Here is a 57002-nt window from a genome sequence, read left to right on the forward strand (position 1 = left end):
AGCCGGAGCGGATCTCGGCGGTCAGGTCCGCTCCGGTCATCGAGGCACCCATCAGCGCGGTCATGACGACGATGCCCGGCACGAACCACTGCAGCGCGCTGCCGTTCTCGACGTCGGGCAGGAGCGGCGCGAAGAGGCCCAGGAAGACCAACGGCTGCACCATCGCGAAGAGCATCGATGCGGGCTGGCGAAGCTTCGGGGTGAGCTCGCGGGACAGCACGGTCCAGGTGTCGGTGAGGAAGCCGGTCGGCCTGCTGAGGGTGCGACTGGTGCGCCGGGCCTGGGCGGTCGGGACGGTGAGGGTGGTCATGCTGCTGCTCCTTCGGTCTGGGTGGTGGGCTGTGTGGTGGACTGGGCCGACTCGCGCAGACTGCGTCCGGTCAGGTCGAGGAAGACGTCGTCGAGGGTCGGGGGGCGGACCTCCATCCGGATCGCCGGCGTGCCGTGGGCTGCCAGGTCGATGGCCAGGGCCGGTGCGCTGTCGGCGCCGCGCGGGGTGCGGATCGAGACCTGTGTCCCGGCACGATCGATGACCGTCGGGCCGGACAGCGCCGACTCGGCGCGGGCCGCGGCGGCCGTGGCATCCGCCTCGGTGCTGAAGCCGAGGAGCACCAGGTCGCCGAGCCGCTCCTTGAGTCGTGGGGCGGTGTCGTCGGCGATCATCACACCGTGGTCGATGACGATCACCCGCCCTGCGAGTGCGTCCGCCTCCTCGAGATAGTGGGTGGTGAGCACGATCGTGGTGCCGTCCTCGTGGAGCCGGCGGATCTGCTCCTGCAGGTTGGCGCGGTTCTGCGGGTCGAGGCCGGTCGATGGCTCGTCGAGGAACAGCACCTCGGGGCGGTTGAGCAGACCGATGGCGATGTCGAGCCGCCGGCGCTGGCCACCGCTGAGCGTCTGGACCGTGCGGTCTGCGTACTCCTGCAGGTCGAAGGCCGAGAGCAGCTCGTCGATGCGCGCCTTCGCGGCAGGGCGCGGGATGCCGTGGGCACGAGCCTGGGACATCAGCTCGTCGCGTCCGCGCTGGATGTACGCGGCAGCGTTGCCCTGGCCGACGTAGCCGATCGAGCGCCGGACGGCCCCTTGGGCGCGGACGACGTCGTGGCCGGCGACCTCGGCGGTGCCGGCGGTGGGCGGGATGAGGGTGGTCAGCATCCGCAGGGTGGTCGACTTGCCGGCTCCGTTGGGACCGAGGAACGCGACGAGCTCGCCTTGGTGGATCTCGAGGTCGAGCCCGCGTACCGCCTCGACGGTCTTCTTGCCTCTGGTGAAGTGCTTCGTCAGCCCCTGCGCCCGGATCACCGGTGGCTGGTGGGTGTGGTTCGTCATGTCTCCAGCATCGGAAAGCATCCGGTCAGTTTCTGACCGCTTTGGAAAAATGATTCGTAATCCGGTTTAGACGGCCGACGAGTGGGTAAGAGACAGACAGCGCGGCGGCGGGCGGCTCGAGGAGGGGGCGAGCCGGCCGTCGTGCGGGCTCCTTGCCGGATTCCTGGCTAATCAGGTCATGACTTGACCGCAATGACGCCTAGGGTCTGTCTCATGAGTACGAGCGCCCGGATGCTGCAGCTGCTCTCACTGTTGCAGACCCACCGTTTCTGGCCCGGCACGGAGCTGTCCGTACGCCTCGAGGTCAGCGAACGTACGCTGCGCCGCGACATCGAGCGGCTGCGCGATCTGGGCTACGACGTGGATGCCACCCGCGGCATGGCGGGCGGCTACCAGCTCCGTGCCGGCAACGCGCTGCCGCCGCTGCTGCTCGACGACGAGGAGGCGGTCGCGATCGCTGTCGGGCTGCGCACGGCCGCCGCCGGACTCGTGGCCGGGATGGGGGATACCTCGGCCCAGGCGCTGGGGAAGGTCGTGGCGCTGATGCCGCCGCGGCTGCGGCGACGGATGGACGCCGTCACCTCGCAGACAGACTCGCTGCCGTGGGGCGGCCGGGTGTCGCTGGACGCCGGGGTCCTGGGTGTCCTGGCGCAGGCCTGTCGCGACGACGAGGCGCTGACCTTCACCTACCAGGCACCCGAGGCCGAGCCGACCCTGCGTCGGGTCGAGCCGCACCGGCTGGTGGCGCTCGGCAACCGCTGGTATCTCCTCGCCTACGACCGGGTGCGCCAGGACTGGCGCTCCTTCCGGGTCGATCGGATCACCGACCCAGCGACCACCGGCCAGATCTTCCGGCCGCGGGAGATCCCCGGCGGGGACGCGGCGACCTACGTACAGGCCGGCATCCGTTCCCGGCCGGCCGCGCACGACGTCTGCATCCACTTCCAGGCCGAGGCCGACGCGGTCGCGCGACACGTCGGGCGCTGGGGCCAGGTCGAGGCCGCCGAGGAGGGCTGCCGGATGCGGATGCAGGTCGACGACCTGGGCTGGCCGATGATGATCCTCGCCGGCATCGACGCCGACTTCACGGTCGAGCAGCCCGCCGAGCTGGCCGAGATGGTCGCGCGGGCCGGGGAGCGGTTCGTCCGCTCAGGCGCGGTCGCGCCCTAGCCACTCCTCCCGCAGGAGCCCGTAGACCACCAGGTCCCGGCGCTCGCCGGGGTAGGCCTGCGCGCCACGCATGGTGCCCTCGTGGGTGAACCCGAGACGCTCGGCGACCGCACGGCTGCGCTTGTTCATGACCGAGGTGTCGATGATCGCCCGGGCGATGTCGTACTCGTTGAAGAGCGTGTCCAGCAGCGCCGAGACGGCCCGGGTGATCAGCCCACGACCCTCGTACGCCTCACCCAGCCAGTAGCCGATCGTGGCCGACTTCTCGTAGAGGTTGATCCGCGCGGTCGTGGCGCCCGCGACCTGGCCGTCCTGGCGGATGACGCACGGGATCGCCTCGCCCTGGACCCACTGGTTGAGCAGGTAGGTGCCGAACCCGGCGACGCTGAGCATCGTCTGCGAGCTGTGCGCCCAGGGCTCCCACTCGCGGAGGTGGTCGAGGTTGGCGTTGATGAGCTTGTGGACGGCGAAGTCGGTCGATCGGTCGCGCAGGACCATCTCCGCGCCGTTCCCGAGGTCGATGCTGAACAACTGGTCTCCTACCGTGCCGGACCGGAACTGGATCGTACGCTCTCAGCCGTCTCGCAACGTCTCGAGGAGCAGCGTGCCGTACGCCCGCATCTGGGCGAGCACCGGGACGACCTCACCCTGGAAGCGGCAGATGACCGCGTACGCCGCCCGCCGCCCGCCGACGTCCAGCAGCCCGACCTCGGCGCGGACGCCCTCGTCGGTGCCGGTCTTGCTCCACACCTGCAGGTCCCTGTCCTGTTCGTTGTGAGCCAGCGGGTCCAGGCCGAAGGCGGAGGCGACCATCGACAGGTCGGTGGACGGCGCCAGCCAGGACAGGACGGTCGGGTGCGGCGTACGGAAGTAGGTGACCCAGTCGGCGGCACAGCCGACGGAGAGCATCGGCGGATCCTCGGGCCTGCGTACGTCCCGGACCGAGTCGTTCAGCATCGACCCGCCGGGGGCCAACCGCTCTGCGACGGCCTGGACCGGAGCGAGACCGACGTGGTCGAGGAGCACGTTGGTGGCCAGGTTGTCCGAGACCGCGCCGACCAGACGGGCACAGTCGGCCACGGTCAGCGCGGGGACGTCGAGGTGTTGCCACAGTCCGCTGTCGGCGACCGGGTCGACCGTGCCCTTGCGCAGCAGCTGCCGCGCCAGCGACGGGTCGCCGTCGAGCAGCTCGGCGAGGTGGTGCAGCAGGAAGAGCTTTCCGACGCTGGCGGTCGGCAGCAGCAGTTCGGGGGCGGACTCGACGAGGGTCTCACCGGAGCCGGTGTCGACCGCGAGGATCGACCATTCCGTCGAACTCACTGATCCTCGCGAAGCTCGCCGACGACCTGGATCTTCTGCCAGATCTTGCTGGAGAGGTCGACGGTGAGACCCTCGACCGTGCTGACCGTGTTGAGGACGACGTTGTCCTGGGAGTCCTCGGCGCACAGCGCCGCGGTCTTGCCGACGAGGCTGAGCAGCTCGGAGCAGTAGTCCAGGTAGTGCGCCAGCTCGTCGGCATCGAGGGTGAACCGAACGCTGGCCGGCGTCGGCGTGAATCCGGTGCGCAACCTCTCGGGGTCCTTGGTGAGCTGGTGCATGTCGATGATGTGCGCCAGCGAACGCAGCCGGTGCAGCAGCCTCAGCGCCCGCGACCGGAGCAGCCGCTCCGGGATCGTGTAGAGGAAGAAGATCGCGACCGCGGCGAAGATGAGGTCGTTGACGGTGCTCTCCACCAGCGGCAGCCACTGGACACCGGTGAGCGTGTCGTCGCCGAGTGCCGTCGTGATCCCCCAGATGATGGCGCCCAGCGCGAGCGCCAGGACGACCAGGATCAGCATGCGAGAGACGGCGCGGGTCCAGAGCAGCCGGCGTCGGAGCAGATCCCCGACGCCGGCGGACTCCCTGATCAGGCCGGCCAGCTCCTCGGCGACCTTCACCAGGCCCCGGTCGGGGAAGCGGGCCGCGATCCGTCCGTGCAGCGTCTCGACGGTCCTCAGCACCATCTCCGACTCGAGTCTCTCCAGGCCCACGTCAACGGAGCGTAGTGGTCGCGCGCTGCCGTGGTGGGCAACTGCCGTAGAAAGAGGTTCCGCGGGAACCTCTAAGGTGAGGGACGTGCCAGCTCGACTCAAGCCCGCGGCCGCCGCCGATGTGGCCGATGCCCTGGATCGCCTACGCGCCGGGGAGCCCGCCAAGGCCGACCTACGGCTCCTCGCCAAGCACTTCCTCGCCGTCCTCGAGCAGCGCGCGCCCGGCAGGAGCGTCGAGGTCCGCGTCCCGCCGTACGCCGCGGTGCAGTGCATCGAAGGCGTCAGGCACACCCGGGGCACCCCGCCGGCGGTGATCGAGACCGACGCGCTGACCTGGATCGCCCTGGCGACCGGCGCGATGACCTGGCCCGAAGCCGTCGAGCAGGCCCGTGTCCGGGCCTCGGGAGAACGCACCGACCTCTCGGCGTACCTGCCCCTCGTGGCGGGGTAGTCCGGGAGCAAACTGCCCATTTACCCGTCAGTAATAGGCAGTTTGCTCCCGGACTACCCGGACGTCTAGGAGGAGTTATCCACAGGGGTGTGGATAACTGGGTGCTGCGAATGGTTGTGTTGCGCATGCTGGGGGCATGGTGAAGCGTGCGCGGCACTTCGAGCCCGTGGGGTGGTCAGATGAGCGGCCGCATGCGGTGATGCCGGTGGCCATTGATCCCACCGGGAGGGCAGGGCCGACGACTCGACAGAGCCGTGGCCGGGGTTGGAGGCGGGTGTGGCACGGGCTGTACGTCCCGGCGAGTGCTGACCCAAGAGATGCGCAGCAGAGAGTGCTGGAAGCTGTCGTCCTGTTGCCGAACCTCGGTGCGATCACCGGATGGGCGGCATACGCGTGGGTCGGCGCGAAGTGGTTCGCCGGGATGGGGGAGGGGCGACCGGTGACGTTGGCGACGTACGGTCACAAGCTTGTCGCTCGACCAGGTCTGGCCATCTCGGCCGAACGGATGCCGCCTCAAGAACGCTGCTGGGTCGACGGGCTTCCGATCACGAACCCCGCCAGGTCGATCGCCTTCGAGATGCGATACGCCGCGGACGTACGCGAGGCGGTGCGGTGGCTCGACCTGGCGATGGCAAGCGATCAGGTGAGCACGGCCGAAGCGGCGGCGTACGTGGCGACCCTGAACGGGTGGACCGGTGTCGGGATGGCTCGCGAGGCGATCGGACTGGCGGACGAGAACGTCTGGTCGCCGACCGAGGTCGACCTGCGACTCCTCTGGCGGATCGATCTCGGGCGCACCGCTCTGGTGTGCAATCGGCCGGTCTTCGATCTCGAAGGTCGCCATATCGGAACTCCGGACGTACTCGATCTCGAGGCCGGCCTCGTCGGGGAGTACGACGGCAAGCTTCATCTGGAAGGCAAGCGGCGCGCCGTCGACATCCAACGCGAAGGTCTGTTCCGCGCAGCGGGCCTCGAGTACGTCACCATGGTCTCCCGCGATCTCCAGGACCCGAGCGGCTTCCTCCGCCGAACCCTCGAAGCACGCTCCCGGGCGCACCGCACCCCGGTGGCCGATCGCCGCTGGACGATCGATCCGCCCAGGTGGTGGACCCCCACCCATACCGTCGAACAGCGGCGAGCTCTGACCGCCGTGGAACGAAACCGGTTCCTGGGGAATCGAGCGATGGGAGGGTGAGCGTCGGGGTAGTCCGGGAGCAAACTGCCCATATACCCGTCAGTAATGGGCAGTTTGCTACCGAACTACCCCGCCGGCGCCCTCCCAGATAACCTCGCCTCATGAGCCACTCCACCGAAGACATCAAGGCCCGGGTAGACGACCTTTTCCCCGGGATCCGCAAGGACCTCGAGGACCTGGTGCGGATCGAGTCCGTGAGCGCGGACCCCGAGCGCCTGAGCGAGGTCGAGAAGAGCGCGGAGAAGACCCGCGACCTCTTCGCGGCCGAGGGCTTCGACGTGGAGATCGTGCGCGCCTTCGACGGTGCCCCGCCTGCCGTCGTCGGCGAGAAGAAGGGCCCCGAGGGAGCCCCGACGGTGCTGCTCTACGCCCACCACGACGTCCAGCCGGAGAACGACCACGCCGACTGGAACACCCCGCCGTACGAGCCCACCGAGGTCGGTGACCGCCTCTACGGTCGCGGTGCAGCCGACGACAAGGCCGGCATCGCCGCCCACATCGGGGCGGTTCGGGCGCTGGCCAGCCTGGACGAGAACGGTGATCTGCCGGTCACCGTGCGCCTCTTCATCGAGGGCGAGGAGGAGGTCGCCTCCGCGACCCTGCCCGAGCTGCTCGGGAAGTACCAGGACAAGCTGCGGGCCGACGTCATCGTCATCGCCGACTCCGGCAACTGGGACATCGGCGTTCCGGCCCTGACCACGTCGCTGCGCGGTCTCATCCGGGTCGACGTCGAGCTCCGCACCCTCGGGCACGCCGTGCACTCCGGCATGTGGGGCGGTCTGGCCCCCGACGCGATCATGGCGCTCGTACGCCTCCTCAACACCCTCTGGGACGAGAACGGCGCTCCTGCGGTCGAGGGCCTCGTCTCCGGCCCGGCGGCGGACGTCGACTACCCCGAGGAGCGGCTCCGTGCCGAGTCCGGGGCGATCGCCGGCCTCGAGTGGGTCGGCAAGGGCAGCGCCGTCGAGCGGATGTGGACGCAGCCGGCGATCACGATCACCGGCCTGGACGCGCCCAAGGTCGACGGCGCCTCCAACACGCTGGCCCCCAGCGCGCGCGCCAAGGTCACCATCCGGATTGCCCCTGGCGACTCCGGTGAGAACGCCGTCGCCGCCCTCCAGAAGCACCTCGAGAAGCACGTCCCGTGGGGCGCCGAGCTGACCACCAAGGTCGTCGACACCGGTGAGCCGATCGCCCTGGACGCGACCGGCCCGGCCTACGACGCGGCCCGGGCCGCCTTCACCGAGGCCTGGGACGGCACCGCCCCGATCGACATGGGCGTCGGCGGCTCGATCCCGTTCATCGCGGAGTTCCTCGATGCGTTCCCGCAGGCCAGCGTGCTGGTCACGGGTGTCGAGGACCCCGACACCCGCGCGCACGGTGCCAACGAGGGCCTTCACCTCGCCGAGTTCCGACGCGTCGTCGTCGCCGAGGCGCTGCTGCTCCAGAAGCTGGGAAGCCGCTGATCGTTCACCGAGTTACCTCGGTGGAGTGACACTGCCTTCGTGGAGTTCCGCGAAGTCGGTGTGTGCTCACCGAGGTAACTCGGTGAACATCCGCACGCGCTGCTAGACACCAGGCAGCGTCAACGCCACCCGGGTGCCCTCACCAGGCCGGGAGTCGAGCTCGACCAGCCCGAGATGGCGCCTGGTGATCAGCTCGACCAACGTCAGCCCGAGCCCAGCTCCGCGCGAGCCACCCAGCGCGGAGTTGGTGCCTCGGTAGAACGGCTCGAAGACCTTCGACTGCTCCTCGTCGGAGATGCCGACGCCTGCGTCGGCGATGATGATCGTGACCTCGTTGCCGGCGCTGTAGAGCATCACCTGCACCCGTGATCCCCGATGGCTGTAGGTCAGCGCGTTCTTCACCAGATGCAGGAAGGCCGCGCGCAGCTCGCGAGGATCACCGACGACGTACGCAGGCCCGGTCGGTGTCGTCAGCACGCACTCGATGTCCTTCTGGGCGGCGTCGGGATCGAGCTCGTCGAGCACGTCGTCGAGCATCTCGGAGACCTCGATGGTGGTCTCGCCGGGCACGTTGGCTGGGTCGCGGATCCGGGAGAGGAGCAGCAGGTCGCTGACGATGCCCTCGATCTGGGCGCTGCGTACGGTCAGCGTCTCCACCTGGACGATCCACGGCAGCGTGTTGACCGGCTCTCCGGACAACGCGTTCAACGATGTGCCGAGGGCGTTGACCGGGATCCGGAGCTCGCGGGCGACGGCCTGGATCAGCCGGTTGCGTTCGCGATCGGCCTCGGCCAGATGCTGGGCGAGGTCGCGCTCCTGTGTGTAGGCGTTCGCGGTGAGCACGATCCGTCCGAAGTCGCGGCCCAGCTCCATCGCCAGCCGGCCTTCCGCGTCGGTCCAGGTGGGCCGTCCGGGCGAGCGGAGCAGGACGATGTGGCCCAGCCACTCGTGGTCGGCGCCGACCGGCACGACCAGAGCGCTCGCCGCCCCCAGCGTCTCGAAGAACTCGCGGGCGACGGCGGCCTGTTCACTCCAGTCCGAGGAGTCGATGACCCGCTCGCGGCACAGGATCGAGTAGGTGCCCTCGGCCCAGTATCGAGATGTGTTCCGCGAGGTGAGCGAGGCCAGGCCCGGATCGGGCTCCCAGCTGAGGCCGGGGGTCGCGTGCACGACCATCTCGTTGTGGGGCCCCTTGGTCGCCATCCAGATCCCGTCGGCACCCAGGCCGCGGATCAGCGCATCGTGGCTGGCGTCGAGCACGTCGGCGAGGCTCAGCTTGGAGCTGGCGTCGCGCAGGAACTCCTTGGCGGTCTCGAGGTTCGCGGCGCGTTCGTAGAGCCGCTCGCGCTCGAGGTAGCCGAGGACGACCCGCTGGGCACGTTTGGCGAACCGGTTGAGCACCCGGCGCTGGGTGAAGTCCGGCCTCCGGCCGCTGACCGGCATGTCCACCGAGATGCAGCCCTGGACAGAGCCGTCGCCACCGAAGATCGGTGCGATCAGCATGTCGTGCGGGTGCCAGGCGTCGGGGGCGTCGATCATGTTGGTGGTGGCGACCCAGCTGCCCTCGTGAAGGACTCCCTGCTCGTGGGGGATGAACCGCCAGGCGCCCCAGTTCTCACCGCGCGAGAGGTCGTCGTGCAGGTTGGAGAGTGGCCACAGGGTCCCGAGGATCTCCTCGGCGGTCTCCCGCTCGCCATGGGCGTTCAACCCGCTGACGACGCCGTTGATGGCAACCACCTCGAGCTCGTTGCCCCGGACGACGTTGACCACCGCGATGCCGAAGCCGAGCAGCTCGCAGATGCCCTCGGCGATCATCTGCAGAGCAGGATCGACCGCCGAGAGCGCCACAGACGACGACTGCCTGCTCGACGTACGCTGCGGCACGTCGAGGGCTTCGGCTGACTGTGGTGGGGGCATCCTTGCTCTCGGGTAGGTCGGTCAGGGCAGGTGTTGCAACTGCGTGGCAGTCCTGAGGACCTTGGCACCACGGAGTGTTGCACGAATCACCGATCCTGTGCAGGCGTAGGTGCCCGTCTCGACCATATTGTGACGTTCGGTTAATCAATCGAGGCGCCGTCGTTGGCCAGTGGAAGGACCAGCGAGACGCGGGTTCCGGTGCCGGGCTCCGAGCGCAGCGTGACGCGGCCGTCGTGGCGGCGAGCGACCCGCTCGACGATGCTGAGTCCGAGACCGACGCCCTTCCGGCCACCGATCGCCTGGCTGGTGCCGCGGTAGAACTCGGTGAAGACCTGGAGCTGCTCGGCGGCCGGGATGCCGACCCCGTTGTCGGTCACCGAGATCGCTGCCTCGCTCGCGCTCTCCACGATGTAGAGCCGGACATGGCCGCCGCGATGGGTGTAGACGAGCGCGTTGTCGACCAGCCGGAGGACCGCCGCCTTGATCTCGCTGCGATCGCCCAGCACCTGGATGCTGTGGGCGGGGACGTCGATGCTCACCTCGATGCCACGCTTCTCCGACTCGTACGTCCTCTGCTCGAAGATCTCGCGCAGGAGCGGCACCAGATCGACGTAGGCGACGTTCGGCCGGGACGCAGGGTCGGAGAAGCGCGAGAACAGGAGCAGGTCGTCGACCATGGCGACCAGCTGGTCGGACCGGCTGATCAGGTTGCCGACCTGCTGGAACCACGTCGACGATCCGCGGTCGTCGTGGCGCAGCGCATCGATGCCAGTGGTGAGAGCGATGAGCGGGTTGTGCAGCTCCTGCGCGACGGACTCGATGAGTCGGCTGTGGACTCTGTCGGCGGTCGCGAGCCGCTGGGCGAGGTCACGCTCCTGGGTGTAGGCGTTGGAGGTGAGCACGATGCGGCCGAAGTCGCGGCCGAACTCCATCGCGAGCCGTCCCTCGGTGTCGGTCCAGCGCGGGCGGCCGACGCCACGCACCAGCACGAGGTGGCCCAGCGCTGTCGTCTCGACACCGATCGGCACGACCAGGAGGGAGTCGGCGTCGACGGCGTCGAGGAACTCGATGCCGATCTTCGCGAGCTTCTTCCTCAAGCCCGTCTCGCCGTGCTGCAGCATCTGGTGGAGCTGGTCGCGGTTGACGATCGCGTGCTGGCCCTCGTTCCACCGTCGACTGCTCTGGTAGGCCTGCCCGATCGCGATGTTGGACTCGGTGACCTTCCAGCCGAGACCAGGGGAGACGTACGCCACCGACCCGCCCTCACCGTCCTGGGCCTGCACGTAGAGGCCGTCGGCGTCGAGACCTCGGCTCATCGCCTCCTGGGTGGCCTCGAGCACCCCGGTGAGACCGAGCTGTGAGTTGGCCTCGCGCAGGAAGCTCTGTGCCTCGATCAGGTTGTTGGCCCGCTCCTCGAGGTATTCGCGCTGAAGGGTCAGCAGCACCGCTCGCCTCGCCTGGCGAGCGAACCGGTTGAGGATCCGCTGCTGCCGGCGACCGGGCCGGCGACCGTTGGTGGGGCGGTCGATCGAGAGTACGCCGACGAGCTCGCCGTTCTCGTCGTAGAAAGGTGCCAGGAGCTCGTCGAGCCGGTGCCAGTCCTGCGGATCCTTCAGGATGTCCTCGTCGGTGTCGGGGACCCAATAGCCCTCCGCCTGTCCGATGGTGTTCTTCTCGTGCGGGACGAACTTGATGTCGCCCCAGTCCACGGACATGTCCAGCAGGTCGGTGACGACCGAGACGGGGAACCGGGTGCCCAGCATCTCGGCCACGGTCATCTCGCCGTCCACGGTGTGGCCGGTCTCGTTCCCGTACGCCGCGACGATCTCGAACTCGTCACCCCGACGGATGTTGATGACGGCAGCACCGAAGCCGACGAGCTCGGTGACACCTTCGGCGATCAGCTGCAGACCAGGATCCGGGGTCGGGTACGCCTCGGAGGCGCCGTCTGGCACGTCCGAGCCCGCTGAGGGCGTACTGGTCATGAGTTCTCCGCCGAGATGAAGATCCGCACCCCGTTACCGATGCGTAAGGTTAAACAATGGGCAGCGTCACACGGAATGTGCTTCCCGCGCCAGGGGTGGAGTCGACCGATATCAGTCCGCCACGGCGGCTGACGATCCGCGACACGATGGTCAGGCCGAGTCCGGTGCCCGGCTGTTTGAGGGCTGTGGGGTTGGTCGATCGGAAGAACTCGGTGAAGAGCCGGTCCTGGTCCTCCGGCGAGATCCCGAGGCCGTGGTCGGTCACCCGGAGCTCGAACCAGCCGGGGCTGGTCCGCGTGCTCACGATGACCTGACCGCCCTCGGGGCTGTACTTGATCGCGTTCGTGACCAGGTTGATCACGACCCGGTCCAGGTCGCCCGGGGCCAGGGTCACGTGGACGTCGTCGGACGGTATGTCGAAGACGAGCTCGTGGAGGTCGCTGGTGGGCATCTCGGCGCTGAGCTGGTCGTAGACCTCCTCGAGCACGCGGGCGACCTGGATCGGCACCGTGGGTGGCAGGTGGTCGGGGTCGGAGACCTTCGACAGCATCGCCAGGTCGGCCACGATCTTCTCGGTGCGGTCACGGTTGCGCGTGAGCGCGGTCAGCACCTCGGCGTACTCCTCCTCGGACTCCGCGTAGGGCAGCGACTCGATGTTCCACCGGAACGCGGAGAGCGGGTTCTTCAGCTCGTGGGCGACCGTCGCGATCAGCCGGCTCTTGTGGGCCTCGAGCTCACGCAGGGAGTCGACCGCGGCGCGCTGGCGCAGGTAGGCCCTGGAGTTGTGGACCACGCGGCCGAAGTCGCGGCCGAGGTCGGCGGCGGTGATCAGCTCGAGCTCGCTCCAGTGGGGCTTGTCGGGACCGCGGCCGAGGAGCATCGCGCCGTACCACGTCTGGCCGGAGCCGATCGGGACCCCGACGATCGAGCCCACCTTGTAGTGGCGGATCCACTCGGTGATCCGCTGCTGCAACGCCGGGTCTGGATGGGGCAGCCGCTCGGCGCCGTCAGGTGTCTGCACGGTGATGCTGCGCTGATCCCAGAGGTATTGCCCGTAGTCGACCATGAACGGGCTGGTCAGGTCGTCGATCGGGAGCTTGAAGTCCTCCCGGTAGACCTTGGTGCGGATGCCGCGGCCGCCCGGCTTCGACATGTGCAACCAGAAGTCGGTCAGGTCGAGCACGTCGACCAGCCCTGTGCTCAGCGAGTTGAGGATCTCGTCGGGGTCCAGCTCGCGCCCGGCGCGGCGGATCACGTCGCGGGCGGCCTCCGCGAGGCGTACCTGCTCGGAGAGCTCCTCGCGCTCCAGGGCGAGCAGGATCGCGCGCTGGGCCTGCACCGCGTGGCGGTTGAGCACGGCGCGCTTCTCCGGACTGGGGCGGAGGCCGTCGGTCGGGATGTCGACGATCAGCGTCCCGCGGAGCTTGCCGTCGTCGTCGCGCAGCGGAGCGACCAGCAGGTCCAGCGGGTTCCAGGCGCCGGCGGCGTCGACCGTCGTCATCGTCGGGATCCAGCCGTACACATCGGCGGCGGGGTCGAGCCGTTCCGCCGGCACGAACTTGAAGATGCCCCAGTCGTCGGCGCGGGCGAGCTCGGCCTCGAGCCGCTCGATCGGGGTGACGATGCCGAGCAGGTCGGCGCGGGCGGACTCCTGGCCCGAGACCACGACCATGTGGAGGTGGCCGTCGGAGCGCGCGACGCTGATCGTGGCCATCTCGAAACCGGCCAGCGCGGTCAGGCTGTCGGCGATCAGCTGAAGGTCGGAGAGATCCTCGCCCGGGGTGAGCAGACCACCGATCTCGGCCAGATCGGTGGTGATCGTCGTCATCGTCGTGGTGAGGTCGCTTCTGGCGCGATTCCCGCCCAACGGTGGTGGGGCGAATCCCGGTGGGACCGTCAGACGGTGACCGCCGGGGGGCTTGGGCGCTGAAGAAGTCATCGGATCGATTATCCGGGAAGTCGGTCCCGGGCGGTAGGGCGGACGTGGACGGTTCTTTGCATTCATGATTCCGAGACGTTCATGTGACCACCCTTACAGGACTGTCAAGGGTTCGCTGATCGCCTGCGTACGCCCTTACACTCGATGCCGTGGTCAACCTCACCAGCTCAGGTAGGCACGTGTCCCGACGCAAGGGTGGCGACGGCCGGCTCACCGCCGCCCTCGACCCCCACGACCAGGGTCCTCAGGACCACTGCGGTGTCTTCGGCGTGTGGGCGCCGGGCGAGGACGTCGCGAAGCTGACGTACTTCGGCCTGTACGCCCTGCAGCACCGTGGCCAGGAGTCGGCGGGCATCGCGGTCAGCAACGGTCGGCAGATCCTGGTCTACAAGGACATGGGTCTGGTCAGCCAGGTCTTCGACGAGCCGACCCTCGAGTCGCTCAAGGGCCACGTCGCCATCGGCCACGCCCGCTACTCCACCACCGGTGCCTCGGTGTGGGAGAACGCGCAGCCGATCTTCAAGCCGACCCCGGACGGCTCCGTCGCGCTGGGCCACAACGGCAACCTGATCAACGTCGCCGAGATGCGCTCGGCCGTCGAGGCGCTGCCCGAGCACTCCGAGGGACGCCACGCCCCGGTGTCGACCAACGACACCTCGCTGCTCACCGAGCTGCTGGCCTACCACCCCGACTCCTCGCTGGAGGCGCGCGCGCTGGAGGTGCTGCCGACGATCAGCGGCGCCTTCTCGCTGGTGTGGATGAACGAGGACACCCTGTTCGCCGCGCGTGACCCGCAGGGCATCCGCCCGCTGGTGCTCGGCCGCCTCGACCGCGGCTGGGTGATCGCCTCCGAGGACGCCGCGCTGGCCACCGTCGGCGCGAGCGTGGTCCGCGAGGTCGAGCCCGGCGAGATGATCATCATCGACGAGTCCGGACTGCGCTCGGTGCGGTTCGCCGAGGCCGACCGCAAGGGCTGCGTCTTCGAATACGTCTACCTGGCCCGCCCCGACGCCAACATCGCCGGCCGCAACGTCCACGAGTCCCGCGTCGAGATGGGTCGCGAGCTGGCTCGCGAGTTCCCGGTCGACGCCGACCTGGTCATCCCGGTGCCCGAGTCCGGCATCCCCGCCGCCACCGGCTACGCGCTGGAGAGCGGCCTGCCCTTCGGCCAGGCGTTCGTGAAGAACGGCTACGTCGGGCGCACCTTCATCCAGCCGTCGCAGACTCTGCGTCAGCTCGGCATCCGGCTCAAGCTGAACGTGCTCGAGCACATGGTGCGCGGCAAGAAGGTCGTCGTCGTCGACGACTCGATCGTGCGCGGCAACACCCAGCGCGCCCAGGTGCGGATGCTGCGCGAGGCAGGCGCCCTGGAGGTCCACGTACGGATCTCGTCGCCGCCCGTGAAGTGGCCGTGCTTCTACGGCATCGACTTCGCCACCCGCGCCGAGCTGATCGCCAACGGTCTCTCCGTCGACGAGATCGCCGCCTCGGTCGGTGCGGACTCGCTCGGATACATCTCCCTCGACGGGATGATCTCCGCGACCCGCCAGGAGCGCACCGCGCTCTGCACCGCCTGCTTCACCGGCGAATACCCCGTGGAGCTGCCCGACGAGAGCATGCTCGGCAAGCACCTCCTCGAGGTCTCGCTGCAGTCCCCGACCGCGGGCAAGGCCCTGCCGGTCCTGAACAACCCGTGATCGGAGATCCACCAGTGAGCCAGACTGACCAGAATGCCTCGAGCTCCGCTTCGGCGGTGAACGCCTACGCCGCAGCAGGTGTCGACATCCACGCCGGCGACCGCGCCGTGGATCTGATGAAGGTCTGGATCGAGAAGTCCCGGCGCCCCGAGGTGCTCGGCGGGGTCGGTGGCTTCGCCGGTCTCTTCGACGCGAGCGCCCTGAAGGCGTACGAGCGCCCGCTGCTGGCCACCTCCACCGACGGTGTCGGCACCAAGGTCGCGATCGCGCAAGCCTTGGACAAGCACGACACGATCGGGTTCGACCTGGTCGGCATGGTCGTCGACGACCTGGTCGTCTGCGGCGCCGAGCCACTGTTCATGACCGACTACATCGCCACCGGCAAGGTCGTCCCGGAGCGGGTCGCCGCGATCGTCAAGGGCATCGCCGAGGCGTGTGTCGAGGCCGGCTGTGCGCTGGTAGGCGGCGAGACCGCCGAGCACCCGGGGCTGCTGGCCGCCGACGAGTACGACGTGGCCGGTGCGGCCACCGGCGTCGTCGAGGCCGACAAGCTGCTCGGTGCGAACCTGGTGAAGGCGGGCGACGTCGTCCTCGCCATGGAGGCCTCCGGCCTGCACTCCAACGGCTACTCCCTGGTCCGCCACGTGCTGCTCAACTCGGGTGCCTACACGCTCGACCAGCAGGTCGACGAGCTCGGCAGCACGCTCGGCGAGGCGCTGCTGACCCCGACCCGTGTCTACGCCAAGGCCTGTCTCGACCTGGCCCGGGGCACCCGCACGCACGCGATGTCCCACGTCACCGGCGGCGGCCTCGCCGCCAACCTGGAGCGGGTCATGCCGGCGGAGCTCTCCGCGCGCATCGACCGCACCACCTGGACGCCCGCACCTGTCTTCGACCTCGTCCGCCGCACCGGCTCCGTGGCCTTGCCGGACCTGGAGATGACGCTCAACTGCGGCGTCGGCATGGTCGCGCTGATCGACCCCGAGGACGTCGACGAGGCCGTACGCATCCTCGCCGGCTACGACATCCGCGCCTGGGCCGCCGGTGAGGTCACCGCCACGCCTGGCGGCAAGGTCGAGCTCACCGGGGCGTACGCGGGCTGGACTGCCTGAGCTACCCGAACAGCCGAAAGGGCGCCGGAGCGATCGCTCCGGCGCCCTTTCGATGTTCTCAGACCTTCAGCACCTGCACGACCGACGGCCGCGGGCCGGCGAACTCGCCCGTACCGGCGGTGCCCTCGACGTAGTCGGGGAAGCGGGAGTTCGGCGCCTCCCAGGTCCCCTCCTCGCCGGGGTGCTGGACGGCGACGAAGACCGAGCCGTCGCGGTCGTGGACGACCGGACCGCAGGTCTCGGCATCACGGGGGACGGCGAGGAACTGCTGGACGTGGCCGCGCTCGCGACCCTCGAGCGGAACCTTGAACAGCCCGTCGGACTTCTGGATCGAGCTGGGCTGGCCGTCGGTGGAGATCCACAGGTTGCCCTCGGAGTCGAAGGCCAGGTTGTCCGGGCACGAGATCGGCGAGACCTTGTCCTGCGGGTAGCCCGCGAAGTAGGTCGACCCGTTCACCGACGGGTCGCCCGCGACGATCATCAGGTTCCACCGGAAGACGCGCGAGGTGTGATCGCCGTCGTCCTCGGTGATCTCGATGACGTGGCCGTCACGGTTGGCGTTGCGCGGGTTGGCCTCGTCCACGCCGGCCTTGCCCGTGGTGCCGCGCTGGGAGTTGTTGGTGCAGGCGACGTACACCTTGCCGGTCTTCGGTGAAGGCTCGACATCCTCGCAACGGTCCATCTTGGTGGCGCCGGCCTTGTCCGCGGCCAGACGCGTGAAGACGAGCACCTCCTCGACGCTCATCCCGGCGACCTTGCTGCGGCCGTCGACGACGAGCGGGACCCACTGGCCGTAACCGTCGAACTTGCCGTCGCTGGGCAGCTTGCCGGTGCCGTCGATCTCGGTGGCCGGGGAGTCGCCGTGGAAGCGCGCGACGTAGAGGCTGCCCTCGGTGAGCAGCTCGAGGTTCTTGGCCCGGTTGTGCGGGTTGTACTTCTTCTTGGAGACGAACTTGTAGAGGTAGTCGAACCGCTCGTCGTCACCGGTGTAGGCGACCACGTGGCCGCTGCCGGCGATGACGACGTTCGCGCCCTCGTGCTTGAGGCGACCCAGCATGGTGTGCTTGCGCGGGGTCGACGTCGGGTCGGTCGGGTCGATCTCGACGATGTAGCCGAACCGGTTCGGCTCGTTGGCGTAGTCGGCCGCACGCGCGTCGAAGCGCGGCTCGATGGCCTCCCAGCCGTAGGTCGAGGCCGCGCTGGTCAGGCCGTAGCGCTTCTCCTCGGCCGAGGTCCCGTTGGCGCGGAAGTAGCCGTTGAAGTTCTCCTCGCCCGACAGGATCGTGCCCCACGGGGTGGTGCCGCCGGCGCAGTTGCCGATCGTGCCGAGTGCCACGGTGCCGGTCGGGTCGGCGGCGGTCTTGAGCAGGTCGCTGCCGGCCGCGGGGCCGGTGATCTTGAACGGGGTCGAGGCCGTGATGCGACGGTTCTTCGGAGCAGACGGGACGTAGCTCCACTTCTCACCCGGCGCCGAGCGCTCGAGCTCGACGATCCCGAAGCCGTGAGCGGCCATGGCGATCTTCAGCTGCTCGGTGGCGTCGAGATCGGGTGGGAACATGATGTCGGGGTTGACGTACTCGTTGTTGCAGCACAGCAGGGCCTTGGTGCCGGCCTTGTTGGTCACGATGACGTCGGTGTAGTCGTTGTTGTAGCCCCAGGCGAGCGCCTGCTTCTCGGCACTCTGGTTGTTGACGTCGAAGGGGACGCCGCCGGGCAGGATCGGGTCGCCCCAACGGATGATCGGGTCCCAGGTGTAGCCCTGCGGCACCACGAAGGTGTCCTCGGTCGCCGCGACCGGGCTGATCGGCTTGAACGGCAGGTTCGTACGCCCGCCGTGGCCGCGGCCCGCAGCCAGACCGGCCTCGAGGGGGCCGGCGGCGGCCGCCAGACCGCTGCTGCCGACAGCGAGGGCGACGGCGCCGGCACCGGCGAGACCGAGGGCGTGACGGCGGCTGAGCGCCTTGCCTGCGATGTCGCGGAAGTAGCCGTTGTCGGAGGTGTTGGGGGCAGGCTTGGCGCACGCGCTGTCGCACTTGAGCGCGCAGGTCACGGCGCTGCGCTTGCCGCGCGTGTGGCCGGCCATGGGCAGCAAGGACAGCATGGTGCGTCGGCCGTCGGCGGCGGCAGGGGCACCCGGGTCGCTGCACGAGGGACAGGCGGTGTCGGTCTGGATGTCGCTCAGTTCGGTCACTGCATTTCCGTTCAAGACGCGTTTTGTCAGGTATCCCAAGAATCGGAAGGGAGGCTATGCGCGGCGAGACAACCGGTCGGCCCCTCAGTCTGTCGACGAGGTGAACGGCGAATGACGAGTCGTCGGGCCGCTCATCAGGCGGGGAATCATGTGACCTCAGTAACATTCGCTCCTAGCGAACGCATTTTCGACACCCCGGCGTGCGGATTCTTGGCATTAACCGGTAGCGTTGTCCTTACGAGAAACCTGTGAACAGCCCGGGACTATCCCGGCCAAGTGCGACGAGGGGGCTGGACCCTATGGGGCGCGGCCGAGCGAAAGCCAAGCAGACGAAGGTCGCACGCGACCTGAAGTACCGGACCTATGAGACGGACTTCGGGGCCCTTGCGCGCGAACTTCATGGTGATGAAGACACCAGTCAGAAGTCCGATCCGATGCCGGACGACTACGACGACTGGTCGGACTACGACGCGGGGCCCTCGCGCCCTTAGGTCGTGTCTTTCAGAGACGCGTCCTAAGGGGCGGTCGGTCAGAGCGGCAACGCTGTGGTCGACATCCCCTCAGGCCGATCGGCTCACGAGAACCTCCCCGTGGGTGCCATAGCCGGGTAGCCGGCCGCCGTAAGGCGTGCCGTCGAAGGCGACATGCAGCCACTCGTCCCCGACCGGGATCAGTGTGGGCCACGGAAGGTTCGAGACGTACGCCGAACGGAGCTCTGCGACCTCGTTGAGGTCCAGGTCGAAGATCGGGTAGCGAGCACGGACGCGACGTGGGTTGTCGCGTCCGTCGCTGGCGCCGACCACGACCGTGCCGCCCAGCGGGACGAGCGTGGTGCCCTCGGTGGCCGTCCGGTCGGTTCGCGCTGCCCGCAGGCTGAGTGCGTCCAGCCTCGGGCCGGCGGCGAGCACGGGATGGAACTCGAAGTACCTCGTGGCGCTGACGTAGCCGACCAGCCATTCGTCGTCGTGGCGCACGAGGTGCGGGTCCCAGACCCCGACCGACGTCAGGCCGTCCGTCGGCAGGGCGAGAGGGGTCGCGTCGAGGACGTGCTCGCCTCGAGTGAGATCCTCCCGAGAGCGAGCGATGGTGACACCGACCGGGCTCCACGGCTTTCCGGGGTCTGCTTCGTCGGGGGCCTTGAACCCGGCCCACGTGCTCGTCGTGACGACCCAGCCGTCCCCGTCGCGCATGAGATGGGTGGCGTGGTCGCCGTAGACCAACCCGTCCCGGCGGAAGTAGAGCGCCCCGCGATGGGCGAGCTCGTACGTCGTCGGGTCCAGCGCCCACACCGAGGTGTGCGCGGTGGGGAAGAAGCCCGGTCCGGCGCTGGTCGCGGTGAGCAGCACGGTGCCGTCGTCGTCACGGAACGGCGAGCCGTCGGCGTACGTCACCACACGGATGTCGCGTAGGCCGAGCTGCCCGAACGCGCCGGTGCGCACGTCTTCGGCAGCGCCCTCGTGGCTCGCAGCCAGGTCGGCGAGCCAGGACTCCGCACGCGGCTCGATCCCGAGCTCGGCGAGATCGACGCGCGCCCTGGCCACCCAGGCGGCGTTCTCCGTGCCTCGTGCGGTTGCGCCCTCGCGGGTCAGCGCGGTCAGCACGGTCCCGGTCAGCGCCAGCGCGAATCGGTCGGCGCCGCGGCCGACCCGGGCATGACGCCGGCTCACATGATTCGTACGCCGTGACCCGGTGGTCACCGCCAGCGACACCCGGCGGCCGTCGTACCTCCCGGTGAGGACGTCCCCACCCGAGGTGAAGGTCAGTGAGACCGGGCCGTCGCAGCCGACCTCGATCGCGGCATTGGCCGCGGGCCGGGACGAGCTGGTCGACTCGACCGCGATCGTGACGGGGCGCTGGCGACGTACGACCTTGAATTCCGGGAGCATCGGCTCCAGTCTTCCGGGCGCTCCGCGCCGGCGCTAACGCAGCCCCCGGACGTACGCGGTGGCCCGGCGCAGGTCGTGGAGGCGGGCCTCCCAGGTGATGCCGAGGAAGAGCAGCAGGAGCCCGGCCGCGCCGAGCGCCCACCACTGCTGCAGCATCGCGGCCGATGGCATCTGCGCCAGGGCCAGGATCGAGGCGACCAGCGCGCCACCGACCAGTGGCGCGGCCCAGCGCAGCCAGGCGCCGCCGATGATGAAGGCCAGGCAGGCGATGCCGAGGACGACGCTCCGCATCGAGATCGGGTCCTGGAGAGCCGCGGGGACGGACGGTACGAGGGCAAGGAAGACACCCGGTCCGAGCACCGGCAGCGAGGCGACCTCCGGGTCCAGGCGGAGCTTGACCACGCCGTAGACGACCAGCGCGATCGCCGGCGGCAGGGTGTAGTACTCCCAGGTTGCGACCGACGTGTCTCCCAGACGGATCCACAGGGCGATGGTGATCAGCGTGGCGCCGGCCCAGCCCAGGCGTCGACGTTCGTGGTGGGCGATCGCGTGGGCGGAGACGCCCGCGCCGGCCAGGGTCAGCAGGATGCTCAGCCAGGGAAGATCGACTCCGCTCGAGCCGACCGCGGCCGGTCCGTCCGGGGTCAGGACGATCGATGGCCCCAGGCTGACCGAGCCGAAGAAGATGGTGACCGCGGCGGCGACCGCGGTGGTGATCTCGGCCGAGGGGAGCAGCCGGAAGACGTTGACGACAGCCAGGATGACGATGATCCCGGCCGCGGCGTGGGGCGCGGCGATGTCGCTGAGGTTGGCGAACATCCAGCAGAACGCCGTCAGCGTGATGATCCAGTAGGGAGCGGTGACGGCCTTGGTCTGCTGCTCCCGGGTGAGCCGGTCGACGGTGATCGCGGCAGCGGTGAGCACCCCGGCCACCACCAGTGCCAGCAGGTCGTTGCCGAACGCGGCGCCGAGCGAACCCAGGCCGAGCACTCCCGCGATCGTGAGGCGCGGCCCGGACTGCTGCGGCTCGTGACGCAGGATCGTCGCGATGCACATGACCCCGGCGATCAGCAGCAGGATCGCCAACCAGTCGGTGTCCAGCGCACCCGACTCGTCGAAGGCACCCAGGGCGATCGACACGGCGGCGCCAGTGGAGGCCGCGGCCTCGGTGGCGGGGCTGCGGCGTACCAGGACGATGACGCCCATCGCGACGACGATCGCCACCGCGGTGTAGGGACGATCGATGTCGGTCATCCGGGCCGCCTGCCAGACCGCGGCGGTCAGAGCGAGGATCCAGTAGGCGGTCGCGACCTCCTTGGTCGGTCTGGACTGGACACGGTCGACGACGACGGCGAGGGCGGTGAGGATGATGGTCACGGCCAGGGCGAGCATGTCGCTCGAGAGGACCGCAGCCGTCGCCGCGCCGATCCCGACGATGCCCGCCACCGCCAGCGCGGGCGGCTGACGGTGGTGCAGACCGATGGCCGCGGCGAGGATCGTGGCGATGGTCAGCAGGACCGCCGCCCAGGTGACGTCGACCGAGCCGATCCCGATCGAGATCGCGGCGCAGGCGGCCGCTGCCCACCAGCCCGACGCCCGGAAGCGGAAGAGCGTGATCAGCCCGAGGACCGTCACGATCGCGCACGCGGCCCACTGCCGCTCCACGTCGACCAGCGGCGCGAGCGACCACAGGCCGAGGCCGAGCGTCACGACCGAGTAGCTGGCGGTGACCTCGCGATCGGCACCGGCCAGACCCCGAACCGCGTACGCAGCCACGCCCGCCAGCGCGAGCGCGACGACCACGGTGAGCAGGTCGCTGGGCAGCGCGGCGGCGAGAGCGACCAGGCCGAAGATGCCGGCGGCGACGAGCCGCGGCCGTCGCTCAGCCCACCAGGCCAGGGCGACGGCGACGCCGAGCAGCAACAGCGCCGGGACCAGCAGCGGCGCGCTGTAGCAGGCGGCCGTGATGGCGAAGCCGGAGAGACCGCCGGAGAAGATGATCCAGCGGACCGTGGCTCGGTAGGTGCGGAACGCGGGCGGGTTGGACTGGTAGAACCAGGCGGTGCCGAGGGCGAGGATCGCGAGCAGCGCCGGCAGCGTCAGCCAGCCCGGCAGCAACGCCTCCGGGCCGGTGACCGGGGAGAACGCGGAATCGGTCCAGGGCACGGCCGCGAGCCGGACCGCGGCCGAGGCCGTCAGGATGAGGACGGTGACGCCCAGGGCGGCGGCGTACGGCGTCAACGCGGTAGCGGCCCAGCGCCAGGGCCGGGGGAGTGCCATCAGCGCGCCGGCGGCGACCAGGGTGACGACCACGGCGACGACGGTCAGGGTGACCGGGCCGTCGTCGAGGGCGGGCTGGGTGAAGGTATAGGCCGCGATCAGCAGCGAGCCGCCGACCATCGCGACCTTGGCGTCCTTCGGCAGCGGGAACAGCAGCGCCACGACCGCGAGCACCGCGGACGCGCCGAGCAGCAGGGGCAGGGTGCCGCCGGTCAGCAGCTCGGAGCCGGTCAGCGCGGGATCGGTCAGGCCGCGGACGAGGAGCATCAGCCAGAAGCCCGCCATCACGACCATCGCGCCGAGGGTCAGGGCCCGCAGGTCGGTCTTGCTCGCCGCGATCACGACGAGGAGAGCGATGACCGCGGCGACCAGCGGGAACCAGATGAGGTCGGAGATGAGCTCGAGACCGATCAGGGCCGTGAGTACGCCGGCGGCGGCCGCCACCTGTGGTCCGATCACCGAGGTGAGCTTCTCGCTGCGCTCGCCGACCAGGGACATCGCGGTGCCGGCTATGAAGACGGCGACGCCGACGATGACCAGGAAGCCACGGTCCCATTCGGCTCCGCCGAGCCAACCGGCGTACTTCATCCCGGCTATGTCCAGGGCGAGCAGTCCCAGCGCGAGGGTCCAGACGCCTTCGGTGCCGGCCCGAAGCTCGAGATGCATCAGGACCGCGCCACCGATCGTGAAGAGCGCGGTGAAGACGAGCAGCATCGTCGTACGGCCACCGACTCCCATCGCGGCCCAGGCGACCGCGAGGAAGATGACGCCCGCGACCAGCAGGAAGAGGACGCCGACGCCGACCAGGATCAGCGGCACCGTGATCGGTGCGCGCCGGGCCACCACCGGGGCACCGGGGAACGGCGCCGGCCCGGCGACGGCGGTGGCGGCCGGGGCGGCGGGTGGTGCGGCGAGGGGCTCGACGACGGGTTCGGGCTGGATCAGCGGGGGCGCCGCAGGCGGCGCGGCAACCGGCGGCGGGGTCGGCCGCGCGGCCCGGCTGGCCTCGTCCCGGATCGAACGCAACCGGGTCATGAGTACGTCGGCTCGCAGCAGCGTCCCGTAGAGCTCTTGGGCCACGGCGTTCTCCAGCGGCAGCCCGCAGTTCGGGCAGGGGCTCGTGCCGGGCTCGAAGGCCTCCCGGCAGTCGGGGCAGCGACCAGGATCGGCGTACTTCACAGCCCACCATCCTTGCGTAGTTCCGCCGATGCGTGTGCGGGAAACGCAGAGGGTCCGGACCGAGTCCCGAAATGACAACCAGCTCCGACCCAGAGTCGCGGGTCGAAGCCGGTTGTTGCTTGTGGGCAGGGGCGGGGTCGAACCGCCGACCTATCACTTTTCAGGCGATCGCTCGTACCAACTGAGCTACCTGCCCAAGCGAGGTGAAACATTACCGGAAACGTCCGCGGCCTTCCGAATCGGGGTCGACGCACCAACGTGCGGCCTCGCTTTGGCTGCCCAGGACGCAGACCTCTAGGATGTCCCGGCAGGCCCCCTTCGTCTAGCGGCCCAGGACCCCGCCCTTTCACGGCGGTAGCGCCGGTTCGAATCCGGTAGGGGGTACACAGTCTTTCCATGTCTCGAGTCTCGCTGCGCGACAGCGCGGGCGGCATCCGCACGGATACTCATATCCGGGACGCTCTAGGTCGAGCGGATGCGACACTTCCGTCTGTGACTGCGTGGATGTCGTCGGCGGCGATCGAGGTGGAGAGCCGCCTCTTCCGTGCGCTCGCGGTGCTGCGGGTGGTGGTGCTGGTCAACGCCGTCGGGCTGACCGTCTATCGGTTCGACAACTTCGTCTCGCCCGCGGCGGCGCTGGTCTGCATCCTCGTCATGGTGGGCTGGACGGCCTTCGCCGTCTGGGCGTACGCAGCCCCCGGCCGCCGTACGGCGGTGCTCGTCGGCGCCGACCTGGCGATCGCGCTCGGGCTCCTGCTGGTGACCCCGCTGGTGAAGGGGCCGGGTTTCCAGGCGAGCGTCCCGGGCTTCTGGGTCAGCGGCGCGTTGCTCGCGTGCGCGATCCACTATCGCTGGATCGGCGGTCTGTTGGCCGGCCTGGCGCTGGCGGCCGTCGACCTCGGGCTTCGCCAGGAGATCGACCAGTCGATCTACGGCAACGCGTTCCTGCTGGTCATCGGCGGCGGAGTGGTCGGCTACATGTGCGAGTCGGTGCAGCGGATGGCGCTCGAGCGGGACGAGGCCGAGCGCGCGGCTGCCAGAGCGGAGGAGCGGGCGCGGCTCGCCCGGGCAGTCCACGACGGCGTGCTCCAGGTGCTTGCCCTCGTCCAGCGGCGCGGCGGCGAGCTGGGTGGCGACGCGGCCGAGCTGGGCAGGCTCGCGGGGGAGCAGGAGCGGGGGCTGCGAGCGTTGATCCGTGGCGAGCAGTCCGGCCGTGGTCCGGCAGCCGGGTTGGTCGACCTGGCGGCGGCACTGGCCGAGCTCGAGACCGGCACCGTGACCGTCTCCGGACCCGCGACCGCCGTCGAGATGCCGGCCCGCCCGGCCGAGGAGATCGTCGCGGCGACCCGCGCGGCTCTGGACAACGTACGTCGCCACGTCGGTGAGGACGCCCGCGCCTGGGTGCTCCTGCAGGCATTCCCTGACCATGTCGAGGTCTCGGTGCGTGACGACGGTCCCGGAATCTCGGAAGGCCGCATCATCGAGGCCGGGGCACAGGGCAGGCTCGGCATCAGCGAGTCGATCCGTGGCCGGATCGAGGACCTCGGCGGCAAGGCAGAGCTGATCACCGGAGCAACCGGGACCGAGTGGGAGCTCACGGTCCCCCGAACAGGAGTGAATGGATGAGCAGAGTGATGGTGGTCGACGACCACCCGATGTGGCGTGACGCGGTCGAGCGCGACCTGGTCGCCGCGGGCTTCGATGTCGTCGCCGCCGCCAGCACCGGACGGGAGGCGATCACCAGGTTCGCCGCGACCCGTCCGGAGGTCGTGGTGCTCGACCTGCACATCCCTGAGCCCGACGGTGTCCAGGTCACCACCGAGATCATCGCCCTGCGCCCGGCGACCAAGGTCCTCATCCTCTCCGCCTCGGGCGAGCAGAACGACGTCCTCGCAGCCGTCAAAGCCGGCGCCACCGGCTATCTGGTCAAGTCGGCCTCCCGCGACGAGCTCCTGGATGCCGTACGCCGCGTCGCCGCCGGCGACCCGGTCTTCACCCCCGGCCTCGCCGGCCTGGTCCTGGGCGAGTTCCAGCACAGCGCCGCCACCGAGGTTCGCGGCGACAAGCCCACGCTCACCGACCGTGAGACCGAGATCCTCAAGCTTGTAGCCAAGGGCCTGAGCTACCGCCAGATCGCCGAGCGCCTGGTCCTTTCCCACCGCACGGTCCAGAACCACGTACAGAACATCCTGCGCAAGCTCCAGATGCACAACCGTGTCGAGCTCACGCGCTATGCCATCGAGCAGGGTCTGGACGGCGACTAGTTTCGGCGTCGTGGCTGGTCTTCTTCTTTGGTTGGGGCCGCCGACCCTTTCTGGATGGTGTTCACGCCGAATCCCGGCGTCAAGGACGGCCTTCGGCCGCCGGCTTCGCCGGCCGCTTCGCGGTCCTTGACTCCGTGATCCGTCGAGAATATTTGGCTGGTTATCGGGTCGGCGGCGGGGTATGGCGCGGATTCCTTGGGTTGGGTACGGGCCTGGGACCTGTGGCTGGAGAGTCCTGCTGGGCGGGGGGCGTTCGGGGGGGTACTGCACAAGACGATGACACCTTGTGAATCGTTCACAAGGAGGCGCGCTTCCCCAGTGCCGGAGAGGTCGCTTGGTCGTTGACTATGACAGAGGGTCCGACCTTGTGAAAGTTTCACAAGGTCGGGAAGGCCAGGCAGGCCCACGAGAGTCAGGGCGCGGTCAGACGCGGCGGGTGAACCGGATCCGTCCATCCGGTAGCCGCTCATGCGCGTAGCCGGGGTCGTGGATCCGACGATGATCACTGGGACACAACAAGACCATGTTCGCCATGTCGGTTCTGCCGCCTGCCGACCACGGTTTCAGATGGTGCGCCTCGGTCCACGCTGCTGGGGCATCGCAGTCTTCGGCCTGACAGCACTTGTCCCGCAACCGCAGTGCCCGGTGCTGGACGGGGTGGGCCAGGCGGATGGTGCGGCCGAAGTCGAGGATCTCCGAATCGCTGCCGAGCACGACGGGGATGAGGTCGGCGTTGCAGGCCATCCGACGGGCCTCGGCGGCGGTGATCTGGTCCCCGTCGAACCCCAACGCGGCGGTACCGAGGTCGTTACGGAGATCCTCCACGCTCAGCGTGACGAACACGGTCGTGGCGTGGCCACCATGGCGGGGAAGCTGGTCGACGTCGTAGGTCTCGATCACTCGGGCGAACGCCTGCCCCAGGAGCCGGTCATAGGGGGTCTTGCGGCCACGGTTCTCCGCAGACAGCTTCCGGGGCTGGGCCAACGAGTCCAGCATCGTGCGGAGCCTCATCGCGACAGCGTTCGAGACGCGGGCGTGGATGTCCACGGTCCCGTCCCCGTTGGCACGAGAGGTGAAGAAGGTGCGGCGGAGGGCGGCTTCTTCTTCGCGTTGGAGTGCTTTGGCCTCGGCGGCTTCGAAGCGTTCGGGGTCGATGGTGGTGAGGATGTGTTTCGCGGCGGTTGTTAGTTTCTTCGCGGTCAGCTCGGTGGCGGACTCGACCATCAGCTTCTCCGCGAGGACCAGGTCCTCGGTAGTGGCCACGGGGTCGGTGGCGACCTGGTCGAGCGCCTTGGAGATCACCCTCGCCTTCTCTTGAGAGATGACACCTTCAGCCATGCCGGCGGCCACGAGCTCGTACCTGGCGATCCCCGCGGCCAGTTTCACTTCGGCGCGGCCGGTCTTCTTGTCGACCAGCAGTTCGGTCAGCATCCACCCGGAGACGTCCTTGGCGCCGGTCTCCTCGGCGATATCCCCCGCAGCGGCCAGGATCCGCAGCTTCAACGCGGCCTGTTTGGCCTGCAGTCGCTCGATCCGTTCCAGCGCTGTCTTCTTCTGGCTGGTACGCCAGTAGGCAGGGTCACGGGTCAGGAGGGTGTCGAGGGAGGACTCGATGGCAGCCAGTTCGGCATCGATCGCATCGCCGGGGTTGATACCCCAGTGGTCGATGCTGCCGTCCAGGCTCATCGCCGCCCCTCCTCTCCGAGTGTTCAGAGGCGTGTCGTGATGGGTCTGATTCTACTCCTGATCCACTTTTCTGAACACCTATTCCCCCAGGTCAAATGCCTTTTTCGCGGTAAGCGAACGGCTCAAACCTGTGGATGGTAAGTGGCCCGAAGGGTCACCCTCCCGCCCCGCGACAGCACCCGTTCGAAGCAAGATTCCGCTGCGCCACACCCGGGCCGCCGCCCCGATAGCCAGCCAAATATTTCTCGGCGGGCCAGGCCAGCCTTCGGGTGGGACGTTCCGGCAGGGAGCCGTGTTGGTCTCGACACGCCTCCGCCTAGCGGCTCCGGCGGCTCGACCAGCGGTGCGAGGTCGGACTAGCGGTGCGAGGTCGGACTAGCGGTGCGAGGTCGGACTAGCGGTGCGAGGTCGGACTAGCGGTGCGAGGTCGGACTAGCGGTGCGAGGTCGGACTAGCGGTGCGAGGTGACTAGCGGTGCGAGGTCGGACTAGCGGTGCGAGGTCGGACTAGCGGTGCGAGGTCCGACCAGCGGTGCGAGGTCCGACCAGCGGTGCGAGGTCCGACCAGCGGTGCGAGGTCCGACCAGCGGTGCGAGGCCCGACCAGCGGTGCGAGGTCCGACCAGCGGTGCGAGGCCCGACGACCTCGCTCCCAGAAACCGCCGCCCCCGCGTAACCCCGTGTTTCTCGGGACATAAGAGAGAATCGGGAGGTGGTCTCGCTCCTCTATCTTCACGGCGTCGGCAACGGCGACCCGCGCGACGCCTGGCGGCGTGCGTTGGACAAGTCGCTTCAGGATGTCGGCTACCCAGGGCTCGACGGGGTCGAGGTGATCGCGCCGAAGTATCCCGACCTGCTCCGCACCGACATCAGCGACAAAGCCCTGAAGATACCGCCGGTCACGACGCCGAGACTGAGCGCCGAGGAGCAGCGGGGCGTACGCCGCCGGGTCGAGCGCGCGACCGCAGAGCTCGAGAAGATCCTCGGTGAGCCTGTCCCGGCCTCGCCTGTCGGAGTGACCGACTCGTTGGCCCCGATCGTGCTGCGCGTGCTCCGGCAGGCGCACAACTATGTGACCAAGCCCGGGATCCGCGCGCGTACGCTGCGCACCGTCCTCGATGAGCTCCCCGAGGAGGGCGAGATCGTCATCGTCGGACACAGTCTCGGCTCGATCATCGCGATCGACCTTCTCCGCCGGCTTCCGCCCACGCTGACCGTCGTCGGGTTGGTCACCATCGGCAGTCCGGCCGCCCACCCGAACCTCCACGAGGACTCCGACCGTCTGGAGATGAAGGCGCCGGTCGACCACGTCGGCTGGTGGGTCAACGTATGGAGCAACGGCGACGCGGTGACCGGCCTGCGTGGCATCTGGCGACATTTCCCCTGGGCGCTCGATCTCCAGGTCGGGCTCGGCCTCGACCACCGCACCACGACCTATCTCCGTTCCAAGCCGGTCGCCACCGCGATCGGGCGCGGCCTGTTCGGCTCCCTCACCAAGGAGGTCGCGCTCGTCGAGGGCACCCCCGACGTCGCCCTCAACTCGCTCGAGGTGCGGCTGGCGCTGTGGCTCGCCTACGCCCAGTTCTTGCGCGATCACCTCAAGGGCGCCACCCAGGAGCGCTTCGGCGCCGCTCTGCGCGTCGTCCAGCACGAGGTCCTGGAGCGGCTGATCGAGAACTACCAGCACGACGGCGTACGCATCCCCCAACAGCTCCTCGACCTGCGCGTCTCTCCTGATGCGTCCGGCGACCTGGACCTACCCAGACCCAAACCGCTGACCCAGCTCTCCAAGGAGGAGGCCGTCCTCGCCCTGGTGGCGCTGGCGACCGCCAACCCGGTGCGGCCCTACGAGATCGACGTCCCCGACGACGTACGCCGCCAGGCCTTCCACGACCTGACGGTCTGGATGGGGCTCGGGGGCGGGCTCGGCGAGAACCTGCACATCGCGATGCAGTCTGCCTCGAAGGCCGTCTACCCGGTCGACCAGTGGAAGCTGTGGGTCGGCATCGGGATCGGTGCCGCCGTCCTCGTCGCCGGGCCGATCGGGCTCGCCTTGGCCGCGCCCGCTGGGCTCGCCGGGGGAGCGGCGATCATCGGCGCGCTCTCCGCCTTCGGCCCCGGCGGGATGGTCGGCGGCCTCGTCACCGCCGGCGCGATCACCACCACCGGCGCCGGCACGATCGCCGCGACCCTCGTCTCCAGCTCGTCCACCGCCGAGGACGTCGAGGTCACCGTCATCCAGCTCCTCACCGCGGCGATCCTGCGCTCCCGCGAAGGTCTCGAGCAGGACCTCGGCGTATGGCTTGCGATGTCCGAGATCCAGCGCCAGACCGGGCGCGAGGTCGCCCGCCTCGCGGCCTACAGCGACGAGAAGGCCCCCGGTGTCGAGGCCCTGCGACGCAAGGCCCGGGCGGCCGACCGGGCGATGGCGTACATGGTCAAGAACCGTCTCGTGGAGGGCCTCACCGAGGAGGAGCCGAAGGGCGACGAACCCTTCGAGGAGTAGGACGCATCCCCGATTGTGAATCCTCAGCACCCATGGGCTATGTTTTTCCCGTTGCCGCAAACAGCGGAAACAAACAAGGCCCTGTAGCGCAGTTGGTTAGCGCGCCGCCCTGTCACGGCGGAGGTCGCGAGTTCAAGTCTCGTCAGGGTCGCAAGAAATGAAGGCGACGTGTGACCGCAAGGCGGTCCACGTCGTTTCTTGATTTACATTGCGGCCTCCGGCCGCGGCGGGGGATATCCCCCGCACCCCCTTAGCCCCTTCAGGGGAGGGTTCGCTCTGGTGTGGTCGTGTGCGTTGTCGCGGCGGAGCTTGTCGAGATCGCCTTTCGCGCCCTGGTTGGTGTGGCTGGAGAGGCTTGTTTCTGCCGGTGTGACTTGTGAGCCGGGTGATGTTCCCGGAGGGCGGGACACGCCGGGGCGGTGGCGAGCGCGGGGAGGGCCGTGCGTGGGAGGGTGGTCGTCCTGCTTCGGCAGGAGTCTCGGGCCAGACCCCCCGGTTCGGGCCGTTCGTCCCCGTGGGATATAAGCCGATTTGGCGGTAAGGTGCGGGCTGCTGTCCTCTCATGAGAGGATTCTGCCGCTTGTGTCGACGTCGCAGATCGGCAGGGCACGGGGGAACGACTAAGACGTTCGGTATTCAGGAGGCAACACCACCATGTCGTCGTACTACCCGCATCGGCCGCCCCATGCGGCGAGTGCGGACGAGCTTGCGTCGCGGATGCAGACGAACGGTGCCTACCGCACCCCGTCCGCTCCTGCGCAGCAGCAGCCCCCCGCCCTTGGTTGGGACCAGCGTCCGCAGCAGTCCCAGGCCCAGCCGCAGTACCAGGAGCCGGCGATCCAGCAGCCGGCGGTGATGGCGCAGACGACCGGTACGCAGTGGCCGCAGTTCGTCAACAACAACCGCCTCATCGGTGCCCTCGTCGCCGGTTTCGGTGCGACCCAGCTCGCCACGATGTTCGGCTACTGGGTCTTCGGCCTCGGCCTCATGGACGGCTCGCTGGACTTCGCCTTCTTCAACGGCGTCATCCTGACCCCGAACGCCACCGCCAACGAGGCAGGGTTCGCCTCGATGCAGTGGTGGTCCGGCATGGGCTTCCACTACTTGAACGGCATGGTCTTCTCGCTCGCCTATGCGCTGATCATCTTCCCCTGGCTGGGCAAGACCCACACCACTGCGAGCAACCTGGCGCGTTCGATGGGCATGGGTATGTTCCTCGCCACCGCATCCTGCGGCTGGTGGATTCCCGCGCTGCATCAGGACATGGACCCTGGCTTCTTCTCCATCAACTTCGGATGGGGCGCCGTTGTGAGCGTCTACCTGTGGCACGTGGTCTGGGCGCTTGCCCTCGGTCTGTTCTTCAACCCGCAGGACTGACCCACAGCACACACACGAGAGCCCCAGCCGATCGGCTGGGGCTCTCGTCGTATGTAGCAGCAGGCTAGTGCTCAGGCCAGGCGTCGAAGACCTGGCCGCCGTTGGTGGTCAGGTGGTTGTGGAGCTGCTCGCCGGCAGCGGCGTCCCGCAACGTCCGAAGTACGAGGCGACGCTGGTCGGTCGGGCTGGCCGACGGCGGCCCCGGGGTCAGCGCCATGGTCTCGGTGACCCGCTCGACCAGCAGGCGCAGGTGGCTGCGCTCGCCGCCGGCGTAGATGACGTGGGTCTGCTCGAGCGGGGCGGCCCACAAGATGTTGCCCTCGACGACGATCAGGCGTGACTCGGTGGCCATCACCTTCATCTCGACGTCGGTCATGTTCTGGAGCATGTCGGCCCCAGCGTGGATCGACTCGCCCTCGTGCAGGAAGGCCGGCAGCGCGTGGGCGAGGTTGGCCTCGACCATCGCGGCCTCCTCGCGGGCGCGCTGCTGCGCTCCCGGCTGACCGGCGTAAGGTCCGCCGACGGCGCGTTGGGTGCCTGTGCTCGGACCGTAGTAGGACCCGGTGTTCGTTCCGTACGCACCCTGGTTGGGGTAGTAGGAGCCGGTGTTCGGGTAGGACCCCTGGGCCGGATAGGACCCAGGAGCCGGAGCGACGCCATAGCTGCTGGGCGCAGGCTGACCCTGCGCGAGCCCGGAGCCGTACTCGCCACCCCAGCTGGCGTCGACGTTCACCTGGGCGCCGGCGGCTCGGGCGGCATAGTCGAGGGTCGGGAAGAAGTCGTGGAAGGCGTCCTTGTCCCGGATCTTCATCGTCGTGGAGTAGGACGACCCGGGCACCAGTGCCTCGATGATGAAGTCACCCAGGCTGGGCGGCGGAGGGACACCGATGAAGGTGACCACGGCGAGGTTGACCGAGAAGACGCGCTCGTGGAACTCGAACATCACCCGCCGGTCCGTCAGGAAGGCGTGGCCGGAGGCATTTCCCTCGTGGGGAAACTTCACCGCGACCCGGGCCCACTGGACCTCTCCCGGCTGGAGCAGGGACTTCACCAGAAGCCAGTCCCGGCTCTCCGAGGCGATGGCTCGGCTGTGGGGATCATGCGCCATCCGTCGGTGGAAATCCTCCACGGGTCGGTGGCCCACGGTGATGGACGCCGAGGCCTTTCTCATTGAGCGCATGGTCGCAAACCCTAGCCCTTCCTCCCTCTAGTGTGGACAGTTTGTACCAGCAGGGTCGCGATGTTGTGGAATCCCCTGATGTAGATGACAGCTCAACTCTGCGCCACCGCTCCAAGCACCTGCCTATTGACAGAAAACTGACAGGCCATCCGGCCACCCTCTTTGGTGGGTATCCCTGACGACGGGGATCAGCGAGGGGATGGGACTGAGATGACTGGTTCGTCTGTGGCGGTGGCAGGGGAGGCCACCGGCGTGCACTGGAGCGAGCTGCCGTGCGCGATCGAGGACGGAGACCTGTGGTTCGCCGCGACCAGCGCCGACGCGGACCGGGCGAAAGAGCTGTGTCGTACGTGTCCGCTGCAGCGTTCCTGCCTGCAGGGTGCGATCGCCCGGCAGGAGCCGCACGGGGTGTGGGGTGGCGAGGTCTTCTACGAGGGAATCGTCGTCGCCCGCAAGCGAACCCGTGGCCGTCCGCGCAACGGGGAGCTCCACCAGCGGGACCTGGAGCGCCAGGCTCGCGCAAACCTGCGGAGAAATACTCCGGAAGCGGTTGCGTAGACGTATCTGTCACCCGGCAGAATAGGTGTTGTGGGGATTGAGATAAGCCCAGAGCGCTTCGACGCACTCGTGGACCAGGCGCTCGACGCCATCCCGGACGAGCTGGCCGCCCAGGTGCACAACCTCGTCGTGCTCGTCGAGGAGTGGCCGCCCGAAGGCGAGCCCCAGCAGACGCTCGGGCTCTACGACGGGGTGGCGCTGACCGACCGCAACGACCTCTACGGCGGCACTCTCCCGGACCGGATCTTCATCTTCCGCCAGCCCCTGCAGCAGATGTGCGTCGACGAGGCCGACCTGGCGGCCGAGATCCGCATCACCGTCATCCATGAGATCGCCCACCACTTCGGCATCGACGACGACAAGCTTCACGAGCTCGGCTGGGCCTAGGCGGGCCTACGCCGGCCTAGAGCCCCGACCCGGCCGCCCAGCCGAGACTGACCGCGATCGTCCCGATCGCGAGCGACCCGACGACGTTCAGGACGGCCGACCGCCACCGGCCGTTCTCGGCCAGACGGACGGTCTCGTAGGAGAAGGTCGAGAACGTGGTCAGCGCTCCGCAGAAACCGGTGCCGGCCAACGTGAGCACCCACCCAGGAAGTACGCCGCCCGCGGCTGCCCCGGCCAGCAGCCCGAGCACGAGCGAGCCGACAGCGTTGACCACCATGGTCCCCCAGGGATAGTCGCTTCCGGTCCACTCCCGGACGTAGAGATCGGTCAGGTAGCGCGCGGGTGCGCCGACCGCGCCGCCGAGCAGGACCAGGAGCGCGGTCATGGATCCGTACCGCGGAGCACGACGACCCGACCGGTCGCCAGCCCGAGCCAGGCGGCGCCGACCCCGGCGAGCACCGAGACGATCAGATAGAGCATGGCGAGCGCGGGTGCGTGCCCGCTGAGGGCGTATGTCTCCAGCGCGTAGGTCGAGAAGGTGGTGTAGCCGCCGAGCACGCCCACCCCGAGGAACGGGCGCAGGTAGCGGCCCCAGAACGGGATCCCCGACCACGGGCCCAGGATGAACGCCATCAGCAGGCCGAGCAGCAGGCATCCAGAGGCATTGACGAGGAACGTCGCCCACGGCCAGGTGTGGCTGTCGTGGGGGAGCGCCACGGCAAGCCCCCAGCGAGCCAGGGAGCCGAGCGCCCCTCCGGCGGCGATGGGGGCGATCAGGTCGCGATGCTCACGCAGCACGCCGACAGCGTACGGTCATCAGCACAGGCGGCCGGTCATATGGGTCCCGCTCCACCGGGTGGGGCGGCCGCCGGCGGCCTGGGTGAGGTATTCGCCGAGGAACCAGCGCTGAAAGGCGACCTGCTCGGGGGAGCGGGCCAGGACGAGCAGCCGTTCCTGACGGCAGAACTCATCGATGAGGTCGAGCATGTCGAGGAAGCGGCGCATCGTCTCGGCGGCGGATCGCGGCATGCGTACGTGCAGGTCAGCCGTCTCGCGATGGCGTCCGGAGCCGATCACCCCCGAGAGCTGACCGTGGCCGAGGCCGTCGAGGAGCTGGCGTTCCAGCGAACCGAAGAGGGCCGAGAGGCTGGCGGCGAGCGGGTAGTCGTTGGCGTGGGCCAGGGAGAGGAGGCGTACCTCTCGCCTCAGCTCACGGAAGTGATGCTGGAAACCCTTGTAGAGGGCAAGGGGTACGCCGAGGATGCTGACCTCGACGGTCTCGGAGCCCAGACGTTCTGGCTTCGGAGGCGCGCCGGCCGGGCCGGTGATCACGCCCTCGACCCCGTCGCCCTCATCGATCTCCGCGGCGGGCGTGAACCAGACGGTCTTGCCGGACGCGTCGATGTCGGCGCCCCAGGCATCGGAGACGCTGGCCACGATCGAGAGGCCGCGGCCGACGGTCAGCAGGACCTCGTCCTCGTCGTCGAGGGCGAGCGGGACGGGCAGCAGCGGGGGCTCGGTCGAGGCATCGCGGATCTCGACGCGGGGATGGTCGACGGTGCCGCGCATCCGGATCGTGACCGGGGCGGCGCCATGGAACAGGGCGTTCGAGACCAGCTCGGAGACCCCGAACTCGGCACACTCGGCGAGATCGGCGCGGTCGATCTCCTCACAGGCAGCGCGAACCCACGAGCGTGCGTCCTGGACGGCGCGGGAACCGGTGCGGAGCAGGAGAGCTGGCCGGCTCAACGGCATGGTCTCCTCCTCCGATCTCGTGGTCGGCGTCCACACGTTCGTGTTGTGTGTTGTTCGTGGCAAGGATTTTCCGCACTTGAAGGTGTCTGATGCGGGCCATCGACCACTAGGGCACAAGGTCCCGGTCACCCTCACAGATTAAAGTCGGCGGGTTTCGACTCGATAACAGACACGCGGCAGAAACGCATGCTCAGCGTCGGTCTGGCAACTGTGACGAAGTAGTCGTACCCGGGAATGAACAGATCCGCCGGAATGGTTCAGAATATGAGGTGGAACGTTCAAACGGTCTCTTGTGTTGAGGTAGCGGAGGGTATTAGCAATGTCAGCGGACCAGGCAAAGCACCGGGTCGTCATCATCGGTTCCGGCTTCGGCGGACTCTTCTCCGCGAAGGAGTTCAAGGGTCGTGACGATGTCGAGGTGACCTTGATCGCGAAGACGACCCATCACCTGTTCCAGCCGCTGCTCTACCAGGTGGCGACCGGCATCCTCTCGCAGGGCGAGATCGCCCCGCCGACCCGCGACATCCTGCACCGGCAGAAGAACGCCCGCGTGCTGCTCGGCGAGGTCAACGAGATCGACGCCGAGACCAAGACGGTCAAGGCGAGCATGCTCAACCAGCAGATCGACGTTCCCTACGACTCCCTGATCGTGGCTGCCGGTGCCGGCCAGTCCTACTTCGGCAACGACCACTTCGCCGAGTTCGCGCCCGGCATGAAGTCGATCGACGACGCGCTCGAGCTGCGCGGACGGATCTTCGGAGCCTTCGAGATCGCCGAGCTGACCGCCTCGCGCGGCGAGCCGATCGGTGATCTGCTCACCTTCGTCGTGGTGGGCGCCGGCCCGACCGGCGTGGAGATGGCCGGCCAGATCGCCGAGCTGTCCCGCCGCGTGCTGAAGAAGGACTTCACCCACATCCAGTCCGAGAAGGCTCGGGTGGTCCTGGTCGACGCCGCGCCGCAGGTGCTGCCGCCGTTCGGTGAGAAGCTCGGTGCCAAGGCGCAGAAGGCGCTGGAGCAGGCCGGTGTGGAGGTCGTCCTCGGGGCGATGGTCACCCACGTCGACGAGTTCGGCATCGAGATGAAGTTCAAGGACGGCCAGACGCAGCGGATCGGCTCGATCGCGAAGATCTGGGCTGCGGGTGTGCAGGCTTCCGAGCTGGGCAAGACGCTCTCCGAGCAGACCGGTGCTGAGCTCGACCGTGCCGGCCGGATCGCGGTCAACGCCGACCTCACCCTGCCGGGTCACCCGGAGATCTTCGTGGTCGGCGACATGATCAGCCTCGACCACCTGCCGGGCGTCGCCCAGGTCGCGATCCAGGGTGGAAAGCACGCGGCCAAGACCATCAAGGCCCGCCTGAAGGACAAGCCGGAGCCCGGCAACTTCAAATACTTCGACAAGGGCTCGATGGCCACCATCAGCCGCTTCAACGCTGTCCTCAGCATGGGCAGCTTCAAGCTGTCCGGTGTCCTCGCCTGGTTCGGCTGGCTGGTGGTCCACCTGGCCTACATGACCGGGTTCCGCAACCGGCTCACCGCGACGCTGCACTGGATGATGTCGTTCATCGGCAAGGACCGCTCCGAGCGCACCACCACCATGCAGCAGATCTTCGCCCGCGAGGCGCTCGAACGCGTCCCGGGTGGCATGGCCGCCCTCATCGACGACCCGGCCGAGGTCGCCGCCCAGGTGGAGGCCCGGCGCAAGGAGCTCGAGGAGCACGCCGCGGAGGAGTCGCGCCTGGCCGACTCCCGCAGCGCCTCGTAGCGGTTTCCGCTTTCCGGCCGACCCGCCGCAGACCTGGTCTGCGGCGGGTCGGTGGTTTTTGCGCGCCCGGCCGAGGCTGCCACGAAGAAGTGCTTGCTATTGTTTGCGGGGAAGGTGTCTCATTAACCTGTTGGGTTGGACGCCCGCGAAGGAGGACGCATGACCGAGGTGACCACGCGGCTGGTCGAGACCACCGACGGGTTGAGGCTCGCGGTCCACGAGCGAGGGTCGGCCGACGCCGAGACCGTGGTGCTCGTCCACGGCTACCCCGACAACCACTCCGTCTGGGACGGGGTTGCGGAGGTGCTTGCCGAGCGTTTCCACGTCGTCGCCTATGACGTACGCGGCACGGGGGAGTCGGGCGTCCCCGACTCGACCGCCGGCTATCGCCTGGCGCAGCTCTCCGCCGACTTCCGGACTGTTGTCGACGCCGTCTCGCCGGACGCGCCGGTTCACGTCGCGGCGCACGACTGGGGTTCGATCCAGACCTGGGAGTCGGTGACCGACCCGGCGCTGCGCAGCCGGATCGCGACGTACGTCTCGATCTCGGGACCCGATCTGGGGATGGCGACCGCATGGCTGCGTGAGCGGGGGCATCTGCGGAGCACGCTGCGACAGCTGGCCCACTCCTGGTACGTCTTCGCCTTCCAGGCGCCGCTGCTGCCTGAGGCGATGGTCCGCTCAGGGCTGCTCGCCCGGTTCGTCGGTGGCGGACCGCGGCCGGCGAAGGACCAGGTCAACGGGGTCGAGCTCTACCGGGCCAACTTCCTCGGCAAGCTGCTCCGTCCGGAGCCGCGGGCGACCGACGTGCCGGTGCTGGTGATCGCCCCGCGCGGGGACGACTACGTGACGGTGCCGCTGCAGACCGAGGCTCCCCGGGCGTACGCGACGAGGCTGACCACCCAGGTCATCGACGGCGGCCACTGGGTCGTGACCGCGGAGCCGGAGCTGATCGCGGGCGCGATCACGGCCTTCATCGACAAGGAGGGTGTGCGATGAGCAAGATCGGCAAGGAGAGCAAGGAGAGCAGGCGCGGGCACGAGCCGGCCAAGGTGGCCCTGCATCCGCGGAACGTGAAGTTCGACTGGAGCCGGCTGCCGCTGGTGTGGATCCCGGGCGAGGTCTTCGCCTCCCACTACATCAACGTGCTGCACCTGCTGCTGCCCGAGGGCGAGCGGTGGTTCGTCAAGGTGTTCTCCGAGATCCTGCCGCTGATCGAGGACGACCAGCTCCGCGAGGACGTGATCGGCTTCATCGGCCAGGAGGGCGTGCACGCCGCCGCCCATCAGGAGGTGCAGGACTACTTCACCGACAACGGCCTCGATGTACGTCCGTTCGCGGCGGAGATCGAGGCGCTGTTCCGCAAGATCCTGGGTGAGCGCGACCTGACCGGCCGGGCCAAGGAGGAGTGGCTGATCGAGCGCGCGGCGATCATCGCCGGTCTCGAGCACCTCACCGCCGTGCTCGGCAACTGGGTGCTCAACTCGCCCGCGCTCGACGAGGCCGGGGCCGACGAGACGATGCTCGACCTGCTGCGCTGGCACGGCGCCGAAGAGGTCGAGCACCGCAACGTGGCGTACGACGTCTTCCAGCATGTCGACGGGCGCTACCTACGCCGGGTCCGCTCCTATCTGCTCGGCGGCACCGCGCTGCTCGTGCTGTGGTGGCGAGGTGCGCAGTACCTGATGGACCACGACCCGACCCCGCTCGAATCAGCGCAGCCAGGTCAGGCCAAGCGGTCCAAGGCCAGTCTGCTCAAGCTGATCGACGCCGAGCGCCGCGGACTGGTGCCCGGAGTCGTACGCATCGGGTGGGCGACCTGGAAGTTCTTCCTGCCCGGCTACGACCCGTCCAAGGAGGGCTCGACCGCGCAGGCAGTGAGCTACCTGGCCAAATCACCCGCGGCGCTGCGGGCAGACGCCATCGCGGAGAGCCGGTGAAGCCGGCGCACTACGCCGTCCCGGAGATCCCCGACTCGCTGCTCTACCGCGGCTTCGAGGCGATCGTCGGGGGCTATTGGACCAAGGCCGCCTACCGGTCCTGGCGCCGCCGCAAGCCGCTCGGTCGGATCGACCGGGACCTGCACGTGCGCGTCAGCCGAGTCGACCAGGAGGGCGACGACGTCAAGGCGATCTGGTTCGAGCGGGAGGACCCTTCGACAGGCTCAGGACGACGCGGCTCTGCAGACCTGCCGGTCTGGGACCCGGGTGCCCACGTCGACGTGGTGCTGCCCAGCGGAAGGCTGCGGCAGTACTCGCTCAACTCCGACCCGGACGACCTCTCCGCCTACCGGATCAGCGTGCGGCTGATCGAGCCGACCGCCGGAGGAGGTGGCGGGTCGGTGGAGGCGCACTATCTCGGCGTCGGTGACCGGCTGGTGCTCAAGGGGCCGCGTAACGCGTTCCCGTTCGTGGACTCGCCCGCCGGCTACCTCTTCGTCGCGGGCGGCATCGGGATCACCCCGATCCTGCCGATGCTGCGCGACGTGGTGCGCCGCGGCGTGCCGTACGAGTTCGTCTACACCGGCCGCTCGCGTGACACCATGCCGTTCCTCGAGGAGATCAGGACGATCGTCGGCGACCACGAGGTCCAGCTGTGGCCCGACGACGAGTTCGGCACCCCGGATGCGGCCAAGATCATCTCGATGGCGCCCGAGGGGGCGGCGCTCTACTGCTGCGGGCCGATGCCGATGATCGACGCGATCCGGGCGCAGATCCCCGACCCGCAGATCGACCGGCTGCACTATGAGCGGTTCTCGCCGCCGCCGGTGCTCGGCGGTCGCCCGTTCCGGGTACGCCTCGAGGGCTCCGGATCCGAGGTCGAGGTGGGCGCCGAGGAGTCGGCGTTGACGGCGGTCCGCCGGATTCGGCCCGCCCAGGCGTACTCCTGCCAGCAGGGCTTCTGCGGCACCTGCCGGGTGCGGGTCCTGGAGGGTGAGGTCGAGCATCGCGACCACGCCCTGGCCGAGTACGAGCGCGAGGGGCACATGATCCTGTGCGTCTCACGAGCGCGGGGGACCGTGGTGATCGACGGCTGAGGCCGTCATGGCCGGCCTGGTCCGACGTTAACGGTTTGTCCGAGGGGCGGTTGGCTGGTCTGCTTGCGGTATGACTGCACTCGTTCTTCCATCGCTCGACCTCTACGACTCCTGGGCGGCCACCGTCGGCGAGTTCGAGGGAGGGCACGTCGATGGTGCCTCCATCCCGGACGAGGAGGCCGCCGACACGAGTCGGGAGGCGTGCGAGCGGCTGATCGAGAACACTGCGCGGGACCGGGACGTCTCGGTCCCGCCGCCTGCAGGGCGGGTGCACGCCTCGGCCTTCTGGATCACCGACGACGGGGACGTGGTCGGGTTCATCCAGCTGCGCCACGAGCTCAACGAGTTCCTGGAGAACGTGGGCGGGCACATCGGCTACTCCGTCCGGCCCTCGTCCCGTCGCCAAGGGCATGCCCGGCGAGCGCTCGGGATGCTGCTCGCCGAAGCCCGAGCGCTGGGCCTGGAGCGTGTCCTGATCACCTGCGACGAGGACAACGCGGCCTCGGCTCGCACCATCGAGTCCCAGGGCGGGCAGCTCCAGGACGTCTTCGACGGGGCTGCATACGGCACCGGACCCAAGCGGCGCTATTGGATCAAGCTGTGAGCGACGATGACGTCGCGACGGAGGACGAGGTCCAGTGGGCGCTGGCGGGGGACTCCGCCGCCCCCGCTGACGCGGTGGACGAGGTCCTGACGAGCCTGCGCGCGACCGGGCGTACGCGCGAGGTGGGGGTCGATGTGCTGCGGGCCGCCGCCTTCCGGCTCGTCTCCGAGGACAGGCTCGACGACGTCGGGCGGAGCTGGCTGGAGCTTCTCGACGCCGTCCGGGCCCACCCCGATGCCAGGTTGGCCGACCTGCCGCCGGCCCGCACCGACTGACCTCCTCAGCTGGAGAGTGAGCGGCGGCGGCTCGCCAGGCTGGACAGACCCTGGGCGGCCGCCCGGACCTGCGTCACGTAGGCCTCGGGGCGGAAGCGCCCGACGGGGCCGGTGATGCTGATCGCAGCCAGAGCTCTGTCGCCGTCGGTGAGGATGGGGGCGGCGATGCACTGGAGCCCGGGCGCCGACTCCTCGCGCTCGAAGGCGACGCCGTGCTCGACCGCGGCGCCGAGCTGGCGCTCGAGCAGCCCGGGAGCGACGATCGTGTGCGGCGTACGCCGCTGGAGGGGGCCGTTGAGGACCTCCTGCTGCACCTCCGGGTCGGAGAACGCGAGCAGGACCTTGCCGATCGCGGTGCAGTGGACGGGCATCCGTCCGCCCGGCCGGGAGGGGGACTTGGCCTGTCGGTGACCGCCGATCTTGGCGACGTAGACGACGTCGTGCCCTTCGCGAACACCCAGGTGGACGGTCTCGTGGGTGCGTTCGTAGAGGTCCTGGAGGAACGGCATCGCCAGTTCCAGCAGGGAGCGCTCGACCGAGGCGCGCATGCCCAGCTCGAAGAGGCCGCCCGAGAGCCGATAGCCGAGCGGCGTGCGGTCCAGGAGGCGGTTGGCGACCAGGTCGCCGGCGACGCGGTGGACGGTCGCCTTGGGGAGGCCGGTGCGGCGGACGAGCTCGGCCAGGGGGAGCACCTGGTCGTCGACCGTGAAGGCCCGCAGGATGGTCACCGCCTTGCCGAGCACGGTGTCGAGATCGGCAGCTTGGTGAGGCATGGGATCACCGTACCGGTCAGCGGGACGTGAGCCCTGCTGCTTGGGCCTGCTGCTGAGACGGTGGGCACATGAGCGAAGTGACTTCCCCGCCTGACGTCGCCGGCGCCGCCGTCGCGGCCGCCGCCGACCGGCTGCTGACCGCCGCCAGCACCGGCGCCCCCGTGCCGCCGATGCGGGACCTGCTGGGCGCGACCGATCTGGAGACGGCGTACGCGATCCAGGAGCGGCTCACCGCGGCCCGGGTCGCCGGTGGCGCGAAGATCGTCGGCCGCAAGATCGGGCTCACCTCCAAGGCCGTCCAGGAGCAGATCGGCGTCGACACCCCCGACTTCGGCGTGCTCTTCGACGACATGGCGTACGCGGACGGGGACGTGCTCCCGGCCGACGCGATCCTGCAGCCGCGGGCCGAGGCCGAGATCGCCTTCGTCCTCGCGGCCGACCTGGCGGACGGCGACCTCTCCTACGATCAGGTGCGCGAAGCCATCGACTACGCCGTCGCGGCCATCGAGATCTGTGGCAGCCGGATCGCCGACTGGAAGATCGCCTTCGGTGACACCGTCGCGGACAACGCCTCCGCGGGGGCCTATGTCCTCGGGGCCGAGCGCCGGCGCTTGGACGAGTTCGAGCCCCACGAGGTCACCATGTCGATGTCGATCGACGGCGAGGAGGTCTCGACCGGCACCGGAGCAGCCTGTCTCGGTGACCCGGTCAACGCGGTCCAGTGGCTGGCTCGCTACGCCCGCGACTTCGGGGAGCCGCTGCGCGCAGGCCAGCTCATCCTCTCCGGGGCGCTCGGTCCGATGCGGCCGATCGCGCCCGGCAACACCGTTCGTTCCACCGTGTCGGGCCTCGGCTCGGTGGCCTTCACCGTAGGAGACTGACTGATGGCGCTGAGCCCAACACGCAAGGCAAAGGTGGCGATCATCGGGTCGGGCAACATCGGCACCGACCTGATGATCAAGGTGATGCGTACGTCGCAACACCTGGAGATGGGTGCGATGGTCGGGATCGACCCCGACTCCGACGGTTTGGCGCGGGCGCGGAAGTTCGGGTTCGCGGCCACGTCCGACGGGGTAGAGGGCCTGATCGCGCTGCCCGAGTTCGACGACATCGAGATCGTCTTCGACGCGACCTCGGCCAAGGCGCACGTCGTCAACGCGGCCGCGCTGGAGCCCTACGGGAAGAGGCTCATCGACCTCACCCCGGCGGCGATCGGGCCGTACGTCATCCCGGCCGTCAACATCGACGAGCACATCGACGCGCCCAACGTGAACATGGTGACCTGCGGCGGGCAGGCGACGATCCCGATCGTGGCCGCGGTCGCGCGGGTGGTGCCGGTCGCCTACGGCGAGATCGTCGCCTCGATCTCGTCCCGCTCCGCCGGTCCCGGCACCCGGGCCAACATCGACGAGTTCACCGAGACCACCTCGGGCGCGATCGTGCAGGTCGGCGGCGCCAAGCGTGGCAAGGCCATCATCATCCTCAACCCGGCCGAGCCGCCGCTGATCATGCGCGACACCGTGTATGCGCTGGTCGATGGCGGGTCCCGCTCCCTGGAGGAGCTGACCGCGGAGATCACCGAGTCGGTGGAGAAGATGGTCGGTGACGTCGCTGCGTACGTTCCTGGCTACCGGCTCAAGCAGAAGGTGCAGGTGCAGGAGATCCCCTCGGACCAGCCGGTGGAGACGCTGCTGGCCGAGGGTGAGACGACCCGGCCCACGCATCAGGTGTCGGTGTTCCTCGAGGTCGAGGGCGCCGCGCACTACCTCCCTGCGTACGCCGGGAACCTCGACATCATGACCTCGGCCGCGCTGCAGATGGCCGATCGGATCGCTTCGTCCCCCAAGGAGGCTGCGCGATGAGCACGCCCATCTATGTCCAAGAGGTCTCGCTGCGCGACGGCATGCACGCCGTACGCCACCGGATCACGCCCGAGGACGTCAAGCGGATCGTCATCGCCGCCGACGAGGCCGGCGTCGATGCCATCGAGGTCGCCCACGGCGACGGTCTGACCGGCGGCTCGGTCAACTACGGTCCCGGCTCCAACTCCGACTGGGAGTGGATCGAGGCCGCTGCCTCGGTCATCAAGAACGCCCGGCTGACCACGCTGCTGCTCCCCGGCGTCGGCACGATCGAGGACCTGCGCAGGGCCTACGACCTCGGCGTGCGCTCGGTCCGCGTCGCGACCCACTGCACCGAGGCCGACGTCTCGGCCCAGCACATCGCCGCCGCGCGCGAGATGGGGATGGACGTCTCCGGGTTCCTGATGCTCAACCACATGGCGCCTGTCGAGGTGGTCGCGCAGCAGGCGAAGCTGATGGAGTCCTACGGCGCCCACTGCGTCTACATCACCGACTCCGGCGGCCGGCTGACGATGAACGATGTCCGTGACCGCGCCCGGGCCTACCGCGACGTACTGAACGACGAGACCGAGATCGGCATCCACGCTCACGAGAACCTCTCGCTCTCGGTGGCCAACTCCGTGGTCGCCGTCGAGAACGGCGTCTACCGCGTCGACGCCTCCCTCGCCGGCCACGGCGCCGGCGCCGGCAACTGCCCGATCGAGGCGTTCATCGCGGTCGCCAACCTGTCCGACTTCAAGCACAACTGCGACCTGTTCAAGCTCCAGGACGCCGCCGACGACATCGTCCGCCCCCTCCAGGACCGCCCCGTGCGTGTCGACCGCGAGACGTTGACGATGGGCTACGCCGGCGTCTACTCCTCCTTCCTCCGCCACGCCGAGAACGCGAGCGCCCGCTACGGCGTCGACACCCGCGACATCCTCATGGAGTGCGGCCGCCGGGGCCTGGTGGGCGGCCAGGAAGACATGATCGTCGACATCTGCCTGACCAAGCTCGCCGAGCGCGAGGAAGCCGCGAGCTGAGGTTGTCCCCAACCCTGGGAGCGCCAGGCGTACATGGTGCGCCTGGCGCTCCCAGGGTTACCGTCGGTCTGTGGTCGAGACCCCGGACGAGCAGAGGGAGCGGGAGCGGCGCGAGGACGCTGCTCGACTGCTGCGCGCTCACCTGCTCATGCAGGACGGTGTCGCGAGCCACGCGCAGCTGACCGCCGGTGGGGTGATGAAGACCGACATCGAGCGGAGCGTGCGACGCAAGGAGCTCCGCCGCGTCCACCCGCGCGTCTACGTCGACCATGCCGGCCCGATGACCTGGCGCCAGCGTGCCTGGGCCGCCGTCCTCTACGCCGAGCCCGCCTACCTGTGCTGGACCAGCGTCGAGGAACCACGCAGGCGCGACGACGGTGCCCCGATCCACGTCGCCGTCGACCACAGCCGCCGGATCCGGCCGCAGGACGGCATCGTCATCCATCGGATGAAGGGCCTGGAGCTGCGCGCCTATGGGGGTACGCCGCCCCGGCTCACCGCCGAGGACAACGCCTTGGCGATGGCGCACGAGGCAGCCAAGGACATCGACGCGATCGCCCGGCTCGCGGATGCGGCCGGGAAGAGCTATGTCACCGCTGACTCCCTTCGGGCCGCGCTCGACCGCTATCCGTCGGTACGCCGCCGTGCGCTCCTCGCCGGCCTGATCGACGATCTCGGCGCAGGCACCCACTCCGTGCTCGAGCACGGTTACCTCACCAAGGTCGAGCGTGCCCACGGCCTGCCGGCCGGGACGCGCCAGGCGCCGCGGTCCGGCCCGGCCGGGAACCAGTTCCGGGACGTCGAGTACGCGGCGTACGGACTCGTCGTCGAGCTCGACGGCGCTGTCGGTCACGAGTCCTGGCGCGACCAGGCGCGCGACGCCGACCGCGCCCTCGACGACCTCGCCTCCGCCGGGGTGCTCACCGCGCGGCTCCGCTTTCACCAGGTCTTCGACACTCCCTGCCACACCGCCACCAGGATCGCCAGGATCCTGAGACGCAACGGCTGGAACGGCACGATGAAGGCCTGCGGCGAGGCATGCCGAATGAAGGAGGCCTGACGGACCCGGGGAGCGTGAGGCGTACCAGGTGCGCCTGGCGCTCCCCGGGTCGGGCTACCGCCTTGGGGGAAGTGTGACTCGGTCGAGGTCTCGGGCGATCGTCAGCGGTCCGTCGTACGCCTCGCGTGCCTCCGCCTCGAAGACCTGCTCGAACTCGCCGTTCTCCGAGTCGGGGTAGCGCTGCGAGAAGTGGGTGAGGACGAGGTGACGTACGCCGGCAGCGGCCGCGATCTCGGCTGCCTGCCGCGCGGTGAGATGGCCGTATTCGGTGGCCAGGTGCCGATCGGAGTCGAGAAAGGTGGCCTCGATGACCAACAGGTCGACGCCGTCCGCGAGCTCACCGGCGGCGTCGCACAACCGGGTGTCCATCACAAAGGCCATCGACTGTCCTCGGCGCGGAACCGTCACGTCCGCGAGGTGAACCAGGCGGCCGTCCGACTCGATCACGCCGTCTCGTTGCAGCCGACCGACGGCGGGCCCGCTCAGACCCGCCTCGGCGAGCTTCGTGGTGTCGAAGGAGCGGCCGTCGGGCTCGTCGAGGCGGTAGCCGAACGCCTCGATGGTGTGGTCGAGCCGTCGCAAGGTGAGCGTTGTGCCGGACTCACCAGGGAGCCGTTCGACCCTCCCGTCCGCTTCGAGACCTTGGAGCAGCATTTGCTCGCGATGGTGGAAAGCGGTCGAGTCGCACAGGTTCCGTATCCACTGCTCGCCGGAGGCCGGGAACGAGATGGGCACCTCACGAGGGGAGCCGTCGAGGCTGATCCGTTGCACGACCCCGGCCAAGCCGAGGCTGTGGTCACCGTGGAGATGTGTGATGGCGATCCGGGTGAGGTCGGGCGCGGCGACGCCGGCCTGTGTCATCTGCCGCTGAGTACCTTCGCCCGGGTCGAACAGAATCGTCTCGTCGTCCCAGTGGAGCACGTAGCCGTTGTGGTTTCGGCGCTTGGTCGGCACCTGGCTCGCCGTGCCCAGCACGACGAGCTCGCGGGGAGAGGTGCGTGGCACGGGAGGATCCTTCGACGAGCTGTAGCCGGTCTTCGGTGGACGGGCATTGGACGAAACAGTAGGGGCCCTGCCGTGTCCGGTCGACGGGTTTCGCGGAGCGCCTGAGTAGTCTTTACCCGCACGTCGCAGTCACCTGGTGGCTGCGATCTTCGACCTTGTTGCTCACCCACCTCGACGAACGCGGACGCGGCGGAGGATCTCGTCGACGACCTCGGTGAGCGGCGGGGTGGCGTCGATGAGTTGGCCGGGCGGCACCTGCTCCTTGGTCTCGTGCATCCGGATGCAGATCTCGCGCTCCTCGGGCCGCCCGCCCCAGTCGGTCGGGTCGACGCGTACGCGCTCGTCGATCCGCTGCAGCATCGTGTCGCGGTCGACGTCGAGGATGAAGACGGCGTCGAAGAGGTCGATGAACTTCGCGTGGTTGCGACTGCCACCGCAGAAGAAGGTCACGGGCACGGTCCGGTCAGCGACCAGCGCGCGCACCAGGGCGATGTCCCAGATGTGATGCTCGGGCGCACTGTCGTCGACCGGTTCGCCAGTCTCTGGATCGCCCCGATAGGCGAGCGTCCGGTCGCCGTGGATCGCCTGGGATCCACGGCGGAGCAGCTCGTCGCAGACCGCCGTCTTCCCCGCACCTGAGACGCCTTCGATCAGATAGTTCCGGACACCCATGTCTGTGATGGTGCGGCAGTCGACGGTGACGAAGCGAACGGTTATGGGAGACGTCGTCGGCGTGATTCGCCGTGACTACGGAAAAGGAGTCATCGCCCGCGACTACGAAATAGTAGTCAACGGCAATGACTGCGACGTCGTAGTAGTGGCGTTCCGTCGGGGCAGAGCTGACCCGGTCCAGCGGAGAGCAGTGACGGCGCGTAGCCAGCCTTGTGCGGCTGTGGAAGAGTCGTCCTGTGCGAACTGAATCTTCTCTCGACCTCCCGCTCGTCGGTCTGGCCGCGCTGTTCCTCGGGTCAGGCACCCTGCACTTGGTGAGGCCGCAGGTGTTCGAGCCGATCGTGCCGTCGGCGCTGCCGGATGCGCGCAAGGTGGTCGAGGTCTCCGGTGTCGCGGAGATCGTCTGCGGGCTGGGGCTGCTGCACCCGAAGACCCGCCGGATCGCGGGGCTCGCGAGTGCCGCGCTGCTGGTGGTTGTGTTCCCGGCCAACGTGCAGATGAGCGTCGATGCGGGGCAGCGGGCGAACCGGAAGCGGACCCCGAAGTCGGCCGGTTTCTTCGCTGGTACGCTCGCGCGGCTGCCGCTGCAGTGGCCGATGATCAAGGTGGCGCTGCGCGCCGGAAAGGGGACCGGCGCATGACGTACGTTCCTTCGGAGTCTCGTTACGACACGATGCAGTACCGGCGGACCGGCCACAGCGGCCTGGACCTGCCGGCGGTCAGCCTCGGGCTGTGGCACAACTTCGGTGACGACCTGGCGTTCGAGCGGCAGCGGGCGATCCTGCGTACGGCCTTCGATGCCGGCATCACCCACTTCGACCTGGCCAACAACTACGGCCCGCCCGCCGGGTCGGCCGAGGAGAACTTCGGCCGCCACCTGCGCGGCGACTTCGCCCACCTGCGCGACGAGCTGGTGATCTCGACCAAGGCCGGCTGGGACATGTGGCCGGGGCCGTACGGCAAGATCGGCGGCTCGCGGAAGTACCTGATCTCCAGCCTCGACCAGTCGCTGAAGCGGATGGGGCTCGACTACGTCGACATCTACTACCATCACCGCCCCGACCCCTCGACGCCGCTCGAGGAGACGATGGGAGCGCTCGACCAGATCGTGCGCTCCGGCAAGGCGCTGTACGTCGGGCTGAGCTCGTACTCCTCGGCGCTGACCCGGGAGGCGGCGGCGATCCTGCGCGACCTTGGCACCCCGCTGCTGATCCATCAGCCGTCCTACTCCATCCTCAACCGCTGGCTCGAGACCGACGGGCTGCTGGACACGCTCGACGAGGTCGGCGCCGGTGCGATCTCGTTCTCGCCGCTGGCGCAGGGGTTGCTGACGAACAAGTATCTCGGCGGCACCGTCCCCGAGGACTCCCGTGCGGCCAAGGCGCGGTTCTTGTCCCCGGACGCGCTCACGCCCGAGACGCTGACCGGCATCGAGTCGCTCAACGCCCTCGCCGAAGACCGTGGCCAGACCCTCGCTCAGATGGCGCTCGCCTGGGCCCTGCGTGATCCGCGGATGACCTCGGTCGTCATCGGCGCCTCCCGCCCCGAGCAGGTCACCGACTGCCTCGGTGCGCTCTCCGGTCCGGAGCTCACGGCCGAGGAGCTGGCGAAGATCGATGAGTACGCCACGGCCACCGGGATCGACATGTGGAAGCGCGCCCGGGTCGAGGGTGACCACCGGGAGATCTTCAACTGACCGCGATCAGCGCTCGTCGTCCCAGGCAGCGGAGCTGATCCGCCAGCCGTCGTCGGTGCGTACGAACGACATCGTCTTCATTCCTCTACCGGTGTGGACCTCGCCTCCGGTGCGCCAGCGCTTGCTGTAGGCGCCCCACCAGTGGGCGATGTCGCCGAAGACGTCGATGCGGCCGGGCTCCGGCCACTCCTCGAACTCGGTGATGTCGCCGCTGGTCAGGAGGGTGCGACGTGGGGCGATGAAGGACTCGATGTCGTAGACCTCGACCGGCAGGCCGCACGTGCGCGCGATGGTGGCGCCGGGGAGCATGATCCGGCGCAGATCGTCCAGGCGGGCGCCCGCGTCCGGTCCGGTGGTGAAGGCCGAGAAGAACGCACGTACCAGGGCCTCGATCTCGGTCTGGTCCGACGTCGATGCGGCTTCGCCGCCGGTGATGTCCATGCCCGGAACCTAGCCACCCACCCCGGATCCGGCATCTCATTTGAAGGTGCGGAGACCGGGCGCGCCACTAGCATGCGCTCATGCGGGTCGATGAGTATCTGACGTACGACGCCACCGGGCTGGCGCAGCTGGTCGCTGCCGAGGAGGTGACCGCCGCCGAGGTCCTGGCCGCGGCGCGGGAGCGGGCCGAGGCGGTGAACCCGCGGATCAACGCGATCGTCGCCGACATCCCGGAGGCCGACGCCCAGGTCGCGGGTGACGGTCCCAGCGGGCCGTTCGCGGGGGTGCCGTTCCTTGTGAAGGATCTCGCCCAGGAGTATCAAGGGCACCCGACGACCTACGGCTCGCGGTCGCTCGTCGGCGACGTCGCCGAGGAGCACTCCTACTTCACCCGGAGCGCCCTCGACGCCGGCCTGGTCATCTTCGGGAAGACCAACACCCCGGAGTTCGGGTCGAAGGGGATCACCGAGCCGGAGCTGTTCGGCGCGGCGCGCAACCCGTGGAACACCGACCACACGCCGGGTGGTTCCTCGGGCGGGTCGGGTGCAGCGGTGGCTGCCGGGATCGTCCCGGCCGCCGGCGCCAACGACGGCGGCGGGTCGATCCGGATCCCGGCCGCCTGCAACGGCCTGGTCGGGCTGAAGACCACCCGCGGGCTGCTCCCGTTGGGACCGCAGAGCCTGGACGCCTCCAACGGCTTCGTCGTCCAGGGCGTGGTGACGCGCACGGTGCGCGACGCGGCCGGGCTCTACGACGCGCTCGTCGGCGACCGGCCGATGGCGATGATCCACGCTCCCCGTGCCGGCTCAGGGTTCGCGGAGGCGATCGAGACCGCGCCGCGCAGGCTCCGTATCGGGTTCACGTCGGTGTCCTCGATCTCCGCGCCCGACCCGGAGGCGATCGCAGCGGTCGAAGACGCGGCCAAGCGGCTCGAGGACCTCGGGCACCAGGTCGAGGAGGTCGAGGCGCCCTATGACGCCGCCGAGCTCGGTCGCGACTTCCTCACCATCTGGTTCGCCTCGGCGGCCGCCGAGGTCGCCGAGACCAAGCTCCGGGTCGGCGCCAAGGACGCCGACTTCGAGGCCGACACCTTGGCGGTGGCCGAGCTCGGCCGAGCCGGGGGAGTGGTCGCCGTCGAGCTGGCGCACATCAACCGCCGCAACCATGTCCGCCGACTGAGCGACTTCCACGAGACGTACGACCTGCTGCTCACGCCGACGCTGGCCAAGCCGCCCCTGAAGGTGGGTGAGGTGACCACGCCCAAGGCCCTCCAGACCGCGGCGCGGCTGCTCTACAAGGTGCACGGCGGGCGGGTGATGCGGGCGACCGGCCTGATCGACCAGCTGGTCGCCGAGAACCTGGGTTGGGTCCCCTACACCCAGCTCGCCAACCTCACCGGACGCCCGGCGATCTCGGTGCCGACCCACCGGACGGCGTCCGGGCTGCCGCTGGGCGTGCAGCTGTCCGGGCAGCTGGGCGACGACGGCCTGTTGCTGCAGGTCGCTGCTCAGCTGGAGCAGGCGGCGCCGTGGGCGGAGCATCGGCCGAATCTCTGAGGTCGTCCTGCTGAAAGAAATCTTTCTTTCCGTCGCGCAGACGGCCCCGGAGCGGCATCATCAAGACATGACGCCCCCACGGTCAGACCTGCTCATGTCCTCCCGGCTCATGTCCTCCCGGCGCAGCCTCATCGGCGGCGCGCTCGGCGGAATCACGATGGCGATGGTCGGCGGCACCGCGGTCGCCTCCTCGCCGGAGGCACCGACGAAGGCGGCCGCCAACGCGCTCGCCTCGCTGGCCGGCCGCCCGCCGACGATCACGCCCGAGGACCTCACCTTCACCCCGCGCACGGTCCTGCGCCCCGGCCACGCTCGCCAGGTCGGCCTGGACCCGACGCAGATCGCGAAGATCCGCACCGAGCTGACCCGGTTCCTCGAGCCGACCACGGAGAACCCCGCCCACCCCCTGTACGCCGGAGCCACAGCGATCGCGGTGAAGGACGGCGTCATCGTGGCTCACGAGAGTGTGGGCAAGGCTTTCAGATACGGCATGGACGGCACGACCGTCGTCGAGCTGCCGGCAGATCAGCAGATCGACGCGGGGCTCGACACGCTGTGGGACGTCGCCTCGATGTCGAAGCTCTTCACCGCGACCGCGATCCTCCAGCTGGTGGAGCGAGGCAGCCTCGACCTCGAGGCCCCGGTGGTCACCTATCTGCCCGAGTTCGCGCCGCAGGGCAAGAGCGTGATCCTCGTGCGCCATCTCCTCACCCACGTCTCCGGCCTGCTCGCCGGCCCGTCGCCGTCGCTGTGGGCGGGCTACGACACCTATGACGAGCGGGTCGCGGCGATCATGAACACGAAGCCGACCCATGCGCCCGAGCAGATCTACCGCTACTCCGACATCAACCTGATCACCCTCGGGCTGCTCATCGAGCGGCTCTCGGGCAAGAAGCTGGACGCCTACGTACGCGACCACATCACCGCGCCGCTGGGCATGCGCGACACCATGTACAACCCGCCTGCCGACATCCTCGACCGGGTCGCCGCCACCGAATACCAGCCGTGGGCAGGCCGGCCGATGATCCGTGGCGAGGTGCACGACGAGAACGCCTGGGCGCTCGGCGGCGTCGCCGGTCATGCGGGCATCTTCTCGACCGCCGCGGACATGGCGAAGTTCGGTCAGATGTTCCTCAATGGCGGCGTCTACAACGGCACCAGGATCCTGACGGAGGAGACGGTCCGGCTCTCGTTGCAGGACTACACCGGGGCCGAGTTCACCAGCTCCCGCGGCCTCGGCTGGGAGCTCGCCACGACCTGGTACCACGGACCGATCTGGTCGCCGGTCTCCTTCGGCCACACCGGCTACACCGGCACCAGCATCGTGATGGACCCGATCGGGCACCAGCTGGTCGTCCTGATGACCAACCGCGTCCACCCCAGCCGCGACTGGGGCAGCAACAACCCCTCTCGTCGTGCGGTCTCCGACGCGCTCGGCATGGCCTCGGCGGTCAAGGCCGCGAAGGGACGTACGTCGTGGTTCTCGGGTCGCACCAACGCGAAGAAGGCGACGCTCGACGTGCCGCTCGCGGCCACCGACGGTGCGCAGATCGACTTCGACTACTACTTCGACACCGAGCCGCGCTTCGACTTCGGCCGGCTGCAGTACTCCACCGACGGCACCACCTTCACCCCGCTGCCCTGGAGGCTCGAGGGTGGCGGCTGGAGCTGGGAGACCAGTGAGGCGGTCAACGGCTATGGCGGTCGCCAGTGGCTGCGCGGGCACGCGGAGCTGCCCCCGGGAACGACCTCGGTCAGGTGGTCCTACGAGGCCGACTCGACGTCTCAGGGGCGCGGGATCTACGTCGACGGCATCGTGGTGAGCCAGGGGCGGCGTACGGTGTTCGACTCGACGCGTCCCGCTGACGCCGCCCGCATCGTCGCCGACGGTTGGGCTCTGAGCGACAGGTGACACGTCACCGATAGCCTCTGCGGTCATGACCGAGCCGCAGCAACCGAACCCGTTCCTGGTCAACCAGCTTCGCGACGAGGCGGATGTCAAGGCGCTCGTGACCAAGGCGACCGAGTCGAGCTCGGCGGGGGCGCCGAGGGGGATCCTGGACGCGATCCGCGACAAGCTCGCAGACCTGGGTCCCGAGCTGGTCGCGGTGTCCCACGACCTCGCGGAGCACCCGGAGACCGGGTTCGAGGAGCACCGGAGCTCGGCCGGTCTCGCCGAGTTCGTGGAGGCTCACGGCATCGACGTGGCGCGTGGTGCCTACGGTCTTCCGACCGCCCTGTACGCCTCGGCGGGCGGCACCAAGGAAGGCCCGACGGTCGCTGTGCTCTCCGAGTACGACGCGCTCCCCGGCATCGGTCACGGCTGCGGACACAACCTGATCGCCACGGTCGGCGTGGGCGCATTCTTGGCCATCGCGAGCGTGATCGACCGGATCGGCGGCCGCGTCATCTGGCTCGGCACCCCGGCCGAGGAGGGCGGTGGCGGCAAGGAGCTGATGGCGCAGAAGGGCGCCTTCGACGGCGTCGACGCCGCGATCATGGTCCACCCGTTCACCTACGACAACTCCGAGCCGGTCTTCCTGGGCCGCAGGCAGCTGCGGGTGACGTACGTCGGCGTGCCGGCGCACGCCTCGATCCAGCCGTTCATGGGTCGTAACGCCTTGGACGCGGCGAACCTGCTCTACACGGGCGTCGCGCTCAACCGGCAGCAGATGCCGCCGACGGACCGCGTGCACGCGATCATCACCGAAGGTGGCCTGCGCCCCAACGTCATCCCTGAGCACGCCTCGATCCAGTTCTACGTACGCTCCGCCTACCCCGAGACGCTCAAGATCCTCTCCCAGCGGCTGGAGGAGATGGCGATGGGCGCTGCGTTGATGACCGGCTGTGGTGTCGAGTTCAGCTGGGACGAGTCACCGGTCTACCTGCCCATCCGCAACAACACCGGGCTTGCGCAGGCCTGGAACCGCCGCTACCAGGAGCGCAACCACACCGTCCTCGCCCCCGGCGTGGTCCCTGATCTCCTCGCCGGCTCGACCGACTTCGGCAACGTCTCCTTCCGGGTTCCCGGACTGCATGCGATGGTCAAGATCGCCGAGCCCGACGTGTCCCTGCACAGCCGCGAGTTCGCGGCCGCCGCGGTCACGCCGTACGCCGACGAGGTGCTCGTCGACGCCGCCTACGGCCTCGCCGGGGTAGCGGCCGACTACCTCTCCGACGCGAAGCTGCGGGAGACCGTCCGCGACGAGTTCGAGGAGGCCGGCGGGGCGGTGGACGTTACCGAATTTTTCGGGTGATTAACGGTTGATGACGATTCGGCGGCGGTAATCCTGTTACCTCTTCACAATGAGAACCCGAAGGGGCATCGTTCCCCTCGTTGATCACTCAGATGGGGAGCACAGCAATGCCTCGTTTCACCCGAACTCTTCGCCCCGCTGTGGCCGTCGCCGTCGTCGCCCTCGCGGCCGCCGCAGTCGCCACTCCGCTCGCGACCTCCGCCTCCGCCAAGCCAGGGAAGCACCTGGTCGATGTCCAGTTGCTCTCGTTCAACGACTTCCACGGCAATCTCGAGGCGCCGTCGGGTTCGAGCGGGCGCCTGGTCACCGGACACCACATCGACCCGGCCACCGGCAAGCCGATCGATGACACCGTCAACGTGGGTGGCGTGGAATACCTCGCCTCCCACCTGGCCGAGGCCCGCAAGGGTCACGACCGTTCCCTGACCGTCGCGGCGGGTGACCTGATCGGCGCCTCGCCGCTGCTTTCCGCGGCCTTCCACGACGAGCCGTCCATCGAGGCGCTCAACAAGCTGGGTCTGGACGTGACCGCGGTCGGCAACCACGAGTTCGACGAGGGCTACAAGGAGCTGCAGCGCATCGACTCCGGCGGCTGCATCGACGACGGCGACGGGAAGGACAACCAGAACTCCTGCGCCGCCCACGAGTATCAGGGTGCCGACTTCGACATCCTCGCCTCCAACGTGGTCGAGGACGCGAGCGGCGAGACGATCCTGCCGGCGTACGCGATCAAGGAGGTCGACGGCGCCAAGATCGGCTTCATCGGCATGACCCTCGAGGCCACCCCCGACATCGTCACCGCCGAGGGCGTCAAGGGCCTCACCTTCAAGGACGAGGTCGAGACTGCCAACGCGCTGGTGCCCGTGCTCAAGAAGAAGGGCGTCAAGGCGATCGTCACCCTGATCCACGAGGGCGCCAACCTGCCGAAGGAGAAGTGGACCGACCCGGCCACGGGCAAGGTCTACGACGTCAACGCCAGGTACGACTACACCTGCGAGGGCGGGGGCGAGCTGGTCGCCGGTTCGCCGATCCTGCCGATCGCGCAGAACCTCGACCCCGAGATCGACATGGTGGTCACCGGTCACACGCACAACCCCTACGTCTGCGACGTTCCGGACCCTGAGGGCAAGTCCCGTCTGGTCACCTCGGCCTCGTCCTTCGGTCGGCTCTACACCGAGACCAACCTGAAGTACAACCTCAAGTCGCGCGACATCGTCCGCTCGTCGGTCAAGGGCTCGAACCTGCTCGTCACCCGTGACGTGGCCAAGGCCCCCGAGCAGACCACGCTGATCAACACCTACAAGGAGCTGGTCACCCCGATCGCCTCCCGAGTGCTCGGTTCGATCTCCGGTGACGTCACCCGCACCACCAACGCCTCCGGCGAGAGCGCCCTCGGTGATCTCATCGCCGACGCCCAGCTCGCCGACCAGTCGACGGTGGTCAACGGGCAGGTGCCGGTGATCGCGTTCATGAACCCGGGTGGCATCCGTGCCGACCTGACCGCGACCAACTCGCCCTACGGGGAGGCCGTCGGTGAGGTCACCTACGACGAGGCGTTCACGGTCCAGCCGTTCAACAACTACCTCGTCTCGCTGACCATGACCGGCCAGGACATCTACGACCTGCTCACCCAGCAGGTCACCGGCGCCAACGCCGCGTCCCACAAGATCCTGCAGGTCTCGAAGGGCTTCTCCTACGAGATCAGCCCCTCGGGTCCCGTCGAGGGGTCCGTCAAGCTGAACGGTCAGCCGATCGACAAGGCCGCGTCCTACCGGGTCGTGACCAACAACTTCCTGCAGGGCGGCGGCGATGCCTTCGAGGCCTTCACCAGGGGCACCGATCCTTACTACGGCGGTCTCGACATCGACGCCTTCGCCAACTACCTGGAGGCGAACTCGCCCTACACCCCGGGCGCGCTCGACCGCGTCACCGGAACCCACTGAACGAAGACTCGTTCGTACGCAGCGGGCCCGACCGGCACTGAGCCGGGCGGGCCCGCTGTGCTGTCATGGGCTCGGGTCGGCGCGCTGAGCGTCCACAGAGCACGTCTGGTCGGCGATGGCGGCCGCGGACAGCGCCGCCGAGGCGACGCGGTCGTCGGGGATCCCGCAGGCGCGCAGGCAGGTCGAGGCGATCACGCGGGCGGTGGTCTGGTCGATCAGGACGCCGATGCTGCGCAGGGTGGTGGTGACCTCGACCAGATGCATCAGCATCTCGCCGAGATGGCGTGGATCGGCCGCCGGGACGACGGCGGGCGCGGCAGCGCGGGTGGCGATCCGCCCATAGGCGTCGGCGAGCTCGGCGCGCGTGCTGCGGAAGGCATCGAACGCCTCGCTGCTGGTCACATCGGGGTGGGTGGCCAGCATGCCGATGTTGTCGGGCGCCGCGGCGAGCGTGCGGACGTCGACCAGTGCCAGCGCATAGAGCGCGGTCTCGGGGCTC

Annotated in this window: 50 protein-coding genes and 3 tRNA genes (2 of these 53 cut by a window edge); 31 read left to right on the plus strand and 22 right to left on the minus strand. The window is 69.0% G+C overall.

What is annotated here, in order from left to right; all coding sequences use genetic code 11:
• Window positions 1-310, minus strand: partial view of an ABC transporter permease gene (locus IEY84_RS13080; RefSeq protein ID WP_183548014.1) — the 5' portion only. The gene continues 497 nt to the left of window position 1, outside the view; 310 of the gene's 807 nt are visible here — the first part of the coding sequence; the start codon lies at window positions 308-310; the stop codon falls past the left edge of the window.
• A complete protein-coding gene (locus IEY84_RS13085) occupies window positions 307-1329 on the minus strand; it encodes an ABC transporter ATP-binding protein (RefSeq protein ID WP_221209014.1) in 1023 nt (340 codons plus the stop codon). The genes IEY84_RS13080 and IEY84_RS13085 overlap by 4 nt, the downstream gene beginning before the upstream one ends.
• A gap of 213 nt (window positions 1330-1542) precedes the next feature.
• Between IEY84_RS13085 and IEY84_RS13090 the strand changes: the two genes are divergently transcribed.
• The gene (locus tag IEY84_RS13090) at window positions 1543-2499 is read left to right on the plus strand and encodes a helix-turn-helix transcriptional regulator (protein WP_183548016.1); all 957 of its coding nucleotides are present in this window, start codon (window positions 1543-1545) and stop codon (window positions 2497-2499) included.
• On the opposite strand, the gene IEY84_RS13095 is transcribed toward IEY84_RS13090, so the two are convergent.
• The 3 genes from IEY84_RS13095 to IEY84_RS13105 are packed head-to-tail and all read right to left on the minus strand — an operon-like array spanning window position 2479 to window position 4529.
• Window positions 2479-3030, minus strand: a complete 552-nt coding sequence (locus tag IEY84_RS13095; RefSeq protein WP_183548018.1) for a GNAT family N-acetyltransferase — start codon at window positions 3028-3030, stop codon at window positions 2479-2481. The two genes, IEY84_RS13090 and IEY84_RS13095, sit on opposite strands and share 21 nt — an antisense overlap.
• A gap of 42 nt (window positions 3031-3072) precedes the next feature.
• Window positions 3073-3819: a serine hydrolase gene (locus IEY84_RS13100; RefSeq protein WP_183548020.1), complete on the minus strand. Its 747-nt coding sequence runs from the start codon at window positions 3817-3819 to the stop codon at window positions 3073-3075.
• Window positions 3816-4529, minus strand: coding sequence for a hypothetical protein (locus IEY84_RS13105; RefSeq protein ID WP_183548022.1), 714 nt, complete (start codon window positions 4527-4529; stop codon window positions 3816-3818). Before IEY84_RS13105 ends, IEY84_RS13100 begins: the two co-directional genes overlap by 4 nt.
• Before the next feature lie 85 nt (window positions 4530-4614).
• On the opposite strand from IEY84_RS13105, the gene IEY84_RS13110 reads away from it, so the two are divergent.
• The 3 genes from IEY84_RS13110 (at window position 4615) to IEY84_RS13120 (ending at window position 7641) form a co-directional block, all read left to right on the plus strand.
• Window positions 4615-4980, plus strand: coding sequence for a sterol carrier family protein (locus IEY84_RS13110; RefSeq protein WP_183548025.1), 366 nt, complete (start codon window positions 4615-4617; stop codon window positions 4978-4980).
• Between the two features lie 331 nt (window positions 4981-5311).
• Window positions 5312-6175: a hypothetical protein gene (locus IEY84_RS13115; protein WP_183548027.1), complete on the plus strand. Its 864-nt coding sequence runs from the start codon at window positions 5312-5314 to the stop codon at window positions 6173-6175.
• Between the two features lie 101 nt (window positions 6176-6276).
• Complete coding sequence (locus IEY84_RS13120) at window positions 6277-7641, plus strand: dipeptidase (protein ID WP_183548029.1); 1365 nt, start codon at window positions 6277-6279, stop codon at window positions 7639-7641.
• A 102-nt stretch (window positions 7642-7743) separates the two neighbouring features.
• On the opposite strand, the gene IEY84_RS13125 is transcribed toward IEY84_RS13120, so the two are convergent.
• From IEY84_RS13125 to IEY84_RS13135, 3 genes are all read right to left on the minus strand, one after another.
• Window positions 7744-9558 (minus strand): sensor histidine kinase, encoded by a 1815-nt coding sequence (locus IEY84_RS13125; protein ID WP_183548031.1) that lies wholly within the window; start codon window positions 9556-9558, stop codon window positions 7744-7746.
• 140 nt (window positions 9559-9698) lie between these two features.
• Window positions 9699-11543, minus strand: coding sequence for a sensor histidine kinase (locus IEY84_RS13130; RefSeq protein WP_183548033.1), 1845 nt, complete (start codon window positions 11541-11543; stop codon window positions 9699-9701).
• Between the two features lie 49 nt (window positions 11544-11592).
• A complete protein-coding gene (locus IEY84_RS13135) occupies window positions 11593-13371 on the minus strand; it encodes a sensor histidine kinase (protein ID WP_183548035.1) in 1779 nt (592 codons plus the stop codon).
• 290 nt (window positions 13372-13661) lie between these two features.
• Between IEY84_RS13135 and purF the strand changes: the two genes are divergently transcribed.
• Together purF and purM are read left to right on the plus strand one after the other, a co-directional pair.
• Entirely contained in the window at window positions 13662-15179 is a 1518-nt protein-coding gene (purF, locus tag IEY84_RS13140; RefSeq protein ID WP_183548037.1) for an amidophosphoribosyltransferase, read from the plus strand.
• 56 nt (window positions 15180-15235) lie between these two features.
• Complete coding sequence (purM, locus tag IEY84_RS13145; protein ID WP_268244448.1) at window positions 15236-16291, plus strand: phosphoribosylformylglycinamidine cyclo-ligase; 1056 nt, start codon at window positions 15236-15238, stop codon at window positions 16289-16291.
• Window positions 16292-16349: 58 nt separating this feature from the next.
• Here the strand turns inward: purM and IEY84_RS13150 are convergent, their stop codons facing one another.
• Window positions 16350-18482 carry a PhoX family protein gene (locus IEY84_RS13150; protein ID WP_229788633.1) on the minus strand — a complete coding sequence of 711 codons (2133 nt, stop codon included), beginning with the start codon at window positions 18480-18482 and terminating at the stop codon, window positions 16350-16352.
• Between the two features lie 299 nt (window positions 18483-18781).
• Between IEY84_RS13150 and IEY84_RS13155 the strand changes: the two genes are divergently transcribed.
• Entirely contained in the window at window positions 18782-18973 is a 192-nt protein-coding gene (locus tag IEY84_RS13155; protein WP_183548041.1) for a DUF3073 domain-containing protein, read from the plus strand.
• A gap of 69 nt (window positions 18974-19042) precedes the next feature.
• Here IEY84_RS13155 and IEY84_RS13160 read toward each other — a convergent pair whose 3' ends face one another.
• From IEY84_RS13160 to IEY84_RS13170, 3 genes are all read right to left on the minus strand, one after another.
• The gene (locus IEY84_RS13160; protein ID WP_183548043.1) at window positions 19043-20368 is read right to left on the minus strand and encodes a hypothetical protein; all 1326 of its coding nucleotides are present in this window, start codon (window positions 20366-20368) and stop codon (window positions 19043-19045) included.
• Between the two features lie 33 nt (window positions 20369-20401).
• Complete coding sequence (locus IEY84_RS13165; RefSeq protein ID WP_183548045.1) at window positions 20402-23827, minus strand: SCO7613 C-terminal domain-containing membrane protein; 3426 nt, start codon at window positions 23825-23827, stop codon at window positions 20402-20404.
• A 122-nt stretch (window positions 23828-23949) separates the two neighbouring features.
• Window positions 23950-24023, minus strand: a tRNA-Phe gene (locus IEY84_RS13170).
• Window positions 24024-24138: 115 nt separating this feature from the next.
• Between IEY84_RS13170 and IEY84_RS13175 the strand changes: the two genes are divergently transcribed.
• The 3 genes from IEY84_RS13175 (at window position 24139) to IEY84_RS13185 (ending at window position 26091) form a co-directional block, all read left to right on the plus strand.
• Window positions 24139-24211 (plus strand) — tRNA-Glu (locus IEY84_RS13175).
• A gap of 108 nt (window positions 24212-24319) precedes the next feature.
• Entirely contained in the window at window positions 24320-25453 is a 1134-nt protein-coding gene (gene macS, locus IEY84_RS13180; protein WP_229788635.1) for a MacS family sensor histidine kinase, read from the plus strand.
• Window positions 25450-26091: a response regulator gene (locus tag IEY84_RS13185; RefSeq protein WP_183548047.1), complete on the plus strand. Its 642-nt coding sequence runs from the start codon at window positions 25450-25452 to the stop codon at window positions 26089-26091. The genes macS and IEY84_RS13185 overlap by 4 nt, the downstream gene beginning before the upstream one ends.
• Window positions 26092-26514: 423 nt before the next feature.
• Here IEY84_RS13185 and IEY84_RS13190 read toward each other — a convergent pair whose 3' ends face one another.
• Window positions 26515-27777 (minus strand): HNH endonuclease signature motif containing protein, encoded by a 1263-nt coding sequence (locus tag IEY84_RS13190; RefSeq protein ID WP_189129304.1) that lies wholly within the window; start codon window positions 27775-27777, stop codon window positions 26515-26517.
• Window positions 27778-28487: 710 nt separating this feature from the next.
• On the opposite strand from IEY84_RS13190, the gene IEY84_RS13195 reads away from it, so the two are divergent.
• The 3 genes from IEY84_RS13195 to IEY84_RS13205 all read left to right on the plus strand — a co-directional run bounded on the left by IEY84_RS13195 (window position 28488) and on the right by IEY84_RS13205 (window position 31658).
• Window positions 28488-30281 (plus strand): alpha/beta hydrolase family protein, encoded by a 1794-nt coding sequence (locus IEY84_RS13195; RefSeq protein ID WP_183552092.1) that lies wholly within the window; start codon window positions 28488-28490, stop codon window positions 30279-30281.
• 77 nt (window positions 30282-30358) lie between these two features.
• Window positions 30359-30432: transfer RNA gene (locus tag IEY84_RS13200), tRNA-Asp, on the plus strand.
• A gap of 503 nt (window positions 30433-30935) precedes the next feature.
• Entirely contained in the window at window positions 30936-31658 is a 723-nt protein-coding gene (locus IEY84_RS13205) for a hypothetical protein (RefSeq protein ID WP_183552095.1), read from the plus strand.
• Between the two features lie 64 nt (window positions 31659-31722).
• On the opposite strand, the gene IEY84_RS13210 is transcribed toward IEY84_RS13205, so the two are convergent.
• Window positions 31723-32766, minus strand: coding sequence for a hypothetical protein (locus IEY84_RS13210; protein WP_183552097.1), 1044 nt, complete (start codon window positions 32764-32766; stop codon window positions 31723-31725).
• A gap of 282 nt (window positions 32767-33048) precedes the next feature.
• Between IEY84_RS13210 and IEY84_RS13215 the strand changes: the two genes are divergently transcribed.
• Both IEY84_RS13215 and IEY84_RS13220 read left to right on the plus strand, forming a co-directional pair.
• Window positions 33049-33396 carry a WhiB family transcriptional regulator gene (locus IEY84_RS13215; RefSeq protein ID WP_183552100.1) on the plus strand — a complete coding sequence of 116 codons (348 nt, stop codon included), beginning with the start codon at window positions 33049-33051 and terminating at the stop codon, window positions 33394-33396.
• A gap of 30 nt (window positions 33397-33426) precedes the next feature.
• Window positions 33427-33783, plus strand: a complete 357-nt coding sequence (locus IEY84_RS13220) for a metallopeptidase family protein (RefSeq protein ID WP_183552103.1) — start codon at window positions 33427-33429, stop codon at window positions 33781-33783.
• Window positions 33784-33799: 16 nt separating this feature from the next.
• Here the strand turns inward: IEY84_RS13220 and crcB are convergent, their stop codons facing one another.
• From crcB to IEY84_RS13235, 3 genes are read right to left on the minus strand one after another with little or no spacing between them, the layout of a single operon-like run.
• On the minus strand, window positions 33800-34168 hold the full coding sequence (gene crcB / locus IEY84_RS13225; RefSeq protein ID WP_183552106.1) for a fluoride efflux transporter CrcB: 369 nt from the start codon (window positions 34166-34168) through the stop codon (window positions 33800-33802).
• Window positions 34165-34581, minus strand: a complete 417-nt coding sequence (locus IEY84_RS13230; protein ID WP_221209294.1) for a fluoride efflux transporter FluC — start codon at window positions 34579-34581, stop codon at window positions 34165-34167. The genes crcB and IEY84_RS13230 overlap by 4 nt, the downstream gene beginning before the upstream one ends.
• 18 nt (window positions 34582-34599) lie before the next feature.
• Entirely contained in the window at window positions 34600-35538 is a 939-nt protein-coding gene (locus tag IEY84_RS13235; RefSeq protein ID WP_183552109.1) for an ATP-binding protein, read from the minus strand.
• 319 nt (window positions 35539-35857) lie between these two features.
• Between IEY84_RS13235 and IEY84_RS13240 the strand changes: the two genes are divergently transcribed.
• The 6 genes from IEY84_RS13240 (at window position 35858) to IEY84_RS13265 (ending at window position 41216) form a co-directional block, all read left to right on the plus strand.
• Window positions 35858-37300: an NAD(P)/FAD-dependent oxidoreductase gene (locus IEY84_RS13240; protein ID WP_183552112.1), complete on the plus strand. Its 1443-nt coding sequence runs from the start codon at window positions 35858-35860 to the stop codon at window positions 37298-37300.
• A 159-nt stretch (window positions 37301-37459) separates the two neighbouring features.
• The gene (locus IEY84_RS13245) at window positions 37460-38299 is read left to right on the plus strand and encodes an alpha/beta fold hydrolase (protein WP_183552115.1); all 840 of its coding nucleotides are present in this window, start codon (window positions 37460-37462) and stop codon (window positions 38297-38299) included.
• Window positions 38296-39240 carry a metal-dependent hydrolase gene (locus tag IEY84_RS13250; protein WP_183552118.1) on the plus strand — a complete coding sequence of 315 codons (945 nt, stop codon included), beginning with the start codon at window positions 38296-38298 and terminating at the stop codon, window positions 39238-39240. Before IEY84_RS13245 ends, IEY84_RS13250 begins: the two co-directional genes overlap by 4 nt.
• Complete coding sequence (locus IEY84_RS13255; RefSeq protein ID WP_183552120.1) at window positions 39237-40337, plus strand: PDR/VanB family oxidoreductase; 1101 nt, start codon at window positions 39237-39239, stop codon at window positions 40335-40337. Before IEY84_RS13250 ends, IEY84_RS13255 begins: the two co-directional genes overlap by 4 nt.
• A gap of 70 nt (window positions 40338-40407) precedes the next feature.
• Entirely contained in the window at window positions 40408-40941 is a 534-nt protein-coding gene (locus tag IEY84_RS13260) for a GNAT family N-acetyltransferase (protein WP_183552123.1), read from the plus strand.
• On the plus strand, window positions 40938-41216 hold the full coding sequence (locus IEY84_RS13265; RefSeq protein ID WP_183552126.1) for a hypothetical protein: 279 nt from the start codon (window positions 40938-40940) through the stop codon (window positions 41214-41216). The genes IEY84_RS13260 and IEY84_RS13265 overlap by 4 nt, the downstream gene beginning before the upstream one ends.
• 5 nt (window positions 41217-41221) lie before the next feature.
• On the opposite strand, the gene IEY84_RS13270 is transcribed toward IEY84_RS13265, so the two are convergent.
• Window positions 41222-41989 (minus strand): IclR family transcriptional regulator, encoded by a 768-nt coding sequence (locus IEY84_RS13270; protein ID WP_183552129.1) that lies wholly within the window; start codon window positions 41987-41989, stop codon window positions 41222-41224.
• A gap of 68 nt (window positions 41990-42057) precedes the next feature.
• Here IEY84_RS13270 and IEY84_RS13275 point away from each other — a divergent pair, with 68 nt between their 5' ends.
• The 4 genes from IEY84_RS13275 to IEY84_RS13290 all read left to right on the plus strand — a co-directional run bounded on the left by IEY84_RS13275 (window position 42058) and on the right by IEY84_RS13290 (window position 45933).
• Complete coding sequence (locus IEY84_RS13275) at window positions 42058-42870, plus strand: 2-keto-4-pentenoate hydratase (protein ID WP_183552139.1); 813 nt, start codon at window positions 42058-42060, stop codon at window positions 42868-42870.
• A 3-nt stretch (window positions 42871-42873) separates the two neighbouring features.
• On the plus strand, window positions 42874-43851 hold the full coding sequence (locus IEY84_RS13280) for an acetaldehyde dehydrogenase (acetylating) (RefSeq protein ID WP_183552141.1): 978 nt from the start codon (window positions 42874-42876) through the stop codon (window positions 43849-43851).
• On the plus strand, window positions 43848-44873 hold the full coding sequence (dmpG, locus tag IEY84_RS13285) for a 4-hydroxy-2-oxovalerate aldolase (RefSeq protein ID WP_183552150.1): 1026 nt from the start codon (window positions 43848-43850) through the stop codon (window positions 44871-44873). Before IEY84_RS13280 ends, dmpG begins: the two co-directional genes overlap by 4 nt.
• Before the next feature lie 70 nt (window positions 44874-44943).
• Complete coding sequence (locus IEY84_RS13290) at window positions 44944-45933, plus strand: putative endonuclease domain-containing protein (RefSeq protein ID WP_183552153.1); 990 nt, start codon at window positions 44944-44946, stop codon at window positions 45931-45933.
• Window positions 45934-45987: 54 nt separating this feature from the next.
• Here the strand turns inward: IEY84_RS13290 and IEY84_RS13295 are convergent, their stop codons facing one another.
• Together IEY84_RS13295 and IEY84_RS13300 are read right to left on the minus strand one after the other, a co-directional pair.
• Window positions 45988-46938 (minus strand): ribonuclease Z, encoded by a 951-nt coding sequence (locus tag IEY84_RS13295; RefSeq protein WP_183552156.1) that lies wholly within the window; start codon window positions 46936-46938, stop codon window positions 45988-45990.
• Between the two features lie 162 nt (window positions 46939-47100).
• Window positions 47101-47610 (minus strand): AAA family ATPase, encoded by a 510-nt coding sequence (locus IEY84_RS13300; protein ID WP_183552159.1) that lies wholly within the window; start codon window positions 47608-47610, stop codon window positions 47101-47103.
• 236 nt (window positions 47611-47846) lie between these two features.
• On the opposite strand from IEY84_RS13300, the gene IEY84_RS13305 reads away from it, so the two are divergent.
• Both IEY84_RS13305 and mgrA read left to right on the plus strand, forming a co-directional pair.
• Window positions 47847-48251: a DoxX family protein gene (locus IEY84_RS13305; protein WP_183552162.1), complete on the plus strand. Its 405-nt coding sequence runs from the start codon at window positions 47847-47849 to the stop codon at window positions 48249-48251.
• Entirely contained in the window at window positions 48248-49306 is a 1059-nt protein-coding gene (gene mgrA, locus IEY84_RS13310; protein ID WP_183552165.1) for an L-glyceraldehyde 3-phosphate reductase, read from the plus strand. The genes IEY84_RS13305 and mgrA overlap by 4 nt, the downstream gene beginning before the upstream one ends.
• A gap of 6 nt (window positions 49307-49312) precedes the next feature.
• Here mgrA and IEY84_RS13315 read toward each other — a convergent pair whose 3' ends face one another.
• The gene (locus IEY84_RS13315; RefSeq protein ID WP_183552168.1) at window positions 49313-49747 is read right to left on the minus strand and encodes a DUF4440 domain-containing protein; all 435 of its coding nucleotides are present in this window, start codon (window positions 49745-49747) and stop codon (window positions 49313-49315) included.
• An 80-nt stretch (window positions 49748-49827) separates the two neighbouring features.
• On the opposite strand from IEY84_RS13315, the gene IEY84_RS13320 reads away from it, so the two are divergent.
• The 4 genes from IEY84_RS13320 (at window position 49828) to IEY84_RS13335 (ending at window position 56503) form a co-directional block, all read left to right on the plus strand.
• Complete coding sequence (locus IEY84_RS13320) at window positions 49828-51303, plus strand: amidase (RefSeq protein ID WP_183552171.1); 1476 nt, start codon at window positions 49828-49830, stop codon at window positions 51301-51303.
• 67 nt (window positions 51304-51370) lie between these two features.
• The gene (locus IEY84_RS13325; protein ID WP_183552174.1) at window positions 51371-53215 is read left to right on the plus strand and encodes a serine hydrolase domain-containing protein; all 1845 of its coding nucleotides are present in this window, start codon (window positions 51371-51373) and stop codon (window positions 53213-53215) included.
• A 25-nt stretch (window positions 53216-53240) separates the two neighbouring features.
• The gene (locus tag IEY84_RS13330) at window positions 53241-54560 is read left to right on the plus strand and encodes a M20 family metallopeptidase (RefSeq protein WP_183552177.1); all 1320 of its coding nucleotides are present in this window, start codon (window positions 53241-53243) and stop codon (window positions 54558-54560) included.
• 107 nt (window positions 54561-54667) lie between these two features.
• Window positions 54668-56503 carry a bifunctional metallophosphatase/5'-nucleotidase gene (locus IEY84_RS13335; protein WP_221209295.1) on the plus strand — a complete coding sequence of 612 codons (1836 nt, stop codon included), beginning with the start codon at window positions 54668-54670 and terminating at the stop codon, window positions 56501-56503.
• A gap of 63 nt (window positions 56504-56566) precedes the next feature.
• Here IEY84_RS13335 and IEY84_RS13340 read toward each other — a convergent pair whose 3' ends face one another.
• Window positions 56567-57002: the 3' portion of a TetR/AcrR family transcriptional regulator gene (locus IEY84_RS13340; RefSeq protein WP_183552180.1), read on the minus strand. It continues 281 nt past the right edge of the window; the window shows 436 of its 717 coding nt (coding positions 282-717); its start codon lies off the right edge, out of view; its stop codon occupies window positions 56567-56569.

Source organism: Nocardioides albus (genome assembly GCF_014648255.1).
In the GTDB taxonomy this organism is placed as follows: Bacteria; Actinomycetota; Actinomycetes; order Propionibacteriales; family Nocardioidaceae; genus Nocardioides; species Nocardioides albus.

Bases quoted from the DNA above. Each gene is read 5' to 3' on its own strand.
- IEY84_RS13085 (WP_221209014.1), bottom strand. From the start codon at position 1,329: ATGACGAACCACACCCACCAGCCACCGGTGATCCGGGCGCAGGGGCTG.
- IEY84_RS13090 (WP_183548016.1), top strand. From the start codon at position 1,543: ATGAGTACGAGCGCCCGGATGCTGCAGCTGCTCTCACTGTTGCAGACC.
- IEY84_RS13120 (WP_183548029.1), top strand. From the start codon at position 6,277: ATGAGCCACTCCACCGAAGACATCAAGGCCCGGGTAGACGACCTTTTC.
- IEY84_RS13125 (WP_183548031.1), bottom strand. From the start codon at position 9,558: ATGCCCCCACCACAGTCAGCCGAAGCCCTCGACGTGCCGCAGCGTACG.
- IEY84_RS13130 (WP_183548033.1), bottom strand. From the start codon at position 11,543: ATGACCAGTACGCCCTCAGCGGGCTCGGACGTGCCAGACGGCGCCTCC.
- IEY84_RS13135 (WP_183548035.1), bottom strand. From the start codon at position 13,371: ATGACGACGATCACCACCGATCTGGCCGAGATCGGTGGTCTGCTCACC.
- IEY84_RS13155 (WP_183548041.1), top strand. From the start codon at position 18,782: ATGGGGCGCGGCCGAGCGAAAGCCAAGCAGACGAAGGTCGCACGCGAC.
- IEY84_RS13160 (WP_183548043.1), bottom strand. From the start codon at position 20,368: ATGCTCCCGGAATTCAAGGTCGTACGTCGCCAGCGCCCCGTCACGATC.
- IEY84_RS13185 (WP_183548047.1), top strand. From the start codon at position 25,450: ATGAGCAGAGTGATGGTGGTCGACGACCACCCGATGTGGCGTGACGCG.
- IEY84_RS13190 (WP_189129304.1), bottom strand. From the start codon at position 27,777: ATGAGCCTGGACGGCAGCATCGACCACTGGGGTATCAACCCCGGCGAT.
- IEY84_RS13205 (WP_183552095.1), top strand. From the start codon at position 30,936: ATGTCGTCGTACTACCCGCATCGGCCGCCCCATGCGGCGAGTGCGGAC.
- IEY84_RS13210 (WP_183552097.1), bottom strand. From the start codon at position 32,766: ATGGCGCATGATCCCCACAGCCGAGCCATCGCCTCGGAGAGCCGGGAC.
- IEY84_RS13215 (WP_183552100.1), top strand. From the start codon at position 33,049: ATGACTGGTTCGTCTGTGGCGGTGGCAGGGGAGGCCACCGGCGTGCAC.
- crcB (WP_183552106.1), bottom strand. From the start codon at position 34,168: ATGACCGCGCTCCTGGTCCTGCTCGGCGGCGCGGTCGGCGCACCCGCG.
- IEY84_RS13235 (WP_183552109.1), bottom strand. From the start codon at position 35,538: ATGCCGTTGAGCCGGCCAGCTCTCCTGCTCCGCACCGGTTCCCGCGCC.
- IEY84_RS13240 (WP_183552112.1), top strand. From the start codon at position 35,858: ATGTCAGCGGACCAGGCAAAGCACCGGGTCGTCATCATCGGTTCCGGC.
- IEY84_RS13245 (WP_183552115.1), top strand. From the start codon at position 37,460: ATGACCGAGGTGACCACGCGGCTGGTCGAGACCACCGACGGGTTGAGG.
- IEY84_RS13250 (WP_183552118.1), top strand. From the start codon at position 38,296: ATGAGCAAGATCGGCAAGGAGAGCAAGGAGAGCAGGCGCGGGCACGAG.
- IEY84_RS13260 (WP_183552123.1), top strand. From the start codon at position 40,408: ATGACTGCACTCGTTCTTCCATCGCTCGACCTCTACGACTCCTGGGCG.
- IEY84_RS13270 (WP_183552129.1), bottom strand. From the start codon at position 41,989: ATGCCTCACCAAGCTGCCGATCTCGACACCGTGCTCGGCAAGGCGGTG.
- IEY84_RS13275 (WP_183552139.1), top strand. From the start codon at position 42,058: ATGAGCGAAGTGACTTCCCCGCCTGACGTCGCCGGCGCCGCCGTCGCG.
- IEY84_RS13280 (WP_183552141.1), top strand. From the start codon at position 42,874: ATGGCGCTGAGCCCAACACGCAAGGCAAAGGTGGCGATCATCGGGTCG.
- dmpG (WP_183552150.1), top strand. From the start codon at position 43,848: ATGAGCACGCCCATCTATGTCCAAGAGGTCTCGCTGCGCGACGGCATG.
- IEY84_RS13300 (WP_183552159.1), bottom strand. From the start codon at position 47,610: ATGGGTGTCCGGAACTATCTGATCGAAGGCGTCTCAGGTGCGGGGAAG.
- mgrA (WP_183552165.1), top strand. From the start codon at position 48,248: ATGACGTACGTTCCTTCGGAGTCTCGTTACGACACGATGCAGTACCGG.
- IEY84_RS13315 (WP_183552168.1), bottom strand. From the start codon at position 49,747: ATGGACATCACCGGCGGCGAAGCCGCATCGACGTCGGACCAGACCGAG.
- IEY84_RS13320 (WP_183552171.1), top strand. From the start codon at position 49,828: ATGCGGGTCGATGAGTATCTGACGTACGACGCCACCGGGCTGGCGCAG.
- IEY84_RS13325 (WP_183552174.1), top strand. From the start codon at position 51,371: ATGACGCCCCCACGGTCAGACCTGCTCATGTCCTCCCGGCTCATGTCC.
- IEY84_RS13330 (WP_183552177.1), top strand. From the start codon at position 53,241: ATGACCGAGCCGCAGCAACCGAACCCGTTCCTGGTCAACCAGCTTCGC.
- IEY84_RS13335 (WP_221209295.1), top strand. From the start codon at position 54,668: ATGCCTCGTTTCACCCGAACTCTTCGCCCCGCTGTGGCCGTCGCCGTC.